Annotated in this window: 52 protein-coding genes (2 of these 52 running past the window's edge); 24 read left to right on the forward strand and 28 right to left on the reverse strand. The window is 72.6% G+C overall.

The features are described from left to right. The 3 genes from HAV39_RS11820 to HAV39_RS11830 form a co-directional block, all read left to right on the forward strand. Positions 1–506, forward strand: the 3' portion of a protein-coding gene (locus HAV39_RS11820) for an FMN-binding negative transcriptional regulator (protein ID WP_191839219.1). The gene continues 112 nt to the left of window position 1, outside the view; the window shows 506 of its 618 coding nt (coding positions 113–618); its start codon lies off the left edge, out of view; the stop codon is at positions 504–506. Positions 507–590: 84 nt separating this feature from the next. After that, positions 591–1703, forward strand: a complete 1113-nt coding sequence (locus tag HAV39_RS11825) for an LCP family protein (RefSeq protein ID WP_191839220.1) — start codon at positions 591–593, stop codon at positions 1701–1703. A gap of 40 nt (positions 1704–1743) precedes the next feature. Continuing rightward, positions 1744–2277 carry a GNAT family N-acetyltransferase gene (locus tag HAV39_RS11830; RefSeq protein ID WP_191839221.1) on the forward strand — a complete coding sequence of 178 codons (534 nt, stop codon included), beginning with the start codon at positions 1744–1746 and terminating at the stop codon, positions 2275–2277. On the opposite strand, the gene HAV39_RS11835 is transcribed toward HAV39_RS11830, so the two are convergent. Genes HAV39_RS11835 through HAV39_RS11845 form a run of 3 tightly spaced genes read right to left on the reverse strand, consistent with a single transcriptional unit; the run spans position 2274 to position 4430 of the window. Next, the gene (locus HAV39_RS11835) at positions 2274–3068 is read right to left on the reverse strand and encodes an alpha/beta fold hydrolase (protein ID WP_191839222.1); all 795 of its coding nucleotides are present in this window, start codon (positions 3066–3068) and stop codon (positions 2274–2276) included. The two genes, HAV39_RS11830 and HAV39_RS11835, sit on opposite strands and share 4 nt — an antisense overlap. Before the next feature lie 20 nt (positions 3069–3088). After that, entirely contained in the window at positions 3089–3832 is a 744-nt protein-coding gene (locus HAV39_RS11840) for an SRPBCC family protein (protein WP_191839223.1), read from the reverse strand. Between the two features lies 1 nt (position 3833). Then, entirely contained in the window at positions 3834–4430 is a 597-nt protein-coding gene (locus tag HAV39_RS11845; protein ID WP_191839224.1) for a winged helix-turn-helix domain-containing protein, read from the reverse strand. A gap of 245 nt (positions 4431–4675) precedes the next feature. On the opposite strand from HAV39_RS11845, the gene HAV39_RS11850 reads away from it, so the two are divergent. Further along, positions 4676–5497, forward strand: coding sequence for a hypothetical protein (locus HAV39_RS11850; RefSeq protein ID WP_191839225.1), 822 nt, complete (start codon positions 4676–4678; stop codon positions 5495–5497). A 70-nt stretch (positions 5498–5567) separates the two neighbouring features. Here the strand turns inward: HAV39_RS11850 and HAV39_RS11855 are convergent, their stop codons facing one another. Then, complete coding sequence (locus HAV39_RS11855) at positions 5568–6035, reverse strand: GNAT family N-acetyltransferase (protein WP_239120537.1); 468 nt, start codon at positions 6033–6035, stop codon at positions 5568–5570. Then, a complete protein-coding gene (locus HAV39_RS11860; RefSeq protein ID WP_191839226.1) occupies positions 6032–6619 on the reverse strand; it encodes a TetR/AcrR family transcriptional regulator in 588 nt (195 codons plus the stop codon). The genes HAV39_RS11855 and HAV39_RS11860 overlap by 4 nt, the downstream gene beginning before the upstream one ends. 261 nt (positions 6620–6880) lie before the next feature. On the opposite strand from HAV39_RS11860, the gene HAV39_RS11865 reads away from it, so the two are divergent. Then, the gene (locus HAV39_RS11865) at positions 6881–8020 is read left to right on the forward strand and encodes a BtrH N-terminal domain-containing protein (protein ID WP_191839227.1); all 1140 of its coding nucleotides are present in this window, start codon (positions 6881–6883) and stop codon (positions 8018–8020) included. 99 nt (positions 8021–8119) lie between these two features. On the opposite strand, the gene pip is transcribed toward HAV39_RS11865, so the two are convergent. Further along, positions 8120–9070, reverse strand: coding sequence for a prolyl aminopeptidase (pip, locus tag HAV39_RS11870; RefSeq protein WP_191839335.1), 951 nt, complete (start codon positions 9068–9070; stop codon positions 8120–8122). Positions 9071–9113: 43 nt separating this feature from the next. Between pip and HAV39_RS11875 the strand changes: the two genes are divergently transcribed. Together HAV39_RS11875 and HAV39_RS11880 are read left to right on the forward strand one after the other, a co-directional pair. Then, on the forward strand, positions 9114–9605 hold the full coding sequence (locus HAV39_RS11875; protein ID WP_191839228.1) for a MarR family winged helix-turn-helix transcriptional regulator: 492 nt from the start codon (positions 9114–9116) through the stop codon (positions 9603–9605). 106 nt (positions 9606–9711) lie between these two features. Further along, positions 9712–10356, forward strand: a complete 645-nt coding sequence (locus HAV39_RS11880) for a DJ-1/PfpI family protein (protein ID WP_203736223.1) — start codon at positions 9712–9714, stop codon at positions 10354–10356. Between the two features lie 69 nt (positions 10357–10425). On the opposite strand, the gene HAV39_RS11885 is transcribed toward HAV39_RS11880, so the two are convergent. The 6 genes from HAV39_RS11885 to HAV39_RS11910 all read right to left on the reverse strand — a co-directional run bounded on the left by HAV39_RS11885 (position 10426) and on the right by HAV39_RS11910 (position 18000). Further along, positions 10426–11400: a bile acid:sodium symporter family protein gene (locus tag HAV39_RS11885; protein ID WP_191839337.1), complete on the reverse strand. Its 975-nt coding sequence runs from the start codon at positions 11398–11400 to the stop codon at positions 10426–10428. 99 nt (positions 11401–11499) lie between these two features. After that, on the reverse strand, positions 11500–12171 hold the full coding sequence (locus HAV39_RS11890; RefSeq protein ID WP_120319331.1) for a FadR/GntR family transcriptional regulator: 672 nt from the start codon (positions 12169–12171) through the stop codon (positions 11500–11502). Further along, positions 12162–14909 carry a laminin G domain-containing protein gene (locus tag HAV39_RS11895; RefSeq protein WP_191839229.1) on the reverse strand — a complete coding sequence of 916 codons (2748 nt, stop codon included), beginning with the start codon at positions 14907–14909 and terminating at the stop codon, positions 12162–12164. The genes HAV39_RS11890 and HAV39_RS11895 overlap by 10 nt, the downstream gene beginning before the upstream one ends. Beyond that, positions 14906–15745, reverse strand: a complete 840-nt coding sequence (locus HAV39_RS11900; RefSeq protein WP_203736222.1) for a carbohydrate ABC transporter permease — start codon at positions 15743–15745, stop codon at positions 14906–14908. The genes HAV39_RS11895 and HAV39_RS11900 overlap by 4 nt, the downstream gene beginning before the upstream one ends. Next, positions 15742–16635, reverse strand: a complete 894-nt coding sequence (locus tag HAV39_RS11905) for a carbohydrate ABC transporter permease (protein WP_191839230.1) — start codon at positions 16633–16635, stop codon at positions 15742–15744. Before HAV39_RS11905 ends, HAV39_RS11900 begins: the two co-directional genes overlap by 4 nt. A 78-nt stretch (positions 16636–16713) precedes the next feature. Further along, positions 16714–18000, reverse strand: coding sequence for an ABC transporter substrate-binding protein (locus HAV39_RS11910; RefSeq protein ID WP_239120535.1), 1287 nt, complete (start codon positions 17998–18000; stop codon positions 16714–16716). Between the two features lie 437 nt (positions 18001–18437). On the opposite strand from HAV39_RS11910, the gene HAV39_RS11915 reads away from it, so the two are divergent. The 4 genes from HAV39_RS11915 to HAV39_RS11930 all read left to right on the forward strand — a co-directional run bounded on the left by HAV39_RS11915 (position 18438) and on the right by HAV39_RS11930 (position 24980). Beyond that, positions 18438–21224, forward strand: coding sequence for a glycosyl hydrolase family 95 catalytic domain-containing protein (locus HAV39_RS11915; RefSeq protein ID WP_191839232.1), 2787 nt, complete (start codon positions 18438–18440; stop codon positions 21222–21224). A gap of 132 nt (positions 21225–21356) precedes the next feature. Further along, positions 21357–22589 carry a phosphotransferase family protein gene (locus tag HAV39_RS11920; RefSeq protein WP_191839233.1) on the forward strand — a complete coding sequence of 411 codons (1233 nt, stop codon included), beginning with the start codon at positions 21357–21359 and terminating at the stop codon, positions 22587–22589. 249 nt (positions 22590–22838) lie between these two features. Beyond that, positions 22839–24098: a L,D-transpeptidase gene (locus HAV39_RS11925; protein WP_239120534.1), complete on the forward strand. Its 1260-nt coding sequence runs from the start codon at positions 22839–22841 to the stop codon at positions 24096–24098. A 255-nt stretch (positions 24099–24353) separates the two neighbouring features. Continuing rightward, positions 24354–24980, forward strand: coding sequence for a hypothetical protein (locus HAV39_RS11930; protein WP_191839235.1), 627 nt, complete (start codon positions 24354–24356; stop codon positions 24978–24980). 14 nt (positions 24981–24994) lie between these two features. On the opposite strand, the gene HAV39_RS11935 is transcribed toward HAV39_RS11930, so the two are convergent. The 3 genes from HAV39_RS11935 to HAV39_RS11945 all read right to left on the reverse strand — a co-directional run bounded on the left by HAV39_RS11935 (position 24995) and on the right by HAV39_RS11945 (position 27694). Further along, on the reverse strand, positions 24995–25876 hold the full coding sequence (locus tag HAV39_RS11935; protein ID WP_191839236.1) for an aminotransferase class IV: 882 nt from the start codon (positions 25874–25876) through the stop codon (positions 24995–24997). A 110-nt stretch (positions 25877–25986) separates the two neighbouring features. Next, positions 25987–26703: a YqeB family protein gene (locus tag HAV39_RS11940; protein WP_191839237.1), complete on the reverse strand. Its 717-nt coding sequence runs from the start codon at positions 26701–26703 to the stop codon at positions 25987–25989. 145 nt (positions 26704–26848) lie between these two features. Then, positions 26849–27694, reverse strand: coding sequence for a slipin family protein (locus HAV39_RS11945; protein ID WP_191839238.1), 846 nt, complete (start codon positions 27692–27694; stop codon positions 26849–26851). 217 nt (positions 27695–27911) lie between these two features. On the opposite strand from HAV39_RS11945, the gene HAV39_RS11950 reads away from it, so the two are divergent. The 3 genes from HAV39_RS11950 (at position 27912) to HAV39_RS11960 (ending at position 31261) form a co-directional block, all read left to right on the forward strand. Continuing rightward, complete coding sequence (locus tag HAV39_RS11950) at positions 27912–29114, forward strand: geranylgeranyl reductase family protein (protein WP_191839239.1); 1203 nt, start codon at positions 27912–27914, stop codon at positions 29112–29114. A gap of 213 nt (positions 29115–29327) precedes the next feature. Further along, complete coding sequence (locus tag HAV39_RS11955) at positions 29328–30263, forward strand: transporter substrate-binding domain-containing protein (RefSeq protein WP_191839240.1); 936 nt, start codon at positions 29328–29330, stop codon at positions 30261–30263. After that, the gene (locus tag HAV39_RS11960; protein WP_191839241.1) at positions 30260–31261 is read left to right on the forward strand and encodes a hypothetical protein; all 1002 of its coding nucleotides are present in this window, start codon (positions 30260–30262) and stop codon (positions 31259–31261) included. Before HAV39_RS11955 ends, HAV39_RS11960 begins: the two co-directional genes overlap by 4 nt. Before the next feature lie 19 nt (positions 31262–31280). On the opposite strand, the gene HAV39_RS11965 is transcribed toward HAV39_RS11960, so the two are convergent. Beyond that, positions 31281–31646, reverse strand: coding sequence for a VOC family protein (locus HAV39_RS11965; protein WP_191839242.1), 366 nt, complete (start codon positions 31644–31646; stop codon positions 31281–31283). Between the two features lie 72 nt (positions 31647–31718). On the opposite strand from HAV39_RS11965, the gene HAV39_RS11970 reads away from it, so the two are divergent. The 3 genes from HAV39_RS11970 (at position 31719) to HAV39_RS11980 (ending at position 33773) form a co-directional block, all read left to right on the forward strand. Further along, entirely contained in the window at positions 31719–32312 is a 594-nt protein-coding gene (locus HAV39_RS11970) for an RNA polymerase sigma factor (protein ID WP_191839243.1), read from the forward strand. Further along, positions 32312–33223: a hypothetical protein gene (locus HAV39_RS11975; protein WP_191839244.1), complete on the forward strand. Its 912-nt coding sequence runs from the start codon at positions 32312–32314 to the stop codon at positions 33221–33223. The genes HAV39_RS11970 and HAV39_RS11975 overlap by 1 nt, the downstream gene beginning before the upstream one ends. A 91-nt stretch (positions 33224–33314) precedes the next feature. Continuing rightward, on the forward strand, positions 33315–33773 hold the full coding sequence (locus tag HAV39_RS11980) for a VOC family protein (protein WP_191839245.1): 459 nt from the start codon (positions 33315–33317) through the stop codon (positions 33771–33773). A gap of 71 nt (positions 33774–33844) precedes the next feature. On the opposite strand, the gene HAV39_RS11985 is transcribed toward HAV39_RS11980, so the two are convergent. Beyond that, a complete protein-coding gene (locus tag HAV39_RS11985) occupies positions 33845–34534 on the reverse strand; it encodes a hypothetical protein (protein WP_191839246.1) in 690 nt (229 codons plus the stop codon). A gap of 11 nt (positions 34535–34545) precedes the next feature. Then, positions 34546–35106: a TetR/AcrR family transcriptional regulator gene (locus HAV39_RS11990; RefSeq protein WP_191839247.1), complete on the reverse strand. Its 561-nt coding sequence runs from the start codon at positions 35104–35106 to the stop codon at positions 34546–34548. Positions 35107–35397: 291 nt separating this feature from the next. On the opposite strand from HAV39_RS11990, the gene HAV39_RS11995 reads away from it, so the two are divergent. Continuing rightward, positions 35398–36648 carry a hypothetical protein gene (locus HAV39_RS11995; RefSeq protein WP_191839248.1) on the forward strand — a complete coding sequence of 417 codons (1251 nt, stop codon included), beginning with the start codon at positions 35398–35400 and terminating at the stop codon, positions 36646–36648. 58 nt (positions 36649–36706) lie between these two features. Here HAV39_RS11995 and HAV39_RS12000 read toward each other — a convergent pair whose 3' ends face one another. Continuing rightward, positions 36707–37213 carry a DinB family protein gene (locus tag HAV39_RS12000; protein ID WP_191839249.1) on the reverse strand — a complete coding sequence of 169 codons (507 nt, stop codon included), beginning with the start codon at positions 37211–37213 and terminating at the stop codon, positions 36707–36709. A 221-nt stretch (positions 37214–37434) separates the two neighbouring features. On the opposite strand from HAV39_RS12000, the gene HAV39_RS12005 reads away from it, so the two are divergent. Beyond that, the gene (locus HAV39_RS12005) at positions 37435–38859 is read left to right on the forward strand and encodes a glycerophosphodiester phosphodiesterase (protein ID WP_191839250.1); all 1425 of its coding nucleotides are present in this window, start codon (positions 37435–37437) and stop codon (positions 38857–38859) included. A 37-nt stretch (positions 38860–38896) separates the two neighbouring features. On the opposite strand, the gene HAV39_RS12010 is transcribed toward HAV39_RS12005, so the two are convergent. From HAV39_RS12010 to HAV39_RS12025, 4 genes are all read right to left on the reverse strand, one after another. Continuing rightward, positions 38897–40252 (reverse strand): GAF domain-containing protein, encoded by a 1356-nt coding sequence (locus HAV39_RS12010; RefSeq protein WP_191839251.1) that lies wholly within the window; start codon positions 40250–40252, stop codon positions 38897–38899. Positions 40253–40393: 141 nt separating this feature from the next. Next, positions 40394–41998, reverse strand: coding sequence for a GTPase family protein (locus HAV39_RS12015; protein ID WP_239120533.1), 1605 nt, complete (start codon positions 41996–41998; stop codon positions 40394–40396). Beyond that, complete coding sequence (locus tag HAV39_RS12020; RefSeq protein ID WP_239120540.1) at positions 41995–43719, reverse strand: dynamin family protein; 1725 nt, start codon at positions 43717–43719, stop codon at positions 41995–41997. Before HAV39_RS12020 ends, HAV39_RS12015 begins: the two co-directional genes overlap by 4 nt. 134 nt (positions 43720–43853) lie before the next feature. Then, complete coding sequence (locus HAV39_RS12025) at positions 43854–44972, reverse strand: TetR/AcrR family transcriptional regulator (protein ID WP_191839252.1); 1119 nt, start codon at positions 44970–44972, stop codon at positions 43854–43856. Positions 44973–45075: 103 nt separating this feature from the next. Between HAV39_RS12025 and clpX the strand changes: the two genes are divergently transcribed. Further along, entirely contained in the window at positions 45076–46335 is a 1260-nt protein-coding gene (clpX, locus tag HAV39_RS12030; RefSeq protein ID WP_191839253.1) for an ATP-dependent Clp protease ATP-binding subunit ClpX, read from the forward strand. 10 nt (positions 46336–46345) lie between these two features. Here clpX and HAV39_RS12035 read toward each other — a convergent pair whose 3' ends face one another. After that, complete coding sequence (locus tag HAV39_RS12035) at positions 46346–47266, reverse strand: ornithine cyclodeaminase family protein (RefSeq protein WP_191839254.1); 921 nt, start codon at positions 47264–47266, stop codon at positions 46346–46348. A gap of 117 nt (positions 47267–47383) precedes the next feature. Between HAV39_RS12035 and HAV39_RS12040 the strand changes: the two genes are divergently transcribed. Beyond that, positions 47384–48832, forward strand: coding sequence for a sulfatase-like hydrolase/transferase (locus tag HAV39_RS12040; protein WP_191839255.1), 1449 nt, complete (start codon positions 47384–47386; stop codon positions 48830–48832). A gap of 4 nt (positions 48833–48836) precedes the next feature. On the opposite strand, the gene HAV39_RS12045 is transcribed toward HAV39_RS12040, so the two are convergent. Then, positions 48837–49367 (reverse strand): NUDIX hydrolase, encoded by a 531-nt coding sequence (locus tag HAV39_RS12045; protein WP_191839256.1) that lies wholly within the window; start codon positions 49365–49367, stop codon positions 48837–48839. 69 nt (positions 49368–49436) lie between these two features. Here HAV39_RS12045 and HAV39_RS12050 point away from each other — a divergent pair, with 69 nt between their 5' ends. Genes HAV39_RS12050 through HAV39_RS12060 form a run of 3 tightly spaced genes read left to right on the forward strand, consistent with a single transcriptional unit; the run spans position 49437 to position 52126 of the window. Beyond that, positions 49437–50036, forward strand: a complete 600-nt coding sequence (locus HAV39_RS12050; protein WP_191839257.1) for a maleylpyruvate isomerase N-terminal domain-containing protein — start codon at positions 49437–49439, stop codon at positions 50034–50036. Positions 50037–50091: 55 nt separating this feature from the next. Continuing rightward, entirely contained in the window at positions 50092–50886 is a 795-nt protein-coding gene (locus HAV39_RS12055; protein WP_191839258.1) for an N-formylglutamate amidohydrolase, read from the forward strand. A gap of 49 nt (positions 50887–50935) precedes the next feature. After that, positions 50936–52126: a GNAT family N-acetyltransferase gene (locus HAV39_RS12060; RefSeq protein ID WP_191839259.1), complete on the forward strand. Its 1191-nt coding sequence runs from the start codon at positions 50936–50938 to the stop codon at positions 52124–52126. A gap of 64 nt (positions 52127–52190) precedes the next feature. On the opposite strand, the gene HAV39_RS12065 is transcribed toward HAV39_RS12060, so the two are convergent. The 3 genes from HAV39_RS12065 to HAV39_RS12075 all read right to left on the reverse strand — a co-directional run. After that, complete coding sequence (locus HAV39_RS12065) at positions 52191–55397, reverse strand: hypothetical protein (RefSeq protein WP_191839260.1); 3207 nt, start codon at positions 55395–55397, stop codon at positions 52191–52193. A gap of 67 nt (positions 55398–55464) precedes the next feature. Then, the gene (locus tag HAV39_RS12070; protein WP_191839261.1) at positions 55465–56826 is read right to left on the reverse strand and encodes a GGDEF domain-containing protein; all 1362 of its coding nucleotides are present in this window, start codon (positions 56824–56826) and stop codon (positions 55465–55467) included. 180 nt (positions 56827–57006) lie between these two features. Further along, positions 57007–57103, reverse strand: partial view of an alpha/beta hydrolase gene (locus HAV39_RS12075; RefSeq protein ID WP_191839262.1) — the final stretch only. 767 nt of this gene lie beyond the right edge of the window; the window shows 97 of its 864 coding nt (coding positions 768–864); its start codon lies beyond the right edge, outside the window; its stop codon occupies positions 57007–57009.

Consider the following 57103-nt stretch of genomic DNA (forward strand, 5'->3'; position numbering starts at 1 on the left):
CACTGCCGTTCGTGTACGACCCGGACACCGGCCCGCACGGCGCGCTGCTCGGCCACCTGGCCCGCAACAACGACCAGTGGCGCCGCCCCGCGCTCGGCGAGGCCCTGGCCATCCTGCGCGGCCCCGACGCCTACGTCTCCCCCTCCTGGTACGCCACCAAGGCCGAGCACGGCCGCGTCGTGCCGACCTGGAACTACGCCGTCGTGCACGCGTACGGCGAGCTGGTCGTGCACGACGACCCGGCCTGGACCGGGGCGCTGGTGCGCCGGCTGACCGACAAGCACGAGGGCCGCCGCCCGGCGCCGTGGTCGGTCGACGACGCCCCGGCGGCGTTCGTCAGCGGGCAGCTGCGCGCGATCGTCGGCGTGGAGCTGCGCATCTCGCGCCTGGAAGCCAAGTGGAAGCTCAGCCAGAACCGCTCGGCGGCCGATGTGGACGGTGTCGTGGCCGGTCTGCACGCCGACGGCGCGCACGCCGCCGCCGACGCCGTCGAACGCGCCCGCTGACCGCTCGTCGAGCACTGCCGCCGGGGTCCGGCACGGACTACAGTTCAAGTCCCCCGACAGCGCCACACCCCCGGAGCGCACCCCATGACGCGGTCAACTCGGCTGTTCATCGTCCTCGGCCTGGCGCTGGCGTTGGTGGGCGGCGCGGCCTACGCGGCGGTCCAGGCCACCTTGGACCGGGTGGATTCCGCGATCCCGCAGGTCGACCTGTTCGGCCCGAGCGAGGAGCCGTCGCCGTCACCGTCGCCGAGCGCCAGCCCGACTCCCCCGGCGGGTGCGGACCTCAAGGGGCCGTTGAACATGCTCATCCTCGGCCGCGACACGCGCGAGGAGCAGAAAGGCTCGCCCGCGCACGGCGACGTGGTGATGATCCTGCACGTCAACAAGGACCTGACCAGCGCGTATCTCACCTCGCTGCCGCGGGACCTGCTCGTCGACATCCCGGCGTTCGCCCCGTCGCGCTTTCGCGGGGAGCGCAGCAAGCTCACCCACGCCCTGACCTACGGCGCCCGGATGCCCGGCGGGAAGTACGACATCGCGCAGGGCTTCCAGCTGCTGGCCAAGACGGTGAGCAAGTACACCGGGATCGCGCGCTTCGACGCCGGGGCCGTCATCTCGTTCAACGGTTACATCCGGCTCATCAACGCCATCGGCGGCGTCGACATCTACGTCGACCAGAAGGTCGTGTCCATCCACCGCCGCCCCGACGGCGTGCACCGGGCGGTCTGCCGCGGCTGCGAGCACGGCTATTCCGGGCCGCGGATGACCTACAACGTCGGCAACCGGCACATGAACGGGTGGCAGGCGCTGGACTACGCGCGGCAGCGCTACATCACCGGCAGCGACTACGCGCGCCAGCGCCACCAGCGTCAGCTGATCAAGGCGATGCTGACCAAGGCGCTCAGCATGGACCTGCTGGCCGACCCCACGAAGCTGGACGACGTGCTCACCGCGCTGGGCGAGACCTTCACCTTCGACGGCCGCGGCCGCAAACCCAGCGAGTTCGTGTACGCGCTGCGCAACATCCGCCCCGCGAACCTGACCCTGGTCGGCCTGCCCGGCGGCGGCGTGTTCAGCGGCGGCGCCTACCGCGGCGAGCGCCTCGGCGGCGACCAGACCACCTACTTCGCCGCCCTGCGCGCCGACAAGCTCGACGCCTGGGTCAAGTCCCACCCGAAACTCGTCAACACCCGCTAGCCTGACGGGCGATCATGCCCGGCACGGAAGGATCGGCAACATGGCGGAGCAGGCGATGACCGTGCGCGCGGCGGGGCCGCGGGACGTGCCCGCGATCGTTGCGCTGGTGGAGTCGGCATACCGCGGCGACAGCAGCCGGGCCGGGTGGACCACCGAGGCCGACATCCTGCAGGGCCAGCGCACCGATGCCGAGGCGGTCGCGGCGCAGGTCGCCGACCCTGACAGCGTGGTGCTGCTGGCCGAGCGCGGCGGGGAGCTGCAGGCCTGCTGCCATCTGGAGCGCCACGACGGCCACGCCTACTTCGGCATGTTCGCGGTGCGCCCGCTGCTGCAGGGCGGCGGCCTGGGCAAGGCGGTGATCGCCGAGGCGGAGCGTTACGCCGCCGACGAGTGGGGCGTGCCCGAGATGCACATGACCGTGATCTCGGTGCGGGCGGAGCTCATCGCCTGGTACGAGCGCCGTGGTTACGCGCGCACCGGGCAGACGAGCCCCTTCCCGTACGGTGACGAGCGCTTCGGCCTGCCGCAGCGCGACGACCTGGAGTTCGAGCTGCTCGTCAAGAAACTCGCCTAGCCGACGAAGAACTCCTTGAGCACCGGCGCGACCGCCTCCGGCTTGAGCAGGTGCGTCTGGCCGGGCAGCGTGCGGTAGCCGGCGCTCGGCAGCGCCTGTGACAGGGCCTTGGCGCCGTTGCGCATGTAGACCGGGCTCTTGCCGCCGTCCATGACCAGCGCGGGCAGCTGTGCCCCGGCCCAGCGGGCGGCGTTCAGCGGCTGTCCGCGACCGGTGTCGCCGAGCACCCGGAAGTCGTACGGCAGCGTGTGCGCGACGGCCTTCAGCTTCTTGAAGTTGGGCGTCAGCTTCATGATCGCGACCACGACCCCGGGCACCCCGACGGTCTTCATGAACGTCGTCACGGCGTCGCCGCGGCGGTCCTGCGCGATCATCGCGTCCATCTTGTCCAGGTAGTCGGCGGGCCGCGCCTCGTGCGTGCCGTCCACGACGAACGGCGGCTCGTACACGGCGAGCTTGCGGACCCCGCCCAGCCGCGCGGCGGCGTCGCAGGCCAGCACCGCGCCGGAGGAGATGCCGTACAGGTAGGCGCTGCCCCCGGCCTCCTTGATCAGCGCGTCGAGGTCCTCGACCTCGCGCTCGACGGCATACGGCGCGGTGTCGCCGCTGCCGCCCCGGCCGCGCCGGTCGTAGGTGTAGACGGTGTAGGAGTCGGCCAGCAGCTTCGCCAGCGGCTCGGCCGGGCCCATGGCGCGGAAGCACATGGCCCCGTCCACCAGGATGACCGCCGGGCCATGCCCGACCTTGCTGTAGGCGATCGCGGTGCCGTCCGCGGAGACGACGGTGTTCATGAACTGCTCCTTGTCTGCCGTCACGCCCGGCCCTGCGCGTACAGGGTGTCCAACAAGGACTGCCAGGCGGCGGATTCGTCGGTGGGGGTGAACAGGTGGTGCATCGCGACCATCGAGCCGGTGAAACCGCGCACGAACCGGTACAGCGCGTCCGGGGTGCGCAGGGCCAGGGTCTGGGCGCTGACGTGGAAGACCTCGCCGGTGCGGGCGACGCCGTCGACCGTGAACGCGGCCCGGTCGCCGGGCTTCGGCACGCCGGGCAGGCCGAGCGCGCCGTGCAGCAGGCGCCAGGCGTGCGGCCAGTCGCCGACCGGCGGGCCGAACACGGTCGCCGGGACGGCGGTGCGGCCGCGGAACCAGGTGAGGTATTCGGCGAGGGTCCGGTGGAACAGGGCCAGGCCCAGGCCCATCGCCTCGAACTCGTCGGCCCAGTCGTCGCCGGGCAGGAAGCCGCTGGTCACCGTGCGCACCACGGCGCTGCCGCCGGCACGGCCCTCGATGAGGAACTCGTACGCCACGAACCTGCCGTCCGGGCCGGGCGCCTCGCCGTACGCCAGGCGGTGTCCGGGCTCCCACGCGGTGATCGGCAGCGTCGGGGCGTACCCCCCGAAGGCCGTGCGCACCGCGCCACCCCGACCGGGCGTCACCTCGTTGCGGCCCATGAACCAGGAGTCGATGCCGGGACCGGTCGCGATGGCGTCCCAGACCTGTTCCGGCGTGGTATCGACCGGCAGCTCCTCGGTGATCTCGAAGTCCCTGCCCATGTCAGCCCTCCTCGACCTGGCGCGTCACGCTGGGGTGCACGGCGATGATGATCCGGTGCTCGCGCCCGCCCTCGGCCTGCTCGTCGTGATACTTGCTCACCAGCGCGGTCACCGCGCCGGCCAGCTCCTCGGCGAACGCGGACCGCTGCGCCGGGCTCGCGAACCGCACCGTCCCGTCCATGGCGAACGTGGCCAGCCGCTTGTTCGCCCTGGCCGCGCCGGTGAGCAGCTCGCCGATGTCGCGCACGAGCCGCGCGGCCAGCGCCAGCAGCCAGCGCGCGGACAACCGGTCGGGCGCGCGGCCCGGATCGGGCTGCACCGCCGACAGCGCGATCGGCGAGATGACGTAGGACGCGGCGGTGGCCTGGAGCACGCGCTCGGTGACGTTGCCCTTGCGCCGCTCCTCGACCAGCTCGATCAGCCCGTGCCGCTCCAGCTCCCGCAGGTGGTAGTTGACCTTCTGCCGGGGCTGGCCGACCTTGGCCGCCAGCGAGGTCGCCGAGCCGGGCTCGACCAGGGCGGCCAGCAGCCGGGCCCGGATCGGATCCAGCGAGGCCTCGGCCGCCGCCGGGTCGTCGATCACCGCTACATCGAACATGCCCCGCATCCTCCTACCGACAAATTTTTTTGTCAAGCCGCCACCTGGCCGCACACCACTGCCGCAACTCTCAAGACTCGCGGCCCCACACATGGTTTGAGGCCGCGAGTCTTTAAGGGTTGCGGCGAGGGGGAATCGGGCAGACGTGACTTTTGGTGGGGGCGCGGACCGGTCGAAAGTCAGAAACCACACAAAAGATCAGCAGTACGTAGAACTCTCGAACACGCAGCGTTAGCGTCGAGCTCATGACGAACCCGATCGCCGATATCAGCGTGCCGGAACTCAGCCGGCAGATCGCGCTGCTGGAGCATCAGGAGATCGCCCGCGGCGCGCTGGACGTGTGCACCCTCACCATGGACCTGCGCCACAAGTACCGCCGCGCCCTCGTCGCCCGCGACCAGGCCGCGCTGTCCCTGGTACACCGCGAGCACTGGACCGCCGCCGACGTCGCCGAGGTCATCTGCGGCCACCGCGCCTGCGCCCCGCGCGCCGCGGTCATTCTGGAGTGGACCGGCCTGACTCCCGACGGCGGCACCGAACACGACCTCGCCGAACGCCAGCAGGTGGCGGCGCAGCTGCGCGAGCTGCTGTCCCTGGCGTACGACCAGGCGCTGCGCCTGCTCCCGGCCGCGCCGGTCGAGCTGAACCTGCCCGACGAGCCCACCGAGCGGCTCGCCCACTGCGCGCACTGGCTGCGTTTCGTGGACGGCTACCGCGCCGCCAACGAGGCCTCGCGCATCCTGTTCGCCGCGATCCTCGTGCACCACCACGGCTGGGACCTGCGCGACGTGGCCGCGCTGGGCGGGGTGACCGCCGACGAGGTCTGTTCGGCGCTGGCCGCCGCGGCGGCGAGCCCGCCGTCCGATGCCGACAGCGGCCTGCTGGCCCAGCTCGCCCTGCTCGACCGCGTCCTGGAGCACAACACCGAACGACTGCTCGCCGTACGCGACCGCGCCCTGTCCGACAGCCTCGCCGACGGCGTCCCCGAACGCGTCGTAGCCGCCCACATCGGCCTACCCGCCCAGGAACGCTCCGCCGGCCACGCCCCGGAACCCTGCCCGGCTTGAGAAAGGAAGGGCACCTTCACATCGCTATGCGTAGTGGAAGGTGCCCTTCTTAACGCCTCGTATCCGCCGATCAGGGCAGCAGCGGCTTGGCGTAGCAGACGCTCATCTCCCACCGGTCGTACGGCGGGTAGTTGGGGATGCGAGTGAACCCGGCCCGCTCGTACACGGCGATCGCCTCGGGCTGGCGGACGCCCGTCTCCAGCTTGAACCGGCTCGCGCCGGCCCGGACCGCCAGCGCCTCGGCCTCCGGCATCAACCGCCGGGCGATGCCCCGGCCGCGCCAGGCCGGGTCGACGTACATGCGCTTGAGCTCCGCCTCGCCGCCGTCCAGCGGCTGCACCGCGCAGCACCCGACCGCCGCGCCGCCCGCGAGCACGAGCAGGAACCGGGCCGCCTCCTTGACGGTCGGGTGCTCGAAGTCGATCTCCTCGGGGTAGAGCGCGTCCAACTCGACCCGCATCGCGCCGACCAGCGGCGCCAGCCGCGGATCCGCCGGCGACACCTCGATGATCTCCATGATGGCGGCCTCCGTGCTCATTCTTTCGCTCCCAGCAGCAGGTCGAGATGGTTGTCGACGGCCCGGACCAGCAGGTCGGGCGGATACAGCTCAGGCGTGGCCACCCCGCACAGCGCCAACCCCTCCAGCAGCGCGACCAGGTTGCGGGCCCGCAGTTCCAGATCGTCCGGGGGTACGGCGTACGCGTCGCGCAGCAGCCCGGTCACCCGCCGGATCCACGACTCGTGCCGGACCACGTGCTCGGCCAGCAGCGCCGGGTCGGTGCGCGCCGCCATCAGGAAGTAGGCCCAGACGGTCGAGGTCAGCCGCCGCTCCTCGTCGAGCGGCACACCCTCCTGCAGCACGGCCCGCAAGCGCTCGCGCGGGCCGGCGAAGTCGCCGAGCGCGTCGATCCGCGCGACCATGCGCCGGTGCATGACGTCGCGGGCATGGGTGAGCAGCGCGTTCTTGTCACGGAAGTAGTGCGCCACGCGGCCCGTGGTGCAGCCGGCGGCGTCGCCGACCGCGCGCAGGGTGAGCCCGTCGAGCCCGTGCTCGCTGACCACCTGCCACACGGCGGCGGACAGCTGCTCGCGACGCTCGTCGTGATCCACCTGCCGGGGCATCCGCACCTCTTTTGCATCACAGCCGTTACGTAACGCGCGTTACGCTACCAGCCTCGCCTCCGGCCTGTCCAGGGGTTACGATGCCTGCGGCGTGCCCGTACGCCATACCTCCAGACCGGCGCCCCACGCGCGCCGGCGACGCGGGGGCGAAGGTGACCATCTCATCGCGGGCGGGACCGCCTGTGCAGCTGGAAAACCTCTTCAGCGACGGACGCGTCACCGGCGTGGGAGGGGCGCAGCGCCGTCGCGGAGGACGCTGTCATGACTGCACGCAGGAACTTCAAGAAGCTCGTCCGGGAGCGCATGGAGCGGTTCGGCGAGAGCTACACCACCGCCGCCCGCCACCTCGCCGGGCCCGTCGTCACCACCGCCGGACAGCACCGCGAGTCTGTGCTGGTCGGACGTTTGCTCGCCGCCGCCGGGCAGCCGCTGTCCGAAGCCATGGTCTGCGGACTGGGCGGCGGCATCGGCTTCCTGTACGCGGTCTTCGAGTACGACGCCGTGCCGCACCCGCTGCTCACCATCGTCGCCCAGCACCACCCGCAGGCCTGGGCGCCCGCTGTGCTCGACCGGCTCGGCCTGGCCCACCGGCAGACCAACGGCACCGCGACGAAGGCCGCACTGGACCGGCTGCGCACCGCGCTCGACACCGGTGTGCCCGCGTTGTGCCTGGTCGATCGAGGGAAGCTGCCGTGGCAGCAGAGCCCGCCGTTCTCGGCCGCCGAGCCGTACACCGTGCTGGTCACCGCACGCGACGGGGACGTGCTCACCGTCCTCGACCCGCCACACGACATCGCCACGATGCCCGTCCCGGACTTCGGCACAGCCTGGGCCGCCCACCGCCAGGGCCGCCACGCTCTGCTCACGGTGGAGCCCGCCGCCGAAGCCGCGCCCGGTTCCCGTGGTCTGTCCGGCGTGGACCTGCCCGCCGCCGTCCGCGACGCGCTGGCCACGACGGTGGCGCATCTGACCGGGCCGGTGCTGGGCAACAGCTTCGACGTCAACTTCGGCTTCTCCGGCATGGCCAAGCTCGCCGCCGAACTGCGCGACGGGCGCACCCGCAAGGGCTGGGCCAGGCGGTTCGGCGACCCGGCCGGACACGAGCACGCCATGCGCCGGCTGGCCGAATGCCTGGAACGGGAGTACACCGCTCCCGGCGCGACCCGCCCGCTCTACGCCGACTTCCTCGACGAGGCCGCGACAGTGCTCGCCGCCCCGGCGCTCACCGAGGCGGCACGGCTGTTCCGCGAATCCGGCCAGACCTGGTCGACGCTCGCCGCCCACGCCACGGCCGCCGCCCCCGACGACGACCTGCGCGCCTGGTGCGACCACGCCGCCGACCTCGTCGACACCGCTTTCACCACCGAACGCGCCGCCACCGCCCACCTCACCCCGGCCTGACCCACCACGGCCCCTCGATCATCCGACTTGCCTGGCACCTGGGCGTATCTTGAGCCCGCTTTCGCCCAGGTGCCAGGCAAGTCCGGTGACCTTGACGGATTAGCGGTGGGTGGCGAAGCGGTCGAGGGCGGCTAGGACGAGGTCGCCGATGCCGCCGCGGGAGCCGTGGCCGGCCCGGTCGACCAGGGTCAGTTCGGCGTCGGGCCAGGCCTGGGCGAGGTGCCAGGCGATGTCGGCCGGGCCGCTGATGTCCAGCCGTCCGTGTACGAGCACGCCGGGGATGCCGGCCAGCTTGCCCGCGTTGGCCTGCAACTCGCCGTCCTCAAGGAACGCCGCGTTGGCCCAGTAGTGGGTGGTCAGCCGGGTGAAGACCATCCGGAACTCGGGGTCGTCGAAGCGCGGGTCGGCCTGGAACCCGGTGGCGATGGCGACGTGCTGGTCCTCCCAGGTGCACCAGTCCCGCGACGCCCGGTCGCGCACGGCCGGGTCGGGGTCGGCCAGCAGCCGGGCGTACGCCGCGGCGAGATCGCCGTCGCGCTCGGACTCGGGCACGCCGTCGCGGAACCGGGCCCACTCCTCCGGCAGGATGCGCCCCATCTGCCGGGTCACCCAGTCGACCTCGCGGTGCGTGGTGCTGGTGAGGCTGAACAGCACCATCTCGGAGACGGAAGCGGGGTGGCGCTGCGCGTACGCCAGGGCCAGCGTGCAGCCCCAGGAGGCGCCGAGCACCAGCCAGCGGTCGATGCCGAGGTGGGCGCGCAGCTGTTCGAGGTCGCGGATCAGGTGGTGGGTGGTGTTGACGCCCAGGTCGGTGGTCGGGTCGCCGGCGCTGGGCGTGCTGCGGCCGCAGCCCCGCTGGTCGACGAGCACCACCCGGTATGCGGCCGGGTCGAAGTAACGCCGCCAGCCCGCGGTCGCCCCGGAGCCCGGGCCGCCGTGCAGCACGACCGCGGGCTTGCCGTCGGGGTTGCCGCAGACCTCCCAGTACACGAGGTTGCCGTCGCCGACGTCGAGCAGGCCGTTGTCGTAGGGCTCGAACTGCGGGTACACGACCACCTCCAGGAAGATATGACAGCGCTGTTATATTTCTAGCATGGCCCACCTCCCTGAGCGCGAAGCGGTCGGCACGCTGCTTCGCCACGTGCTGGAACTGCTCGACGGAGACGTGGCGAAGGTCTACGCCGAGCTCGACCTGGCCGACTACCGCCCCCGCTACTCCCCCGTGGTGCGCGCGCTGCTGGCACAGGGCCCGCTGCCGATCCGCGACCTGGCCCGGGCCGTCGGCGTGACCCACTCCGCGGCGAGCCAGACGGTCGCCCAGATGAACCGGGCCGGCCTGGTCGACCTGACCCCGGGCGCGGACGCCCGCCAGCGGCTGGTCGGGCTGACCCCGAAGGCACACGAACTGCTCCCCGTGATCACCGCCGAGTGGTCGGCCACCACCGCCGCGATGCGCACATTGGACTCCGAACTGTCGATCCCTCTGGTCGACCTCCTGACCGAACTCGCCACCGCCCTCACCCGCCGTCCCTTCCGCCAGCGCATCGCCGACGCGGGCCTCCCCGCCCCACCCCCAAGATCGTGACGATCTTGCGTGAACTGCTGCCGATTCGCCCGAAGAGTGCGTGCCGTACCCACAGTTCACGCAAGATCGTCCCCGCGGGAGGGGGCGGGCGGGTGATAGTGGGGTGGTGACTATCGTGGCGGTGCTGGTTTATCCGGGGTTTACGGCGCTGGATGCGGTGGGGCCGTATGAGGTGCTGGTGCGGGTGCCTGATACGCGGGTGGTGTTCGTGGGCAGGCAGGCTGGGCCGGTGGTCGCCGACACCGGGGCGCTGACCATGCTCGCCGAGCAGGCGATGGACGATCTGCCGGAGCCGGATGTGCTGCTGATCCCGGGCGGGCTGGAGGGCTCGTTCACGGCCGCTGCCGACGAAGGGTACGTCGACTGGGTCCGTACCGCCCACGTGACCTCGACCTGGACGACGTCGGTCTGCACCGGGGCGCTGATGCTGGGCGCCGCGGGCATCCTGCGCGGGCAGAGCGCGACCACGCACTGGGCCGCCAAGGACTACCTGGCCCGCTACGGCGCGACCTACGTGCCCGAGCGGGTGGTCGAGCACGAGCGCGTGATCACCGCGGCGGGCGTGTCCGCGGGCATCGACATGGGGCTGCGGCTGGCCGCGCACCTGGCCGGTCCGGCCGTCGCCGAGGCGATCCAGCTGGCGATCGAGTACGACCCGCAGCCGCCGTACGCCGCCGGCTCGCTGCGCACCGCCTCGCCGGAGGCGGTACAGCTCGCCGTCGACCTGATGCGGGCCGAGACGCTGCCCTGACCGGTTGCCACGGGTCCCGACCCGCCGGGTGCCGGCGCCCGCGCGAGTGAGGACGCCGGCGTACGGGTGTCAGTCCGTCAGGGCGGGCTCTGCCTGCGCCGACCGGGTGGGCCGGACCAGGTAGCCGAAGGCGGCGGCGGTGAAGAACATGATGATGCTGTACACCGCGGCCGGCACCGCCAGCGCCGTGCTCGCCAGCAGCGTGGTGGCGATGAAGATGGCCAGCGTGCCGTTGTGGATGCCGATCTCCATCGCGGCGGCGACCGAGTCCCCGCGGTCGAGCCCGGCCAGGCGCGGCAGGAAGTAGCCCACGCCGAGGCTGATCACGTTGAACAGCAGCGCGACCAGGCCCGCGTCGGCGAAGTAGGTGGCGATGTTGTCCTTCTCCGACACCAGCGTGCCGATGATGACCAGCACCAGCACCACCACGGACAGGATGCGCACCGGCCGCTGCATCCGGTCGGCGAAGTCGACCGAGCGGTTGCGGATGAACATGCCGATCGCCACCGGGATCAGCACGATCGCGAACACCTGCAGCGACTTGCCGAACTGCAGCCCGATCTGGTCGGTGCCGGACAGGAAGTGGTTCAGCGCGAAGTTCACCACCAGCGGCAGGGTGAAGATGGCCAGCACCGAGTTCACCGCGGTCAGCGTGACGTTGAGCGCCACGTTGCCGCCGAACAGGTGGCTGTACAGGTTCGCGGTGGTGCCGCCGGGCGACGCGGCCAGCAGCATCATGCCCGCCGCCAGCGTCGGATCCAGGTCGAGGAGCAGGACCAGGCCGAAGCACACCGCGGGCAGCAGCAGCACCTGGCAGACCAGGGCCACCAGCACCGCTTTCGGGAACACCACGATCCGCTTGAAGTCGGCGACGGTGAGCCCGAGGCCGAGGCCGAGCATCACGATGCCGAGGGCGACGGGCAGGAACACCTGGGTCAGCACTGAATCCATAGCCGAGGATTCTTCATGGCCTGTGACCGGGACCACATCAGCCGGACAGCCGACCTCGCCCAACGCCACCCCGCCGCCGGCCTCGCACCGCATCTGTCGCAACTCTTGAAGACTCGTGGCCTGTGGGGCCCACGGACGCCGCAAGTCTTCAAGAGTTGCGCCAACAGGGCGGACGGGGCGGGCGGGGAACGGTCAGAGGGCTCGGCGGAGCCATTCTTCGACGCCGGCTACGTGGATGAGGGCCCAGGACTGGGCCACCTCGGGGCGGCGGGCGGTGATGGCGTCGAGGATGGCCAGGTGTTGTTCGCGGGTGCGTTCGACGGCGCGGTCCTGGGTGAGGCCGCGCCAGATGCGGGCGCGGGTGGTCGGGCCGGACATGCCGTCGATGATCGAGCACAGCACCGCGTTGCCGGTGCCCGCCGCGATCAGCCGGTGGAACTCCAGGTCGTTGGCGACCAGTTCCTCCATGGACGCGTCGGGGCCGATCTCCTCGACGACCGAGGCGAGCTTGGCGATGTCCTCCTCGGTCATCCGCTGCGCGGCCAGCGCCGCGGCCGCGGGTTCGAGGATGCGGCGCATCTCCAGGAACTGCAGCACCGTGTCGTCGCGGTGGAAGTCGACGACGAACGTCAGCGCCTCCAGCAGCAGCCCGGGTTCGAGGCTGGTCACGTACGTGCCGTCGCCCTGGCGGACGTCGAGGACCCGGATCAGCGACAGGGCGCGTACGGCCTCGCGCAGCGAGTTGCGGGACAGGCCCAGCCGCTCGGCGAGGTCGGCCTCCTTGGGCAGCTTGTCGCCGGGGCGCAGCGCCCCGGAGAGGATCATCTCTTTGATCTTCTCGATGGCCTCGTCGGTCAGTGCCATGGTGTGCTCCCTGGTGCGCTGGGCGGGGCGGTGGGGAGTTTCTCGCGGACCGGCAGCCCGAACCCGTGCGCGTTGACGTTGTCGAGGCGCCCGGCGGCGCCGACGGCCGAGCCGGACGGCTCGGCCAGCGAGGCGAAGTTCGCGCGGATGCCGAACAGGCCCGCGATCACCGTCTCGGCGGCCGCGACAGCAGCGTTGCTGTCTCTATTGGACACCCCCCGCTCGGCGGTGCGATAGCGCCCTCCCCCGATCGTCTCGGTCGCCTGTCCCCACAGCGCCCCTCCCCGGGCCCGGTGGATACGTCCGAGCAGGTCACGGGCCAGGTCGGGGCGGCCGAGCCGGCACAGGCCGTACGCGGTCGCGCCGGGCCAGGCCGCGAACGCCCCGGCGGCCCCGTGATCGGGCCGGTCGGAGCGCGGCGCGATCGGGTCGTCGGGCGACAGCGCCCGCATCCAGTCCCCGTCGAGCAGGTGCCCGGTCACGAACTCCACCATCTCGGCCCGCACCGTGTCGCTCAGATCCTCGGCCATGTCCGCGGCGACCAGCCCGAAGTCCAGCACGTGCCCGATGGTCTCGTCACCTTCCGGGTGGGCGATGTTCCACCGCCCCGCACCGGCGTACTGGCGCAGCACCGCCGCGGCCAGCCGGGCGGCCCCGGCCTCGGCGTGCTCGGCCTCGACCGGCTCGCCGAGCAGGCGCAGCAGGTCGGCGAGATCGCGCTGCATGCCGACGTACCCGGCGTTGAAGGAGACCACCGCGTCGCGGTAGTTCGGCACGCACTCCAGCAGCTCCCACGGGTCGCGGCCGAGGTCGACCAGCTCGCCGCCGCCGAACGCGGCCCGCCGCGCGCGCGGCCGGTAGGCCATCTCGCGCAGGTGGTCGAGCACGGTGCGCCCGGACGCGGTCTCGTGCAGCAGCTCGACATCGCCGGTGACGCCGACGTAGCCCTGCACGACGCGGAACAGCGCGTGGTCGTTGGAGGCGTAATGGTTGCCGACGGGCAGCAGGTGCCGGGTGTCGAAGGCGAACGACCGGTCGTAGGGCCCGTTCAGCGCGGCGAGGATCCAGGCGCGCTGGGCGACGGGTTCCAGCAGCGCGGCGACCCGCGCCCACTCCGAGACGTCCCAGTAGAAGGTGGTCGTCGGGCCGAGGCGCGGGCCGCCGGTGAGGAACACCGGGCCGAGCGGGCTGACTCCCGTGTTGCGCAGGTACACCGCGAGCAGCGCGGCCAGGTAGTAGCCCTTGGCCAGCCCGGGTTCGGCGTCGGTCAGCGTGGGCAGGTGCCCGCTGAACACGTCGTTGCCGGGCGTGAACGCGGCCAGCCAGGTGCGCCGCCACCGGTCGGCGACCCCGTCGAAGACGGCCGCGAAGTCCGCCGCAGCCGCCCTCGCCGCGACAGATACCGGGCTGTCACCGGTGTCGTGAGGGCCGAGGTGGTGGTTGGCACCTCCGGCATCGGTCGCGGACCCGGCCCGGGGGACGCGGGCATCGGCAGCTGCGCTGAGGGACAGCACGGTGCCGAGAACCAGCGTCTGGCCGGGGGCCAGGTCGAGGTCCCAGCGGGCCAGGCCGCGCGAGCCGGTCACGGTGAGGGCGTCGGGAGGCGTCGCGAAGGTGTACGCCGCCCGCGCCGCCGAAGCACCGTCGGTGACCGCCATCGCGTCGCCGCCGACCGCCGTCGCCTGCCAGCGCTGCCCGTCCCACCAGGGGCGGGTGGCCGCGACGGGTTCGCCGTCGACGTCGAGGTACGCGGCCTCGGCGGTGATCCGCACCGCGAGCCGGTGCCACCGGCCGGGAGCGAGTGGCTGCGCGTGGTCGAGCCGCTCACCCGCCACGCGCAGCCACGGCCGGCCCTCGGACAGACCGAACTGCACCGAGTCGGGGTGGTTGCCGTGCGTCAGCAGCACCCCGTCGGCAGACTCCGCATCGAGGCGCACCTCGAACGACAGCGTCGCGCCCTCCCCGAGCGCGACCGGGACCAGCCGCTGCTCGGCGGCCGGGTGGTCGAGCCGGAACTCGCCGTCGACCCGGACCGCCTCGCCGGAAGCGGCGGTCGCCGTGACGGCACGGATCGCGGCGCGCGCGGCGGGCGCCCGGAACCGGCCGGAGTCGGGGGTCGAGTGGTCGGGCAGCTCGGTCTCCAACAGCATCGGCGCGGTGTCCTCGTCGCGCTGGATGCCGGGGATGCGAGGGCTGCCCAGGCGCAGGAAACGCTGGTCGGCGGCGAGCAGCTGCACCTGCCGGGGCGCGGCGGACAGCACCTCGGCCCGGATCCGCTCGGTGGTGTAGAAGTCGTGGTGGTGGCCGCTGTTCCAGGGCGTGCCGTAGAGCCAGCCCCAGTCCACCTCGGACACCGCGACCATGGCCAGCAGCTCCTGCTCGACCACGGCCCGCACCGGCACATCGCTCGCGTTGGTCACCGCGATGCGCCAGTACACGTCGGTGCTCTCGTAGCCGAGTCGGGTGTCCGTGCGTACCACCAGGTTGCCGGTGGCGGCCTCGCGCTGGACGCCCCACGGTGACCAGCGCAAACGCTCCGCGGCCGGCACCGTGCCGTTCACGCGCAGCGTGCCGGTGTGGTAGCCGCCGGACAGCGGCGGGATCGCCAGCCAGGACAGCGAGGTCAGGTCGGCGTTGGCGTGCGCCTGGCCCCACTGGTTGCGCAGCGAGGGCAGGTGGGCCAGGTCGGCGGCGGGCAGCCAGTCGCCGGCCAGCACGTCGAGGTGCGGGACGGTCACTTGGACGCTCCCGACATCAGGCCGTGGATGAACTCGCGCTGGCTGACCAGGTAGCCGACCACGGGGATGACCGCGGACAGGAACATGATGCCGAACAGCTGGCCGTAGTCGGTGGAGTAGCCGCCGACCGACAGGTACACGCCGGTGGTGATGGTCTGGCCCTGCAGCGGGCCGAGGATGAGCAGCGGGTTGAGGAAGTCGTTCCACACCCACAGGCCCAGGAAGATGCTGACGGTCGCGGTCGCGGGACGCACCACAGGCATGATGACCTGCCACCACAGCCGCACGTCGCCCGCGCCGTCGACCCGCGCCGCCTCGATGATCTCCGGGGGTACGGTGCGCAGGAAGCCGACGTACACGAACACCGCGAACGACAGGTAGCCGCCGCCGATGTTGGACAGGATCAGCCCGGGGTAGGTGTGGTCGAGCCCGATCACGGTCAGCAGCTCGACGATGGGCAGCAGCACGACCTGCGGCGGCACCATCAGCCCGAGCGCGAAGAAGGCCAGCAGCGCGGCCTTGACCTTCGGGGTGCGCTGGCTGATGTAGAAGCTGACCGCCGAGGCCAGCGGCACCAGCAGCACCACGGTGGCGGCGGTGACGAACACCGAGTTGCCCAGGCCGCCCTGGACCAGGTTGTCCGGCCGGGACAGCGCTTTGATGATGTTGTCGAAGGTGAACGGGGCGGGCGGCGCGGCCGGGTTGGCCAGGATCTGGTCCTGCGTCTTGAACGCGCTGACCAGCGCGACGTATACGGGCAGGATGTAGGCGGCCGTCACCAGCATCGCCGAGGCGAGGTGCCCCCGCCGCCGCAGGGGGATACGCAGCGTGCTCACAGCCGGGCCTCTCTCTTGCGCAGCACGTTCGTGACCAGGTACGCGATGCCGGCGGTCAGCGCCAGCAGCAGCATCGCCACGGCCGAGGAGTAGCCGAACAGGTTGTTCGTGAACGCGAGCTGGATCAGGTAGTACGCGGTGGACTGGGTGGTGTTGGCGGGGCCGCCGCCGGTGAGCACCGCGATGACGTCGTACAGCTTGAACGTGGTGATCAGGCACAGGACAACGGTGATGGTGGTGCCGGGGGCGATCATCGGGAAGGTGACGTTGCGGAAGCGGCTGACCGCCCCGGCGCCGTCCATCTTGGCCGCCTCGTACAGCGACGGCGGGACCGAGCGCAGCGACGCGGAGTAGACGACGGTGGCGAAGGCGATGGTGATCCAGCTGACCACCGCGCACAGCGACAGCGTCGCCATCTCGGTGCTGCCCAGCCAGGAGACCGGCGTGCTGGTCACGCCGATGCGCTGGAGCACCGCGTTGAGCAGTCCGTTCTCGGTGAGGATGCTGCGCCAGATGATGGCGACGATGACCCCGGACAGGACCTGCGGGATGAAGATCAGGGTGCGCATCACCCGGTAGCCGACGCTCTGCCGGTTGAGCAGCAGCGCGAAACCGAGGCCGATCGCGTTGGCGATCAGGGTGACCACGACGACGACCACGACGGTGAACAGCAGGCTGGCCCGCAGCCGCTCGTCGGTCAGCATCTCGCTGTAGTTGTCGAACCCGACGAAGCTGCTCTCCGCCCGCAGCGGGTTCTTGTCGGTGAAGCTCGTCCACAGGCTGTTCAGCACCGGGTAGACGAGGAAGGCGACGTAGAGCAGCAGGGCCACCCAGAGGAAGGGAGCCAGCCCCAGCGGTCGCCTGCGGGAGGCGGTTCGGGCGGACGGCACGGAGGGGTCCTTTCGAGCGGTGGGGTTCCGCGCGGCGGCCGAAGTTCGGGACCGGCCGCCGCGCGGGGAGGAGCACTGCTACTTGCCGGCGGCCTTGTCCCAGGCCGCGTCGAGGGCAGCGAGCTGCGCCTTGACGTCGCCGTTGGTGAACAGCTGCTGCGACAGGGCGTAGAACAGGTCGGCCACGCCCGGGGGCATCGCGTCGTCGTTGTTCACCCAGCCGACCGAGGAGACCTTGGTGTTCTCCGAGGTGACGTACGTGTACGCCTCGGTGAAGACCGGGGTGACCTTCGCCCCGAAGTCCTCCAGCTTGAGCTTCTTCATCATCGGGAACGCGCCGTCGGTCTCGATCAGGGTGCGCAGGTTGTTCGGCGACAGCGACCACGCCTTGGCGAACTCGGTCGCCTTGGCGACGTCGGCGGCCTTGGCGCTGACGGCGGTGGTGCCGCCGACGTTGAACGGCACGACCAGCGAGCCGTCCTCGGTGGGCAGCAGGAACGAGCCGAAGCTCGCGGCCTGCTCGGGCTTGATCTGGCCGATGAACCAGCTGCCCATCAGGTACATGCCGGACTTGCCCTCAAGGAACTGCTTGTTGGCGTCGGCGTAGTTGACACCCAGCGCGCCCTTGCCGAACGCGCCGGCCTGGATCAGGTCGCGCTGCTTGCTGACGGCGGCGACCACGTCGGCGTCGGTGAACTTGGCGGTGCCCGCGTACCGGTCGGCGACCCAGGTCGGGCGCTTGCCCAGCACGTGCGCGCTCATCAGGCCGACCAGCGGCATGCTCGCCGACCACGGCTCGGCCCCGGCCAGCTCGATCGGGGTGACCCCGGCGGCCTTGAGCTTTCCGACGACGGTCATGAACTCGGCCCAGGTCTTCGGGACCGTGATGTTGTTCTTGGCGAAGACGTCCTTGTTGTAGAACACCATCGGCAGGATCTGCGAGTTCGTGGGCGGGATGTAGGTGCTGCCCTTGATGTTGTTCGCGCCGGGCAGCAGGAAGTTCTCCTCCAGCCACGCCTTGTCGAACGGGGTGAGCAGGCTGGCCTCGATGAAGTCCTTGGGGTTGATCGAGGACAGGATGTCCGGGAACTGGCCCGAGGCCTGCAGCTGCTTGGCGTACGCGTTGCGGTCGCTATTCGGGGACACGATCTTGTTGATCTTCGTGTCCGGAACCGACTTCAGCGCGTCGGTGATCGAGTCGTCCCAGAACTTGGCCGTCAGGGCCGGGGTTTCGAAGGTCAGGAAGGTCAGGCTGGTGCCGGAGCCGGTGCCGTTTTCGGTGTTGGCGCTGGTGGAGCAGGCTGCCACGGCGAACAGCGCCGACGCGGCGATCACGGAGGTCAGTGCGCGACGCAGGCGGTACAAGGCGGTTCCTCCTATACATCCATGCCGGCCGCCGGTGGTCCGGTGGTGCTGGCGGCGGCTGACAACGTTGCCAATCGGGATCAGTCGCAGGACTGTAGAACCGCCAGACATCCGATGTCAACACTCAGGAAACAGACCGAATTGTCAGGATCATCGGGTCTTCCCCTGCTCAGCTCCACATTGAAACGTCGGGTCGATCATCCGATCGGTTCTGCGTACTGGCCGGTCGTGGGATCCGTTGCGACCGTTGCGGTGCTGGATAGGCGGCATACATCCGATGTTCACGGCGATCGACGTGTTGACGGGCTCGTAACGCGGGGCTAATCTCCCCGCCATCTGTCCCGTACCGCTCGGATGTCTATCCCGGGACAGCTCGGATGTTTCTGTTTCGACGCGCCACGACCGTCTCCCCCACCTCATCGCGAGGAGAGCATCCAGTGACCACGAGACGCCGAACACTCGGCCGTACCCTCGCCGGGGCGGTGGCCGCCAGCCTGCTGGCCGCGACCGCCACGACGCTGGCGGCGCCCGCCGCGCACGCCGCCCCCACCCCCGACCAGCAGTGGAGCCAGATCCAGGGCCTGCTGGGCAACATCAAGGGCGTCTGGACCAACCAGGCGTACACCAACTCCGTCACCCGCTCGATGCCCGACACCGCGCTGCTCGGCAACGGCGACATCGGCATCACCTCCGGCGGCGGGGAGGGCTACAAGTCCTTCTACGTCTCCAAGGGCAACTTCTGGCAGGGCAACCCCAACCCGTCGTTCGTCGCCCTCGGCGGCGTCACCATCTCGCCGACGTCCTCCGGCGGCGGTTCCGGCAACCTGGCCGCGGGCGCGACCGCCACCGCGTCCAGCTCCCACCCGAGCTTCCCCGCCTCCCGGGCGGTCAACGGCCAGTGGGGCAGCGGCTACGAGGGCTGGGTGTCCGAGGTGGGCAAACCCCAGACGCTGACGCTCGACCTGGGCACGGCCAAGACCTTCACCCGCTACGTCGTACGCCACGACAGCGCGGCACGACCGGCCGAGACCGCCAACAACACCAGGAACTTCACGCTGCAGACCAGCACGAACGGCAGCACGTGGAACACGGTCGACACGGTCGCGAACAACACGGCGGCCACGACCGACCGCACGATCGCCGCGCAGAACGTGCGCTACGTGCGGCTCAACATCACCGAGCCGACGCAGGGCACCACGGCGGATTCGCTCAACAACCCGCGCGCCCGCATCGGGCAGTTCGAGCTGTGGACCGGCACCGGCACGCCGCAGCAGCCGGCGGGGCCGTTCCGGGAGGAGCAGAACATCCTGCGCGGGGAGGTCGACACGACGATGACCATCGGGGGCGTGCCGGTCACCATGAAGACGTGGACTGCCGCGAATGACAACGTTGTCGTCACTCGGGTGACGTCCACGGGCACGGCATCGGTGCAGCTCAAGGCCGAGACCTGGTCCGGCGCGATGGACCAGCGCTCCGGGTTCACCAACACCGCGGGCGTCGCCGGGAACACCACCTGGGCCACCCGGCGCACCGCGACCGGCAGCCGCTGGGTCTCCGAGGCATCCCTGGCCACCCGGCTCATCGGAGGATCGCTCGTCGGCACCCCGACGGCTTCCGGCTCCCGGGCCGCGATGACGTTCGACCTGGCCCCGGGCCAGACGGTGCGGCTGCTGACCGCGGTCGCGGGCGGCGGGCAGAACCCGACCGGCACCGCGGGCACGGCGCAGAACCTGGCGAACGCCCAGTCCGGCACGACCCTGGACACCCTCTACAACCAGCACGTCGACTGGTGGAAGCAGTACTGGCTCAAGTCCTACGTCGACCTCGACGACGACGTGCTGGAGCGCTACTACTACGCCCACCTGTACTTCCTCGGCTCGTCGATCCGGGCCGGCAAGACCGCGCCGGGGCTGTACGGCATCTGGGCGACCAGCGACTCGCCCCAGTTCAGCGGGGACATGCACCTGAACTACAACTTCATGGCCAACTTCTACGCCGTCTACTCCAGCAACCGGGCCGACCTGTCCCGGCCCTACCACGACCTGGTCCTGGCGTACGTGCCCGAGGCGAGGCGGCGGGCCCAGCAGGACCTCACCCGGGTCAAGTCCGACTACGTGTCCAGCCGCTTCCCCAGCGGCGGCGTGCCCGGCGGCCTGCTGTTCCCCGTCGGCATCGGCCCGTTCGGCGCCACCGCCGACGACAACTACCACCAGCAGGTCGTGAACTCGCTGTTCGCGGCGACCCAGTTCATCGCCTACTACGACTACACCAAGGACAACACCTACCTGGCGAACACGGCATACCCGTTCCTCAAGGAGGTGGCGCTGTTCTTCCAGCACTACCTGGAGTGGGACGCCGCCGCGCAGCGCTACCACGTACGCGGCGGGCCGCACGAGGGCCAGTGGGCGCGCAACCCCAGCCCTGACGTGGGCCTGCTGAAGTACCTGCTGAACTCGCTGATCAGCGCCAGCGTCACGCTCAACACCGACGCCTCGCTGCGCAGCACCTGGCAGAACATCGTCACCAAGCTCGCCCCGAGCCCGACGGTCACCTACAACGGCCAGACCGTGTACGCCCTGGCCGACCCCGGCACCATCACCGGCGGCGACACCCGCGACATCCACCCCGGCGACAACACCGTCAACCTGGAGTTCATCCACCCCGGCGAGGTACTGGGCATCAACTCCCCCGCCAACGAGCGCCAGATCGCGATCAACACGCTCAACGCGATGAACTCCTGGGGCCAGGACAACTCCTTCCCCAAGGTCTTCACCCAGGCCGCGCGCGTCGGCTACCCCGCCCAGTCCCTGATCGACCAGCTCAAGAACCAGATCAGCACGAAGTCCACGGCCAACCTGCGCATCGGCGACCCGTTCCACGGCCTGGAGAAGTCCGGTGCCATCGAAGCGATCAACAACATGCTCCTGCAGAGCGACGACGGCGTCATCCGCGTCTTCCCCGTCTGGCCGACCGGCAAGAACGCCTCCTTCGTGAACCTCCGCGAGAAGGGCGCCTTCCTCGTCTCCAGCCAGCTCGCCTCCGGCCGGGTCTCCTACGTCGACATCACCGCCCAGGCCGGCGGCACCGTCAGCATCCAGCACCCTTGGCCCGGCCAGGCCGTCACGGTCACCCGCGCCGGCTCCGGCCCGATCACCCCCACCATCGCCAACAACGTCATCACCTTCCCCACCACCGCTGGCAGCACGTACACCCTCACGTCCTGAGGAAAGGAAGGGCACCTTCACCACGCTCCGCGTTGCAGAAGGTGCCCTTCCCCACTTCACAGCCGCGCCGGCTGGGGTTGCGCGGGTGAAAACCCGGCGACGGGCGCGTCACGCGTCGGTAGGGTCCGCGGCGTGGGACGAGTCGTGACGCTGGTGCTGGTGGACCCGACCGGAACCGTGCTGGGGGCGCTACCGCCGTACGAGGTGGACCTGCCCTGGTGGCAGGAGGTCGCCGACGTCGTCGCCGGAGCCCGCGCACACCACGGCGTCGACGTCACCGTGCTGCGCCTGCTCTTCGCGGACCAGCCCGCCCCGCCCGGCGGCAAGGTCACCTACCTGGCCGAGGTCGCCGGGGACCCTGGCCCGGTCCGCCCCGCGGCCGCCGCCCTCGTGCCGCACCCCCGCCGCGCCCCGTACGCCGAGATCGGCGGCCCCGCGGCCAGTCTCGCCTGGGCCGAAACCGCCCTCGCCGACCGCGGACGGACGGTCACCGCGGCCTCGCAGCAGCGCACCTGGAACCTGTCCGCGATCTGGCGGCTGGAGACCGACACCGACCCGGTATGGCTCAAGCAGGTCCCCGCGTTCTTCGCCCACGAGGCCGCGGTGCTGGGCTGGCTGGGCGAGCACTGTCCCGGCACCGCGCCCGTCCCGCTCGCCGCCGACGGCGGCCGGGTGCTGCTCGACGACCTGCCCGGCACCGACCGCTACGGCGCCCCCGCCGCCGAGCGCCTGCTCATGCTGTCCAGCCTGCACACCGTCCAACTCGTCGCCGCCGGGCGGGTCGACGAACTGCTCGCGCTGGGCGTGCCCGACCAGCGGCCGCCCCGCCTGGCCGAGCGCCTGCGCGCGGTCGTGGCCCGCAACGCCGCGCCCCGGTCCGCCGCTGACACGACCGAGCCGGCACGGGCCACGTCCGCCGACCTCCCCGAGGCACCGGCCGCCAGGCCCGACGGCCGGCTCGCGGTGCTGCTCGACGGGCTCGACGATCGGCTGGCCGAGCTGGCCGCGTGCGGGCTGCCGGACACGCTCGTGCACGGGGACTTCCACCCCGGCAACGTGCGCGGCACCGCCGACCGGCACGCCGTCATCGACTGGGGTGACTGCGTGATCGGGCATCCGGCGATCGACCTGCTGCGTATGTGCGAGCAGCTGGCCGACCCCGAGCCGCTGCGGCTGGCCTGGGCGCGCAGCTGGCGCGCGGCCGTGCCGGGCGGTGACCCCGAACGGGCCGTCGCGCTGATCGAGCCGCTGGTCGCGTTGCGCAACGCCGCCGCGTACGCCGGTTTCCTCGACGCCATCGAGCCGTCGGAGTGGCCGTATCACGCCGACGACGTGCCGTACTGGCTGGCGCAGGCAGCGGCCTGACCCGCCCGCCCAGGACCGCCGACGGGTGCGGTCGCTCGTCACGACCCTCGCGGAAGGCGCCTCGGACGACCCGCGCCAATGTCATGATCCGAGAAGATAGGCGAGCATTACCCCATCCGGCTGGTGCCGAAGGAACCGAACAGGGCTCACGGAGCGTTCGGGCGATGCGGCAGGATGTTCCGCGATGTGTGGATCTGGGGAGCGGGGTAGGCGGCGATGAGCCTGAGGACGACGGCGCGCAGGGGCGCTATGGCACTGGTGCTGGCGGTGGTGGCACCACTCGCGCTGACCGCGTGTTCGGCGGATGAGGGCCCGCCCTCCTTCGTGGCGCCCACCCAGTCGGCGCCCGAGCCGGCCCCGGCCAGCACGGAGCCGCTGGCGCTGGCCGTGACGCCCGCCGAGGCGGCGAAGAACCAGCCGGTGAGCACGGAGATCGGCACCCAGGTCAGCGGCGGCAAGGTGCAGTCGGTGACGATGACCGACGCGGCCGGGGCCGCGGTCGCGGGCGCCATGCGCGCCGACGGCACCTCGTTCGTGCCGACCAAGCCGCTCAAGTACGGCAAGAAGTACTCGGCGACGGTCGTCGCGGTCGGCCCGGACGGGCAGACCACCGAGAAGAAGACGTCGTTCACGACGATGGGCAAGCCGAGCAAGAAGACCGGGGCGGGGCTCTACCTGTTCTCGGACCGCACGTACGGCGTGGCGATGCCGGTGGTCCTGGAGTTCACCAGCCCGGTGCCGGAGTCGGCGCGGGCAGCCGTGGAGCGCCGCCTGTTCGTCACGGTGGAGCCGCCGCAGCCGGGCATCTGGCACTGGTCCAGCCCGCTGCAGGTGATGTACCGCGGCCCGCAGTACTGGCAGACCGGCACGAAGATCACCGTGCGGGCGGCGCTGGAGGGCGTGCCGATGGGCAACGGCCGCTACGGTGACCAGGACCGGCTCGGCGTCGGCAACATCGCCAAGGAGAAGATCGAGCTGATCGTCGACAACGCGACCAAGCGCATGCAGGTGCTCAAGAACGACGCGGTGGTCAAGACGATGCCGGTCAGCCTGGGCAAGACGAAGACGCCGTCGTCCTCCGGCACCATGGTGATCATGGACAAGCAGCAGAAGACGGTCTTCGACACCACCGACGACCCCGGCAACGTCGACCGCTACGTCGTCAACATCGAGTACGCCCAGCGCCTGACCTGGGGTGGCGAGTACATCCACGCCGCGCCGTGGTCGGTGAAGGACCAGGGCGTGCGCAACGTGTCGCACGGCTGCGTGAACGTGTCCATGGCCAACGCGGTGTACCTGTTCAACCTGACCAGCATCGGCACGCCGGTCACCGTGAAGGGCACCGAGCGCAAGGTCAAACCCGCCAACGGCTGGACGGCGTGGAGCGTGGGCTGGGCCGACTACGTCAAGGGCAGCGCCCTGCCGGTGCCGCCGGAGCTGGCGGCGCTGGGCGACCCGCAGCCGTCCGCGTCGGCGCTGCCGTCGCCGAGCGTGACGCCGACGCCGTGACCCGGCTCACCTGACTTTCGTCAGCCACAGGTCCCGACCGACGACAGGTGCGGTCGGGACCTGCTTTTCCGCAGACTGGTAGGCGTCGGCCCGGGTTCGCCGCAACGGCGCGGCGGACCGGGGCCACCCCACCCGACACCCATCCCCTCCCCCGCCCTCGGGCCGCCTCCGGCACCGAGGGCGGCCCCGTCTCCGGGTCCGGTCAGGGTCGCGCCCCTGATGCGGGACCCCGCAGCAGCGGCCAGGCTGGCCCGCATGGCACGCAGAAGTGGGCAGTGGGGGCGGCAGACGCTGGTATGGCTGCACGCCGTCACCTCGATCGGCTGGATGAGCCTGGCGCTGTGCCTGTGCGTGCTGCTGCTCGCCGGGCCGCCGTCGGGCTACGAGGCCGCCCGCACCCTCGACAAGCAACTGCTGGCGCACCTGGGCACGTCGTCGGCGTTCACCGGGCTGATGCTGTCCGCGCTGACGGCCTGGGGCTACCTGCGCTACTGGTGGGTGCTGGCGAAGTTCGCGGTCACCCTGACGCAGCTCTACGTCGGCATCGCCATCCTCAGCCCACGCCTGGACGCGCTGGCCGACGTGGGCGCGGCCGCCGACGCGGGCCCCATGATCGTTGCTTCGGCGCTGATGGCCTCGGCGATCGCCGGGCAGGCCTGGCTGTCGGTCGCCAAACCCTGGCGGCACACCCCGTGGGCCGACCCGCGGTGGCGCACGCCGCACTTCCCGACCTGGCTGTACTGGGCCGCGGTCGCCGTCCCGATGCTGGACTTCGTGGTCTGGCGGGCGGTGTTCGGCGCACCCGCCCCGCTGCTCTCCCTGATCATCGTGCTGGTCTTCCCGCTCTACCGACGCCGCCACCTGCGCCTGGCCACGGCTTGACCGACGATCCGGCGCTACGAGGCCATGCCGTACGCCGTCAGCAGCACGCGGTTGCCCAGCGGCCGGGCCAGCCGGACCGTGTACTCCGCGGTGCGCAGCATCGCGTCCTGGATGCAGTCGCCACTGCCGCCCGGGGAGGCCGCAGGTGAGGTGGCGACGATCCGCAGCCGCACGGCGACCGCCTTGGCCGACTCCACCGCCTCGGCGGCGTACTCGTGCACCGGCTGCCCGGCACACGGCTCGGGCGACGTCGGCAGGCGGACCGTCAGTGTCACCCCGTCGGCGGCCAGCCCCGCCGAGCTCATCACCCCGTCCGCATGGTCCACCGGCCAGAACGCGGTGTCGTCCGGTGCGGCGACGGCCAGCGGTTGCACCGACCCCGGCGTGGTGAACAGCCACGCGGGCAGCATGCGCGGGCCGCGGTCGGTCACGAACTCGGCTTCGCCGAACTCCACCTTCGTCACCAGCAGCGGGGGCGGCGTGGCGGTGGGCACCGACGCGGGGTCGCCGAGGGCGACGAGCAGGTCGTACGCCTGCCGGGCGCTGATCGCGGGCAGGTCGAAGGCCCCGTCCGCCAGCGTGGCACGGACCGTCGCCGGACCGTCCGGCAGCGCCGCCCGCAACGTCAGCCGCCCCTGCGACATGGCGATCTTCGCCTCGTCGGAGGTGTAGCCGTACTCCTTCACCCGCCCGCTGAGCAGCACGATCGGCCGCGGTGTGCGTTCGACCGGGAAGTCGGCGAACCGCGCCAGCAGCGCCGCGGCGTCCGCCGGAGGTGCGGCTTCGCCCACGAGCGGCACCGCACCGCCGCCGCGCTCGGGCACCGGTGCGCAGCCGGCGAGCATGAGCAGCGGCACGGCGAGCAGCCGGGCCGTGAGCCGGGTCAGCTGGCGCATGGGAACTCCCCCGAGACGGCGACGTTTGTCACTAAACCGACGCAGCGCGCCCGCCTCCGGTTGCACACGCCACCGTGGACGATCCGGACGCTTGGACCGGTGGGCGGAACCTAAACGGCTCGGTCCCCCGGGGCGGGCGGGGTGGCCAGCCGCCAGTACTGGCGGCGCTGCTCCTCGCGTACCAGCACGCCCAGCCGCCGCAGCTCCTCGCGCAGCACCGCGGACTCGACCTCCTCGCGCTTGGACAGTGCCTTGGCGCGGGCGGCCAGCAGCGCGTTCGCACCGTCCGGCAGGCCCGGCAGGTCAGGCACCCAGAGCCGGAACAGGTCGCGGTGCGGGTCCCCGTCGTCACGCCACGGGTAGCCGTGTGCGGTGAACGCGGCCCGCAGCTCGGCGGGCCGCAGGTCGGAACTCTCCCGGGCGTGCTCCCAGCCGTCCGCGCCCTGCAGCACCAGCTGCTTGCCGTCGACGAACACCGCGGCCAGACGCTCCCGGGCGACCGTGTGGGACGGCCCGTCGACGCGGGTCAGCACGGCCGCGTCGTCGCGCACGGTCACGGTGAGCCGCTCGCCGATCGCGGTGAGCACCAGCAGCAGCCCCGCGACCAGGCCCAGGGCGAGCGCGCCGATGGTCGCCCACGGTTCGGGGATCTGCGCGATCAGCTTGAACGGGCCCTGCAACGGCGCCCAGGACAGCCCGGCGATCCAGCCCGCGGCCGCCTTGAGCAGCCAGCCGAGGGCCATGCCCGCGATCGGGAACCCCCAGGCGATCAGCGCCCGCTCGCCGGCGGGCACCGCCACCACGGTCTCCGCATCGCCGTGTGCCATCGCCGTCCCCTCCGTCGCTTCCCGATCGCAGCCGAGGGTAACCGACGGAAATGGCGTGCCCGCCCGGGAGAGGTGTGGGCTCCCGGGTGGACACGCCGTCGCGGGGCCGGTGCCCCGCCGCCTGTTCCGCGTGCCGTGCCTGCCGTCAGTTCGGCGTGCTGTGCTTGTCGAAACCGATGTACAGGCGGGCCTCGGCGTTGCCGCCGAGCGCGGTCATCGTCTCCAGCTCGCGCAGCCGCAGCAGCGCCGGGTGCTCGGCGTACACGGCCGCGGCCTCGGCGAGCCGGCGCAGCGCGTCGACCTCGGCCTCGACCCGGATGCGCTGGGCCGCGGCGTCGGCCTCGGCCGCGAGCCGGGTCGCGTCACGGCGGCCCGCCGCGGTGACCTGGTCGGCCTCGGCGCGGGCACGGGCCTCCAGCACGTCCTTCTCCGCCTTGGTGCGCGCGTCGACCAGCTGCGCCTCGGCGAGCCGCTGCGCGGCCAGCACCCGGTTCATGACCTCCTGCAGGTTGCCGGGGAAGACGATGTCCTTCACGTCGGCCCGCAGGATCTCCACGCCGTATCCGGCCGCGGCGCCCTGCACGTCCCGCAGGATGTCCTCGGACAGCTGGTTGCGGTTGGTGAGGATGTCCTCGAGCGTCATCGAGGCCAGCGACCGGCGGGCCGCGAGCTGGACGTCGCTGTACACGCGGTCGGTGTAGCTGTCCACCCGCTCCACCGCGGCCACCGGGTCGACCACCTTGAAGTGGGTCAGGATGCTCACCCGCAACGCGACCTTGTCGGAGGTCAGGATCTCCTGGCCCTTCAGGGTCAGCTCGCGCTCGCGCATGTCCACCAGGGTCACCTCGACGACCGGGCCGCGCTTGCCGAAGCGGCCGCCCGCGGCGGGCAGCTCGTAGCGGCCGGCTTCGAGCACGTCGGTGAGCCTGCCGTCCACGTAACGCAGGCCGCGGTGGGTGTTCTTGATGACGATCTCTGTAGTGGTGCCCATGGCGATTCCTCGGGAGAAGGGAAAGAGGGTCGCCCCGGAGCGGGTCCGATGGCTAGGACGGGTATCAGGCTAAAGAGGCCTGTCAGCATGGAATGACGGATTCCAGTGCACTTTGTCTGGCAGACACCCGCTATGAGCCCGCCGGGGCGAGATCACTTCATCACGGACGTCGTTGCGCGGCAACGGATTTTCGCATCCCGTGGCGGCGCGTGCGGGGATGGTCGATGCTGGAGGCGTGTACGACGTCGCGATCGTCGGGGCCGGGCCGGCCGGGTCCGCCGCCGCGCTCGCCGCGGCACGGGCCGGTGCGCAGGTGCTGCTCGTCGACCGCGACGTGTTCCCGCGCGACAAGGCCTGCGGCGACGGCATCGCGCAGCAGGGCCTGAACGTGCTGGCCGGGCTCGGGGTCGGTGGGCTGACCGACGGGTTCGCCCCGATCCGGTCACTGCACCTGACCGGGCCCGGCGGCACGCAGGCGGCCGGTGAGCTGCCGGAACCGGCCTACGTCATCCCGCGCGCGGTGTTCGACGCCCGCCTGGTCGCCGCCGCGGTGCGGGCCGGTGCGACGTTCCGGCAGCACACGGTACGCGGCCTCGCGGTGCGCTCGGACGGCGTCGACCTCGGCGACGGCCTCGCCGCTCGCGTCGTGATCGGAGCCGACGGCGCGAACTCGACCGTGCGCCGCGCCCTGGGCCTGCCCCGCAATCCGCCCGACCGGCTGGCCGTGGCCATCCGCGCCTACGCCCCGGACCCGGTGTCGCGGCCGCGTGCCACGAGCCCGGCCGCCGTGGTGCGGCGCGGCTCGCGGGATCCGGTCGAGCCCGGATCGGCGCAGCGCATCGTGATGACCGGGCAGCGGTGGCCCGCCTATGCCTGGTCGTTCCCGATCGGCGACGGGCGGCGCAACGTCGGCTACGGCGAGCTGATGTCCGGCGGCCCGCTCAGCCGGGCGCACCTGCTGGAGCGGATGCACACGCTGCTCGGCGACACCGTGGCGGGCGAGCTGTCCGACGCGCGGGCGCATCACCTGCCGCTGTCGACCTGGCGGCCCCGGCCGGGGCACGGGCGGCTGCTGCTGGCCGGTGACGCGCTGTCGCTGATCAACCCGTTCACCGGGGAGGGCATCTTCTACGCGGTGCTGTCCGGCGCACTGGCGGGCCAGGCCGCGGTGACGGCCGGCGGTCCCGCGGCGGGACGGGCCTACACGGTCGCGCTGCGCCGCCGGCTGGCCCGCCACCTGCGGCATACCAGCCTGGTCGCCCGGCTCACCGCGCGGCCCTGGGTGGTCGACGCGGGCATGCGCGCCGCCGCCCGCCACCGGCACGTCTTCGACGGCTTCGTAGCCCTGGGCCTGGGCGACGGCCTGCTCACCCCCCGCCTGCTCGCATCAGTCACCGCCGCCGCCCTACACCGCCCCTGACACCTCCCCACGCCCACGGCAGTTTCGGGGAAACTGCGGGTTTGGCGCCGCGGATTCGTGCAGTTTCCCCGAAACTGCGGGCGGACCGCCGCGGGGTCGGGCGCCGGTGTGCCGGATCGGGTGCTTCATTCAAACGTTGCATTGGCGGGCGTCACTCAGTGGATGCGGACGACTACATTGGACCGGCGCCGTCCACCTACCTGAGGACCGCCGATGATTGAGACTCCTGGCCGGCCGCGCTGGCGGCCGCTGCTGACCGCCACCGCGGTGACGCTGACGATGCTGTTGGCGGGCGCTGCGGCCTGCGGACCCGAGGGCACCGCGCCGAAGACCGTGGACGACCTGTTCAAGAAGACCGACGTGTACGGCCAGCCGAAAATCAAGATCGGGGTCGCCGAGGACCAGCCGCTCATGGGCCAGATCGTGAACGGCCGGTTCGAGGGCTTCGACATCGAGATCGCGCGCTACCTCGCCGAGTCGCTGGGTTTCAAGGGCGACAGCCGGATCGAGTGGGTGCCCCTGCAGACCGAGGACCGCGAGAACGCGCTCGTCTCCGGCCAGGTGCACCTGGTGGTGGCCAGCTACTCGATGACGCCAGACCGGGAGAAGGAGATCGACTTCGCCGGGCCGTACTTCGCCACCAAGCAGGAACTGCTGATCCGCACCCTGGACCGTGACAAGATCCGCAACCTGAACGACCTGGCCCAGCCCGGCCGGGAGAGCTGCGTGGTGGGCGGCTCGACCGGCGAGCGCCAGTTCACCGACCGCGCGCTGAAGGTGTACCCGGCGGCGACCAACCGCGAGTGCCTGGAACGCCTGCTGTCGGGCAAGTCGCACGCGTACTCCACCGACGAGACGATCCTCGCCGGCTACCTGTCCGAGCATCCGAAGGACCTGTTCATCGTCGACGTGCCGATCGGCGCGAACGAGCGGCTCGGCGTCGGGGTGTCCAAGCAGGATCCCGAGCTGCGCGATCTCGTGGCGTTCTTCCTGCGCAAGAGCTACGACAACGGCCGCTCGACGGGCACCAGCCCGTGGCTGGCGGCGTACCGGCGCACGCTGGGGCCGTGGCTCGGCGACGACACCACCCAGCCGCCCATCGACGCGCCGGACCTGGTGGACTACGACGAGAAGGCACAGCAGCCATGACCGAGGCCGGCGGGCCGGGGCTGCCACCGCCCCGCAAGCGTTACGCGTGGCGCGCCGGCCAGGGCTTCTGGACGTTGGCGGTCGGTGTGCCCGCCGTCTTCTCGGTGATGCGGCTGTGGGTCGAGGCGGGCGGGGAGTTGCAGACGACGCTGCTGCTGGTCGCCAACGTCGGGCCGATCAACCTGATGGCCGCGCTGTTCACCACCGCGACCCGCCTGGTGACCACGGGGCTGGTCGCGGTGTTCGCGCTCGGCGCGGTGCTGGCGGTGAGCACCGGCGACCGGCCGCGGCGACCGCCGCTGTTCGCGCGGTGGTACGTGATGGCTCCGCCGTGGTTCCTGGCCGGACTGTTCGCCATCGCGCTGGCCACCTGGCAGATCATCTACCTGCCGCTGCTGGTGGTGGCCGCCGTCGCGGTGTTCCAGCGGGAGCTGGCCATGCTGGAGTGGCCGCGCCGGCGCTGGGCGGCGACGGTCGGGGTCGCGCTGGCCGGATACGGCTGGCTGGTCGCGCCGACGGTGCAACAGGCCTGGCGGACCGGGGAGCTGTTCGCGGTGGCGCTGCTCGTCGTGCCACCCGTGCTGGCGCTCGGGGTGAGCGGGCCGCTGCCAGGGTGGCTGGTGCGGCCCGCGGCGGCGCTGGCGCAGCTCGGCATCGCGGTCGTGCTGCTGGTCGCGGCCGTGCCCGTGGTGCTGACGCCGGTGCTGCCGATGACGGTCACCACCGTGGCCACCCCGGCCGGGGTGCCGGAGGAGGTGCGCGGGCACGTGATCAGCACCGACGACGTCAACACGGTGATCCTGCAGGAGCGCGGCGGCGTGCGGTACATCGACAACGACGCGATCGAGGCGCGCGTGCTGTGCCCCACCGCGGAGGAGCTGGTGCGCTACCGGTTGTGGGTGCGCGAGTTCCACGTCGAGGACTCGCTGCTGGGCGCGCTGGGCCGCCGGGTGCGCCCGATGGCCCCGGTCAGCGCGGTCTGCCGCATCCCGACCTGAGCCTCAGGCCGCGCTGCGGTCAGCCGGTCACCTGCCAGACGAGGCAGAAGGGGTGACCGACCGGGTCCGCGTACACCCGGAAGGTCTTGCCGCCGCCGGGCAGCGGGCTGGCGCCCAGCGCCAGCACCCGCGGCTCGGCCTGCTCGATGTCGTCGACCCGCACGTCGAGGTGCATCTGCTGCGGGTGGGCCGGGTCGGGCCAGTGCGGCGGCGTGAACTCGGCGACGCGCTGGAACGCCACGCCCGGCCGGTCGGGCGCGTCGCCGATGACGACCCAGTCGCCCTCCTCGTACACCCGATCCATGCCGAGCAGCTCCTGGTAGAAACCGGCCAGCGCGCCGGGGTCCGGGCAGTCGATGATGAGGCCGTGCCAGCGTCCGATCACGGCCACCATCCTGCCGCACGGGACCGACAGATCGGCGTGCAACACCAAGCGCCCGGCCGGCCATAGGTAGGCGTGACGACCATCATGCAGCGCAGCGACGGGCAGTTGTGGGCCGACGCCGCAGACGGCGACCAGGCGGCGTTCGGGCTGCTCTTCGACCGGCACGTGAGGGCGGTGTACAACCACTGCTTCCGGCTGTGCGCCTCGTGGAGCACGGCCGAGGACGCGACCCAGGCCGTGTTCCTGACGGCGTGGCGCAGGCGATCCGACATCCGGCTGGTCGACGGTTCGGCGCTGCCGTGGCTGCTGACCGTCGCGACCAACGTGGTACGCGACGAGCGGCGTTCCGCGCGGCGCTGGCTGGCCGCGATGTTGCGGCTGCCGCCCGACCGCGACGCCGTCGACCCGGCCGACCACGTGGCCGGACGGGTCGACGACGAGCGGCGCATGCGCGCGGTGCTGCGGGCGGCGCGCCGCCTGCCCCGGGCCGAACGCGAGGCGCTGGCGCTGTGCGTGTGGTCGTCCGTGTCCTATGCCGACGCGGCACTGCTGCTCGGCATTACCGAGGCGTCGGTCCGCGCGCGGGTCAGCCGCGCCCGGGCCCGCCTGACCCGGTTGCTCGGCGACGCCGCGGCACCGGCGCCCCACGAGACGCAGGAGGCGTGATGACCTACCTCGACCAGCTGCCGCCGGAGCGGGAACTGCCCGCGGCCAGGCAGGCCCGGATGCGGCACCGGGTCCTCGCCGCGCTCCCCGCACCGGGCCGTCCCGTGCGCCGCCGCCGCACCCTGGCGGTGCTGGGCGCGGGCCTGGCCACCGCCGCCTGCGCCGTGGCGGTGGTGGTGTGGACGGGCGGGCCGGGCGGCGGCGAGCGGCCGGAACCCCAGGTCGTCGCGCTGGGCACCGGCGTGCTGTCGCCGATGGTGCGCCGCACCGGTGACCGGTGCCTGACCAATGCCTGGCAGATGCTGCACGATATGGATCACCCGCCGGAGTACACGTTCCACTGGCCCGAGGGGGCCCGGCCGAGCCTGGTCAACTATGCCGAACGGGAGAACCGGGCGGTCACCGTGTACCGCCTGGACCAGACGATCATCTGGTGCAGTATGGAGCCGACGATCCCGCCGGGGGACGAGTGGAGCAGCGGCCTGGGCTACGGTCCGGCGCCGAGCTGGCTGCCGGGGCCGATGGCGGGCCAGTCGGCCAGCCATCGCGACGAGGACGGCGGCGAGGCCCAGGTCGCCGGGTACATCAGCTCGCGGGTCGCCAAGGTGGTCCTGGACGACGGGCAGGGGCACCGCAGCACGGCACGGCTCGCCGACGGCACGTTCGCGGTGCTGAGCGACGGCCCCCTCGCACCGGGCAAGGGCCAGTTGATCAGCTACGACGAGCAGGGCCGCGAGATCGACCGGCGATCCGCGTTCGACCTCGGCCCGGTCGGCACGAGTTGCTGGATCGACCCGGCGGGCAAGGTCGTCGTGTACGGCATGGATCGCAAGAACGCGCCGACCCCGTCCCCTGCGGGCTGTGGAAAGGCCGAGCCGTGGGCACCGTCGAAGGGCTGGACACCGGCGTAGTGCCGGGCTCGACGTGAGCGGGTGTCCGGTGACGGGCGTTAGATGGGGAGCGGACGCACCGCTCCCCATCTTCGTAGGCAAGGAGACCGTGATGCAGAAGATCACCCCGTACCTGTGGTTCGACACCCAGGCCGAGGAGGCCGCCGCGCACTACACCTCGATCTTCAAGAACTCGCGGATCGTCGGCGTCGTGCCCGGACCCGAGGGGCGGGCGATGCTGGTGAACTTCGAGCTGGAGGGCCAGCCGTTCGTCGGCCTCAACGGCGGCCCGGCGTTCCGGTTCACCGAGGCGATCTCGTTCTTCGTGGACTGCGCCGACCAGGCCGAGGTCGACGAGATGTGGGCGCGGCTGTCCGAGGGCGGCGAGGAGGGCCAGTGCGGCTGGCTCAAGGACCGCTACGGCGTGTCCTGGCAGATCGTGCCGAAGGCGCTCGCCGAGCTGATGGGCGATCCCGACCCGGCGAAGGCCAGCCGGGTCATGCACGCCATGCTCGGCATGACGAAGCTCGACGTCCAGGGCCTGCAAGACGCCTACGACGGCAGGGCCTGACCGCTCCGGATGTTCGGAAGGGCACCTTCCACAACGCATGGCGATGTGAAGGTGCCCTTCCTTTGCGCGGGTCAGCTGGCGACGGGTGCGGTGGTGGTGGGCGTTGAGGGGGTGGTGGCGGTGGACGGGGCGCGCCACAGGGTCGCGGCCAGCCAGACGCAGCCGGCGGCGACGAGCAGGCCGTGGCCGACGCGCATGGCCGCCGGGGTGAAGAACTGCGGCAGGAAGGTCGCGAAGCCCACCGCGAACAGGACGCCGGACAGGCGCGGCAGGACGCCGGAGCGGGCGATCGCCACGGCGGCCAGCACCGCACCGACGCCGAGCAGGATCAGCCCGACGCCGAAGGTGGTGATCGCGGCCGGCTGGTAGCGGATGCCCTCGACCAGGCCGAGCAGGTCGAGCGGTGCGCCGCCGGTGCTCTCCGCGGCCAGCACGTGCAGCGCGAAGTCCTCCGCGCCGTAGTAGGGCAGGGTCAGCCCGGCGCCGATCCAGGCGGTCACCGCGGCGGTCAGCGCGAGCGGCTCGGCGCGGGTGCCGTCGACGACGCGGCGCACCGCCAGCAGGGCCAGCGGCACGAGGATGAATCCGATCATCGCGAACAGGTGGGTGGCCACCCACCACGGCGAGGACATGGCCTCCTGCGCGCCCCGCAGCGTGGCCTCGTCACGCCACGGGCGCAGGCCCGGGTACAGGGCGAACAGGACTCCGGCGGCAGCCAGGGCGACGGCGGCGAGGCGGATGCGGGCAAGGGGTGCGGACACGGGTCGTCTCCTCAGGGGTGGGCCGGCAGGGAATCGAAGAAGGTGTCGATGAGCTGCCGGTAGGTCTCGTCGAGGTCGGTCGGCAGGCCGAAGCCGCCGGCGGACTCCAGCGAGGTGAAGCCGTGCGCGATGACGCGCAGCCGGCGGATGGTGTGGACCTGCGCGGCGGCGTCGAGCCGCCAGGGCCGCAGCGCGGCCTGGATGACCTCCAGCTGCCGGATGCCGGCGGCGGCCAGCTCGGGGTGGTGCAGCGGATCGACGGGCATCGCGGCGTAGCGGGCCGGATGTGCGGTGACGTAGGCGCGGTAGGCGTGCATCAGCGCGGTGATCGCGTCCCGGCCGCTGCGGCCCATCGCGGCGGCGGCGAAGCGGTCGGCGAGCTCGTTGAGCACGCGGACGCCGACCTGTGTCCTCAGCTCGGCGAGGCCGCCGACGTGTTTGTAGAGCGAGGGGGCAGCCACGCCGCAGCGTGTGGCGACCGCGGCGAGGGTGAGCGCGGCGACCCCGTGCTCGTCGATGACGTCGACGGCCGCCTGGACGACGGCCTGAGTGGACAGTCCGGCTCTGGGCACTCCGTCACCTCCCCGCTCGGCTATGTTCCATAGCTTTAAAGCTAATGCTGTTAGCCAATGCCGTCAAGTGCTGCTTCGTTACCCGGTCAGGCGCGCTGGCGAAACCGCGCAATCATGGACATAGGGGACTAAATCCGATACAAAGGGCATACCTGATCGAGCGCGTGGCGGGATGCGCTCCAGGTGTGCCGGCCACGGCTCCCCCTGACACCTGTGCCTGCCGCTACGCCTCCACAGGACTATGTCCATGGTCTACGAGTCGGCTCGGTCGATTCGGGTTCGGAGGCTGGCATGTCGATTCGAAGGTCCCTGGCGGCAGGGGCGGCGGTGGCGACCGCGTTCCTGCCGTCGCTGCTGAGCGCCGTGCCGGCGCAGGCGGCGGTGATCCCCGGCGTGGGCTCGGCCCCGCTCGTCGCGTACGCCGACCGCAACTTCACCGGCGCCAAGCAGTCCTACGGCGCGGGCGTGTTCGACGCCGCCAAGAAGGAACTCGGCGTCGTCGGCAACGACGCCATCACCTCGCTCTACGTCGCCTCCGGATACCGGGCTCTGGCCTGCGACAACGGCGGCTCCGAGGGCAACGTGAACAAGGGTTCGCTGGGCACCTGCCGCTACTACGACGCCGGGCTGCACGAGTTCGTCGGCGGCGAGCTCAACGACAAGATCTCGCTGCTGGCGGTCATGGGCAAGCCGGTCAAGGGCGCCGCCGTCACCGCGTTCCAGGACACCAAGTTCACCGGCACCTCCCTGCCGCTGGGCTCGGGCGGATTCGGGCAGGTCGCCGGCAACCTGTCCACCCTCGCCGACTCGGTGAAGTCACTGAAGATCACCGACGGATACCGCGTCGTCACCTGCGACCACGACGCCAAGCCGGGCACCGCCAGCCTCGACCTCGGCAAGTGCCGGCTGTTCCGCGGCGGCGAGCACGCCACCGTCGGCAGCGACATGGAGAAGAAGATCTCGCTGGTCGCCGTGGGCGCGCCGCCGCTGATCGCCACCAGCGACGCCAACATGGGCGGCCTGCGCCAGACGTTCAACCCGGGCGTGCACACCGGACTCGCCAACGAGCTGGCCACCGTCGGCAACGACAAGATCAGCTCGCTGCGGGTCGGCGACGGCTGGCGCGTCGTCGGCTGCCGCAACGACAGCACCGGCCCGACCGGGCAGGGCGACCTGGGCCTGTGCCGGATGTTCGGCGCGGGCGAGTACAACCTGGGCGGCAACGCGCTCAACGACGGCATCTCCACGCTCGTCGTGCAGGCCGGCCCGGCGTCGGGCAACCTGCTCAACGTGTACGCCGACCGCGACTTCAAGGGCGCCGCGGCCACCTTCGGCCCCGGCATCTACACGGCCGGCGACCTGGCCCCGGTCGGCAACGACGCGGTCAGCTCGCTGCGCGTGCCCGGCGTGGGCCGCGCGGTGCTCTGCGACAACGACTCCGGTCAGAACCTGGGCACCTGCCGGCTGTTCGTCAAGAGCGACCACCTGTTCGTCGGCGGCGACCTCAACGACAAGACCTCGCTGATCGCCCTCGCTCCGTAATCGGTGACGTCGACGGCCCGTGCCACGGTTCGTGGCACGGGCCGTCCGCGTTGCGCCGTCAGGCTCCGGTCACGCCGTCGACTCCTTCGCGCAGGAAGTCGGCGTGGCCGTTGTGGCGGGCGTACTCGTGGATCAGGTGCAGCATCACGAACCGCAGCGAGACGTCCTGGCCCCAGCGGGGATTGTGCGCGACCACGTCCAGCGACGCGGCCTCGGCCTCGATGCGGCGCGAGTGCTCGACCTCGGCCTGCCAGGCGGTGAATGCCTCGGCGCGGGTGGCGCCGGTCGGGTCGTACGCCACCTGGTAGTCGTTGTCCGGCGACCAGACCAGGGTGATGTCCTCGCCCGCGATGACCTTGCGGAACCAGGTGCGCTCGACCTCGCACATGTGCCGGACCAGGCCGAGCAGGGTCAGCGTCGACGGGGACATGGATTGCTCGCGCAGCTGCTCGTCGGTCAGCCCGTCGCACTTCCAGGCCAGGGTGGACCGGTGGTAGTCGAGGAACTGCCGCAGCATCTCCCGCTCACCGCCGATCAGGGGCACATCGGGCCGCTCGGTCGTCATCGCGAAGATCCTTCCGTCAGAACTGACAGTTGTACCAGGCCGCCGAGGCGGGTTCCGGGGCGAGATCGCGGTTTCGTGCCAGAAGGCGCGGTCCGAACGCAGATCATGACACCCGACAGCGATCTCGCCCAACGAGCCGGTCCACGACGGACAGCCGGAGTTACCGGGGTGGTCACCGGGTTTTCGCGGCGCGTTACGCCCCATTTCGTATGGTCCGCGCCATGGTCACCACCTCACCGCGTACCCCCTCGTGGCGCTTGCGGACCACGGCGGCGCTGGCCGCCCTCGCCCTGTGCGGCACCGTGGCGGCAGCCGCACCCGCCGCCGCCGCACCCGGCGACGTCGTTGTCTCCGCCGACTTCTCCTCCGGCACGCTGCCCGCCGGGTGGCGGGCCGTCGACGGCTCCTGGACCGTGCAGAACGGCCGCCTCGTCGGCACCTCCACCAGCTCGTCCGCCAACAACAAGATCACCTTCGGTGGCCACCTGACCCACTTCCGGCTGGAGGCGACGGCACGGTTCGAGTCGGTCACGGCGGGCACCCGCTGGGCCGCGCTCGGCCTGGACGTGCCCGCCGACGGCGCGACGCCGTGGTGGATCGCCACGATCCGCAGCGGCACCACGGCGAGCAACGGCGTCGAGTTCGCGCAGCGCACCACCGGCAACGCGTGGAACGTCACGAACACCGCCGCCGCCCCGTACGCGGCCGGGACCGGCCGGGACGTGCGCATCGCCGTCGAGGTGCACGGCGGCCAGGCCCGCTGGCTGTTCGACGGGGTCGAGGTGCTGCGCACCACCAGCCTGCAGCGCTCGACCGGCGGCGGGCAGGCGCTGTTCGTCAACGGCGCGACGGTGTCCTTCGACGACGTACGCGTGACCGAGCTGGCCCCGGCCAACGCCTACCTGCGCGCGCCCGGCAGCCCGGCCGCGGTCGTCGCGCACCGTGGCGCGTCCTCGGCCGCTCCGGAGAACACCCTGGTGGCGCAGGAGATCGCGCGCCGCGCGGGCGCGGACTGGATCGAGAACGACGTGCAGCCGTCGGCCGACGGAGTGCCGTTCATCCTGCACGACAGCACCGTCGACCGGACCACCGACGGGACCGGCTCCATCCGCAGCCTGACCTCCGCTCAGCTCAAGACACTGGACGCCGGTTCGTGGTTCGCGCCGCACTACGCGGGCACACGCATCCCCACGCTGGCCGAGCAGCTGGCCGATCTGCGCACGCGCGGCGGCAACCTGCTGCTGGAGATCAAGGGTGCGCACACCCGCGACCAGGTCGCGAAGATCGTGGCGGTGATCCGCGAGCAGCAGATGACGGGCCGGGTGTTCATCCAGAGCTTCGACGTGCCCTCGCTGCAGTACAGCTACGAACTGGCCCCGGAGCTGCCCATCGGCCTGCTGCGCAGCACGCTGGACGCGGACCCGGCGGCACTGGCCGGGCAGCTGCACCTGACCGCGTACAACCCGGCGGGGTCGGCGCTGCTGACCCGGCCTGCCCTCGTCGGCGACCTGCACCGGGCGGGCGTGGCGGTGATGGCGTGGACGATCGACAGCGCGGCGCAGTGGCGCTCGCTGGACCAGCTCGGCGTCGACGGGATCATCACCAACCGCCCGGCGGAGCTGGCCGGCTGGATCTCCGCGGGCTGACGCGGCGGGGTTCCCTCCACGCCGGAGGCAACCCCGTTCAGCGGTCGGTGCGCAGGAACGTCAGTGACTTGAGATGGTCGATCAGGGCATCCATCTCGGCGAGCTTGTATCCGGCCTGCTCGCGCAGCTCGATGTCCATGGAGTGGTCGACCACGGAGCGCAGCGAGAAGCTGATCCGCGTCATCCGGCTGAGGAAACGCTCCCGCAGACCCTCGGCGAAGGCCAGGTGCTGGTCGGTGAGCTCGTCGTCGTCGAGGTCGACCGCACCGGCCAGTTCGAGTGCCAGACTCGCCTGGCCCGCGAAGACCGAGGCCATCTCGACGTCGACCGCGTCGAACGGTCCCTCGCTCGGCTTCTTCGACAGGATCATCGCGCCGAGCATGGTCTCCTGCCCGGTCAGCGGAGCGATCAGGATGTGCCCGGGATGTGCCGTGCCGAACAGTTCCCTCAGCCGAGGGTCGGCGCACGGTTCGACGACCAGCACCCGGCGCTCGGCCATGACCAGGGCGCACACGGACAGCAGCGCTTCGGGGGCGTCGAGGAGCGGTTTCAGCGTGCCCATCGCCTGCACGCCGGTCAGGGCCAGCCCGTCGGGCGAGAGCAGCGCGACGCAGGCCCCGTCGGCCCGGTCGGCCCGCTCCGCCTGGCCGATCAGCTCGGCCATCAGCGCGTCGGGGCCCACGCCGCCGAGCACCCGCTCGGTGATCGCGACCATCGCCTCCTGCCAGGCGTGGCGGCGGAAGGCCTCGGTGAAGATGCTCGCGTTGCTGATCGCGGCCGCGGCCACCCGGGCGAAGTCGATGATCAGCTCTTCGTCGGCGGCGCTGAACTCGTCCGCCCCCTGCTTCTCGGTCAGGTAGAAGTTGCCGAGCAGGCGGCCGCCCGAGAGGATCGGCACCCCGAGGAACGACTTCATCGGCGGATGGTGCTCAGGGAAGCCGACCGAGCACGGGTGCCGGGCGATGTCGGCCACCCGGACCGGGCGCGGGTCGGTGAGCAGGAGCCCGAGCAGCCCGCGCCCCTCGGGCTCGTGCGCCATGCGATCGGCGGTCGCGGCGTCCATGCCGTCGAACAGGAACTCGGTGATGTGACCGTCCTCGACCACGCCCAGCGCGGCGTACCGGGCCCGCACCAGGTGCCGTGCGGTGACCACCAGCCGGTGCAGCACCTGGGACAGGTCCACGCCGCGGGCCATCTCCAGGTTCGCCCGCAGCAGCGCCCGAATGCGCTCGTCGCCCGCGTCGAGAGCGCGGGCGCGCTCAAGGAGCCGTTGCAGGGCCAGGTCCAGCTCCAGCCTGCCGGCATGGGTGTAGCGCACCGCGGAGCCGAGACTGCCCGCGTCGAGTTCTCGCCAACCTGTCGACTTCGCCGCGAACGGCTCAGCACTGGCCATACTTCACAGCCTTCCTGCCGGAGGGCTTGTTCAGGAGCCTTGGCGGGGCCTCCTAGAAAGCATATTCCCTGATCAGGGCGCTGCGTCGATCCGAAAGTGCCGATTTCGCCGATGACGCGAGCCCGCCCTCACCGACAGCGGTCATCGGCGAGCACCGCCGGCAGCCTCTCGCAGGGCGGTGCGGGCGTCCGTGTAGTCGGCGAGGACAGCGGACGCCGGCGCCTCGACGAGCTGCTTGACCACGCCCTGCACCGAGCTGCGCAACCGTTTCGTCGCGCGGCGGCGGCGGGCGCGGGCGGCCAGCCGGACCACCGGGCGCACCAGCACCGCGATGAGCAAACCGGCCAGCAGGCCGCCCGCCAGCAGCGCCGTCGGCATCGGCAGCCAGCCGTCCACCATGGGCGTACGCAGCGGCGGCAGCGCCAGCGCCTGCAAGCCCAGCCGCACACCCAGCCACAGCAGGCCGATCAGGGCCGCCGCGGTCACCAGCCACTGCAGCAGCCCCACCGCCCGCCACCACCAGCGCTTGCGGGCGACCCCGAGGTCGGTCTGCGCGACGGCGCGGTCGAGCGCGTCGGGCAGTTCGTCGCGGTGCGCGCGCACCGCCGCGAGCATGGCGTCCTGCCAGGGCGCGGGCAGCGGCGCGCTCGCCCGGTCGGCGGCCTCGCGCAGCGCCTTGGTCACGGCGGCCGTCGCGGCGGGCGACGCCGGGGCCAGTGACGTGGCGGCGGGAACGGCGGCCCGGTGGTCGCCGAGGTGCAGCCGTTCGAGGGGATCGGGGCGGGTGCGGCGGATCCAGCGCAGCAGCGGCCAGCCGGTCATCTTGCGGGCCCGGTGCACGTACGCGGCCTCGACCGCGGCGGCCACCGTCGGCACCGCGGCGGCCTGCGACAGCGCCGCGGTGAGCGCCCGGCTCGCCTCGCCGTCCAGGGCGGCCTTCGGCGGTTCGGCGGCGACGGTCGGGGCCAGCGCGGCGGTGACCCCGTCGAGGTCGGCGGCGAGCCTGCGCACCGCGGCCTGGCGGGCGACGACCGCCTGCCGGATCGCCTCGACCAGCGGGTCCAGCCCGGGTGGGCCGACCGTGGAGGTGGTCAGCACGGGCAGCCCGTCGAGGCCGTCGGCGGCCAGCAGGCGGCGCAGGTCGGTGGTGCAGTCGGCCAGGTCGGGACCGGACAGCAGGTCGACGGCGTTGAGCGCGACCACGGTGATGTCGCGGTGGCGGTGGAACTGGGCCAGGTAGCCGGCGTGCACGATCTTGTCGGCGTACTTCTGGGGGTGCAGCACCCAGACGATGAGGTCCACCACGGACAGCAGCCGGTCGGCCTCGGCCCGGTGCGCGGACTGCACCGAGTCGTAGTCGGGCAGGTCCAGCAGCACCAGCCCGGACAGATCGGGCCCCGTCCCGCCGTCGCGGGTGTAGCGGCGGTCCACGCCGAGCCAGTCCAGCAGCGGGTCGGCGCTGTCGGGGCCCCATACGCAGGCGTGCGCCTCGCCGGTGGTGGGCCGGCGGACGCCGGTCTGCGACAGCGGCACCCCGGCCAGTGCGTTGAAGATGCTGGACTTGCCCGTGCCGGTCGCCCCGGCCAGCGCCACCACGGTGTGCAGCTGCGACAGGGCCAGCCGCTCCCCCGCCCGCCCGATCAGGGCCCGGGCCGGGGCGAGGTCGCGTTCGGGCAGCCGGTCGGCGGTGGCCGCGGTGAACCGTTCGAGCGCCGCCATCCGCTCGACCACCGTCGGCGCGCTCACCCGGCGGCCCCGTCCCGCGAGATCGGGTCGGCGCGGCGGGCGGCGTCGACGGCCGCCGCCGCGGCGCGCAGACGCTCGCCGTCCTGCGCGGACACCCCCGTGCCGTCGAGCACCGCGTGGAAGCGGGCCGCCTCCTGCTGGAGCAGACCGTCCACCTTGGTCAGGAAGTCCTGCCGGGCCCGTTCGGCCAGGCGGCGCACGGCGTCGTCGCCGAAGATGGCCTCGAGCACCTTCTGCGCGGCGACGGTGGCGCCCGCCCCGACGGCGATCTCCGCGCCGGTCGGGATGAACGCCGTGGCCGCGAAGACCAGGATCATCAGGCACAGGCCGAGCGCGTTGACGGCGTACGCGCTGAACTTCGCGGCGAACAGCTTGCCGCCGGACTCGTCGCGGACCAGGTCGAGCACGCCGCGCTGCCAGTCGCGGACCACCCGGTCGGCGCGGGCGTCGATGTCGGGACCGACCCGGGCCAGGCCCGGCTGGGCGGCCAGCAGCTCACCGCCCGCGGGGTGGGCGCGCCAGGCGGCGGCCGCGTGCTCGGCGGCGTCGGCGGCCGCGCCGTGCACGAACACCACCAGCTGCGACTCGATCGCGGTGATCAGCTGGTCGGCGGGGCGGGGGCGACCGGTGACCGCGCTGACCAGCTGGTCGCGCCACCGGCCGACCTTGGCCTGCAGGCTGCGCATGAACTCGCCGGTGCCGACGAGCTCCTGCCAGCGGGCGAGCACCTCGCCGCGGAACATGGTCCCGTCGCGGATGCCCTGGTCGACGGCAGTGGTCGCCTCGCGGTAGGCGCTGTCGACGGACACGCCGAGGGCCTTGGCGGCTTCGGTCTGGGCGTCGGCCTCGGCGGCGAGCCGGGCGGTGGCGGGCGACAGCGCGGCGACGGCCCCGTCGACGGTCTGGCGCACCACGGCCGCGCGGGCCGCGGCGGAGCGGGCGAGTTCGTCCAGCCACTCGCGCAGCGGCGCGACGGCCTGTTCGGACAGCAGCCCGTGCTGGTCGAGGCGCTGCTCGTCGATGACGAACATGGGCACCCCGCCGAGCCCGTGCTCGGCCAGCATCTCGGTCAGGTGCGGGGTCACCTCGGCGTCGGCGCTGGGCGGCACCCGGTTCAGGACGATCGACACGGCGGTGCCCCGGTCGCGGGCGGCGTGCAGCAGCTCCCACGGCACGGCGTCGGCGTAGCGGACCGCGGTGGTGACGAACAGCCACAGGTCGGCCGCGGCGAGCAGCTGCTCGGCCAGCGCCCGGTTGTCCTCCTCGACGGAGTCGATGTCGGGCGAGTCGAGCAGCGCCACGCCGGGGCTGAGCACGGCGACCGGCATGACCAGCAGGCCGATGCCGTCACCGCCGGCGGTGCCGGTGCGGCCCAGCCGCGGCAGCAGGTTGGCCTCGCTGAACCAGGCGGCGTCGGACGGGTGGCAGACCAGCACCGGCGCGCGAGTGGTGGGCCGGCGCGCGCCCGCGACGCTGACCGGGGCGCGCACGATGCTGTTGACCAGTGTGGACTTGCCCGCGCCGGTGGACCCGCCCGCGACGGCCAGCAGTGGCGCGTCCAGCCGCGCCAGCCGCGGGATGAGGTAGTCGTCGAGCTGCCCGGCGGTGGCCTTGGCCAGGCTGGTGGCGGCGGCCGCGCCCGGCAGGGCCAGCGGGTAGCGCACCGCGGTCAGCGCGTCGCGCAGCCGTGCCAGTGCCCCGCCCAGCCCCGCGTCCGTCATGGCCACCACATATCCAGCATGGCGGAAACTATGCGCCGCGGCGTCCGGGTGCCGGAAACACGATCATCGGGCGACCGGTCGCGGACGCTGCCATGGTCCGTGTCTGCCGACGGCTCCGGCACCCGACGGCCGCTTCAGAGCCGGGTCGCGGCGGCGGACGCGCCGGCGGCGGCCAGGCAGGCGCCGTAGCCCTCGGCGCGGGCGACGATCCGTCCGGACACGACCCGGACCGCGGCCTCGGTGGCGTCGCTGACGGCGTCCACACCGGCCGCCGCGGCCAGCTCGCCGCTCTCGTCGTACACGATGCGCAGGCGCGGCCAGGCCGGGCGCGGGAACGCCGCGGTCAGGCCGCGGCGGAACTCGGCGAGCATCAGCCGGGCCAGCGGCATCAGCTCGCCGGGCGTGCCGCTGACCAGCACTGCGGTGACCTGCGCGCCGGGCGGCGCGGCGCGCACCGCCTCCTCGACCGCGGCCAGCCGGTGCAGGCCGAGCACGGCCACCACGCCGTCGGCGGCGAGGTCGACCGGCTCGCCGTGGACCGCGTCCGGGCGAGTTGCGGTCTCGTCGGCGGGGGCGGGCGGCGTCCACGGCTCGTCCGCGGGGCGCGGCGGCGGGACGTGCGCGGCGTACACCGGCTGCCAGCTGTCGCTCAGGTCGAGCTCACCCAGGTGCTCGCAGGTGGCGACGATGTGGAACGGCTCGACGAAGCCCGGCGAGGTCTGCGCGAGCACGCTCGCGCCCTGCAGCGTGGTCAGCGCGGCCTCGGCGACCCGCACCCGCCGCCCGCCCGGCTGCGGCGCGCCGGGGGCGGGACGGAGCCCCTCCAGGGCCAGCCCGAGCAGTATCGCCTGGAGCTTGAGCAGCTGGGCGAAGGGCCGCCGGACCCGGTCGTCGTCGAGCGCCTCGGGCACCAGGTCCAGGGCGGGCGGTGCCGCGTCGGGCAGGCGGGTGGTCACCGGCAGCCGGGTCAGGGTCGCCCGCGCGTACGCCCCCAGCGCCTCCCGCTGCGTGCGGCCCGGCGCGGGCGGCCGCGGGCCGTCGGCGCGCTCGGCGTCGTCGGCCAGCACCGCGAAGTAGAGGGCCCGCTTGCCGGGGAAGTTGGAGTAGACCGCGCCGCGGGTCAGCCCGGCGCGCCCGGCGATGCCGTCGACGGTGGCCTCGCGGTAGCCGCGTGCGGCGAACTCGGCGCGGGCCGCCGACAGCACGCCGGCGCGGTTGCGCTGCTGGGCCTGGGCCCTGGTGAGGCGGCTCATCCCTGCTCCCCGTGTCCGTCCGGTAAGCAAGATAACGCGGCACTCGGATGTTGTCATCATCTGCCGGTATCATCTGAAGGTCGTCGACCCCCGAGGAGCGCCCGTGACCCGCAGCGACGTGCTGGCCTGCTCCTTCTGCGCGAAGACGCAGCGCCAGGTGCGCAAGCTCATCTCCGGCCCCGGGCAGGTCTGCATCTGCGACGAGTGCGTCGGCCTGTGCAACGAGTTGATCGAGGAAGAGGCCACCGAGCAGGCGGCGGCCGCCCTGCTGCACCCGCCGACCCCGCGCGACATCCACGCGGCCCTGGAGCAGTACGTCGTCGGCCAGGAGGCCGCCAAGACCTCGCTGTCGGTGGCGGTCTACAACCACTACAAGCGGGTCGCCGCCCGCGGCGCGACCCCGACCGGGGAACCGCCGGTCGAGCTGGGCAAGTCCAACATCCTGCTGATCGGCCCCACCGGCTGCGGCAAGACCTACCTGGCCCAGACACTGGCCCGGACCCTGGGCGTGCCGTTCGCGATCGCCGACGCCACCGCGCTCACCCAGGCCGGATACGTCGGCGAGGACGTCGACAGCATCCTGCTCAAGCTGATCCAGGCCGCCGACGGCGACGTCCGGCGGGCCGAGACCGGCATCGTCTACATCGACGAGATCGACAAGATCGCCCGAGGCGCGGCCGACCGCACCGCCGTGCGCGACGTCTCCGGCGAGGGCGTCCAGCAGGCACTGCTCAAGATCCTCGAAGGCAGCACGGTACGCGTGCCGCAGCCGAACTCGCGCAAGCAGCCCGCCGAGGAGTTCCTGCAGATCGACACCACCGACGTGCTGTTCATCCTCGGCGGGGCGTTCGCCGGCCTGGAGGAGATCATCGAGACGCGCTCGCGACGCCGCGGCATCGGCTTCGGGGCCAACATCCGCGCCGCCGAGCCCTCGCTCGACGAGGTCATGCCCGCCGACCTGGTGACGTTCGGGATGATCCCGGAGTTCGTCGGGCGGCTGCCGATCGTCACCACGGTGCGCCCGTTCGACCGGGGCACACTGATGCGCATCCTCACCGAGCCGCGCAACGCGCTGATCAAGCAGTACCAGCTGCTGTTCGAGCTGGACGGCGTGGAGCTGGAGGTGACTCCCGACGCGGTGGGGGCGATCGCCGAGCAGGCCCTGCTGCGCCGCACCGGCGCCCGCGCGACCCGGGCCATCCTCGAGGAGATCCTGCTCAACGTCATGTACGAGGTGCCCAGCCGCGACGACGTGGCCCGCGTCGTGATCGACCGGGCCACGGTGCTGGACAACGTCAACCCGACGCTGATCCCCCGCGACCACCCCGCCCGCCGCCGCGCCCACCGCGCCGACACGGCCTGACCAGCGGGCCTCAGCCGAGCAGGTCGATGACCGTGGCGTCGGCGCGCGAGACCCTGCCGTAGACCGCCCACAGCAGGGCCAGATCCTGCCAGGGCAGGCCGACGGGGGCGTACACGGTCGGACGGTCGGTGCCGTCCCGGGCGGGCAGGTCGCCGCGCAGCACGTCGCCGAGCGTGCCCGCGGCCACCCCGGCCTCCAGCCCGACATTGCCCAGCGCTCCCCCGGCCGCGGCCAGCATCCGGTCGTCGACGACCACCCGGCTCGCCAGCAGCAGGTCCGCGGGCAGCTCGACCTTGCCCGGCTCGTCCGCGCCGAGTGTGGTCAGGTGCTGGCGGGGACGCACCTCGTCGGCGCGCAGCAGCGGGCGGCGCGACCAGGTCGCCAGCACCACCACGTCGGCGGCGCGGGCTACCGCCGACGCGCTCTCCAGCGGCAGCGCGGCCAGGTCCGCGGCACGGGCCGGCTCCAGATCGGCGGCCACCACCTCCCGCCAGGGCCGCAGCCTGCGCAGTCCGGCGGCCACGACGCGGGCCTGCGCGCCGGCGCCGACGAAGCCGAGCGTGCCGGCGCCCGGGTCGGCCAGCAGGTGCGTGCCGAGCGCCGCGGCCAGCCCGGTGCGCCAGGAGGTGACGCTCGCCGAGTCGGCCAGCGCCAGCAGCTCGCCCGAGTCCAGATCGTGCAGGCAGACCACGCCGCGCAGCGCGGGCGAGGCGTCCGGGAACTTCGCGTTGACCTTCACCGTGTACGCCGGCACGCCCGGCAGCAGCCCCGGCATGAGGCAGGTCGCGGTCCCCGGGCCGGGCAGCTCGGTGCGCACCCGCAGCGGCGGCTGCGCCGGGGCGGGCGCGCGGAAGCCCTCGCCGAGCAGCTCCAGCACCTCGTCCACATCGACCGCGCGGTCGACATCGGATCGGGTCAGCAACACGGTCACGTGTGGAAGGTTAGCCCCGCCGTCCGGCGGTCCGGGTCGAAGCCGTTAACAAACTGATCACCTTGTGAACGGGCGTTTCAGCCGGCCATCGGATGACCTTGGTGACAGTTTGTCCTGATGCGATATCTGATGCGCCGTGTCCGGCGGCTGACCGCGGTCCTGGCCACAGCCCTCGCCGCGGCCGTGTTTCCGGTCACCGGCCCGGTCCACGCCCACGGCGACCGGGATCGCCCGGCCGGTCCGGAGGCGAACGCCGCGGACCCGGCCGACAACGGCGTCGCGGGCCACGGCACGGCGCGCGGCTCGTCGCCGCGACAGACGCGGCCGAACGTGCTGATGGTGGTCCTCGACGACGCCCGGCCCGAGACCATGGCCGCGCTGCCGCAGACCATGGCGTGGCTCGGCGACGGCACCGTCTACCCGAACGCCGTCGCCGCCACCCCGAGCTGCGGACCCAGCCGGGCCACCCTGCTGTCCGGCCGGTACGCGCACAACCACGGCGTGCTCCACCAGGCCGATGTCGGCAATCTCGACCACACCCGCACGCTCGAGCACGCGTTGCACACCGCCGGGTACGCCACGGCCGCCGTCGGCAAGTTCACCAACAACTGGGCGCTGGAGCAGACCCCGCCCGGCTTCGACCACTCGGCCCTGGTCGGCGGCGGGTACACCAACGCCAGGTTCATGGTCGACGGGAAGCAGCGGCGCGTGCCGTACTCGACGACGTTCATCGGCCAGCAGGTCAACACGTACCTCGACGGCTTCGAGGCCGATGACGACAAGCCGTGGTTCGTGTACGCGGGCTTCACCGCCCCGCACGCTCCGTGGATCCCCGAGCCGCAGTACGCGGCCCGCACGTTCGCCTGGAATCCCAGCCCCGCCGTCGGCGAGGCCGACCGCTCCGACAAGCCCGAGTACGTGCGCCACCACGTCGCGGGCCGGGCCGAGGGCGACGTGATCCGCCTCGGCCAGCTGCGCACGCTGCTCTCGGTCGACGACGCGCTGGCCCGGGTCCGCGAGCACCTGGACCGCCTCGGCGAGCGGCAGGACACGCTCGTCGTGCTGGTGTCCGACAACGCCAAGTTCTGGGGCGAGCACGGCCTCGACGAGAAGTTCATGCCGTACGCCGCCGCGTACCGGGTGCCGCTGTTCCTGTCCTGGCCGGGACGGATCCGGCCGGGTGTCGACGAGCGGCTGGCGTCGACCGTCGACGTCACCCCGACCGTGCTGGCCGCGGCCGGGCTGACCGCGGGCTACCTGCTCGACGGCCACGACCTGCGCGGCGGCGTACGCCGTGCCGCGACGCTGCTGGAGTACTGGCAGGACTCGCACAACGGCGGCTTCTCCACCTGGGCTTCCCGCGTCGCGCCAGGCGAGCGCCAGTTCACCCGGTACGTCGACCTCGCCGGCAAGCTGATCTCGCAGGAGTACTACGACCTCGCGGCCGACCCTTGGGAGCTGGTCAACCTGCTCGGCGACGCCGACCCGGGCAACGACCCCGACGTCACCGCCGACGCCGCGAGCCTCGCGGACTGGCAGCGGTGCGCGGGCCAGACCTGCCCGTGAGCGGTCACCCGTGCTGCGAGCGCCAGGCCTGGTAGCGGTGCCAGGCCTGCAGGCCGTCGGGCACCCAGTCCCACTCGCCGAACCGCGCGGCGATCTCGTCCTCGGTGAGGAAGGCGTGCCAGGCGACCTCCTCGACCTGCGGGTCCACCGGCCCGTCGCAGCGGACCTCGTACAGGGCCGAGAACCAGGAGTGCTCCGGCGTCTCGTACAGGAAGGTGAACAGCGGCTGCGGGGCGGGCAGCCCGGACACGCCGAGTTCCTCCTCGGCCTCGCGCAGCGCGGCGTCGTGGTAGGTCTCCCCGGCGCCGACTACGCCGCCGACGAACATGTCGTAGCAGGACGGGAAGACCAGCTTCTGCGCGGTGCGCCGGTGCACGAACAGCCGGCCGTCACCGGTGCGGGCCAGCACGAACACGCAGCGGTGGGTGAGCCGCCGGGCGTACGCCTCGGCTCGGGTCGCCTGCCCCACCACCCGGTCCTGCCCGTCGACGATGTCCAGCAACTCCCCCGCCGACCGCGGCTCCTGCTCACCCATGCCGCCATTCAACACGCCACCAGTTGATCATGGATGGGCGGCGGGGTGCACAGGGGCGAGAATGGGGGCATGTCCGATATCGACGGCGACCTCGCCGCGTGTGCCGAGGCGCACGCCCGGTTGCACCAGACCCTGCAGAAGATCGATGACCAGACGGTACGCGAGCCGAGCCGGTTGCCCGGGTGGACCGTCGGGCACGTGCTCACCCACCTGGCCCGCAACGCCGACAGTGTCGTACGGCGGCTCGACGGCGCCGCTCGGGGCGAACTCGTCGACCAGTACCCGGGCGGCGCGACCGGCCGGGCCGCCGAGATCGAGGCGGGGCAGGGCCGGCCCGCCGCGGAGATCATCGCCGACCTGACCGCGGCCGACGCGGCCGTCGACGCCGCCTTCGCCCGCGCCACCCCGGACGTGTGGCAGCGCACGGTGCGCGCCGGTGGCGGTGACCTGATCCCCGCCACCCAGCTGCTGTTCGCCCGGTGGCGCGAGGTCGAGGTGCACCACGTCGACCTCGGCCTCGGCTACGGCTGGGAGCAGTGGCCCGACGGCCTGGTCGCCCGGTGGCTGCCCGGACTGCTCGGCGAGCTGCGTGAGCGCGCCGACGAGCGGGCGCTGATGGCCTGGGCGCTGGGCCGCGCGCCCGTCCCCGAACTGCGGCCCTGGGGCTGACCTGTCACACCCGCCGGATACCGTCACGGTGATCTTCAGAGAGCGGGTGGGTGGCATGTCGGTCCCGGTGTTCCGTGTCGGCCAGGGGGACGCGTCGTCGCCGGTCGTCCTGCACGTGCCGCACTCGTCCCGGCAGATCAGCGGTCCGGCGCGGGCCTCGATCGCGCTCGACGACACGGCCCTGGTCGCCGAGCTGGACCACATGACCGACGCGCACACCGACCTGATCGCCGCACGGGCGGCCGGGGCGGCGCGGGCCCGGCCCTGGACGTTCGTCAACGAGTGGTCCCGGCTGGTCGTGGACCCGGAGCGGTTCCCCGACGAGCGGGAGGAGATGGCCGCGGTCGGCATGGGCGCGGTGTACACGCGCACCTCGCACGGGCAGCGGCTGCGCCCCGACGACCCCGCCTTCGCGCAGCGGCTGCTCGACGCGCACTTCCATCCGTACGCCCAGGCCATGACCGACCTGGTCGACGAGCGCCTGGCCGCGACCGGCCGGGCGATCGTCGTCGACGTGCACTCCTACCCCGCGCTCGCGCTGCCGTACGAGCTGCACGGCGACGGCCCCCGCCCGGAGATCTGCCTCGGCACGGACGGCACGCACACCCCGCCGTGGCTGCGCGACGCCGCGGCGAAGGCGTTCGCGGGCTACGAGGTCGGCTTCGACAGCCCGTTCGCCGGCTGTTACGTGCCGCTCAAGCACCACGGGACCGACGAGCGGGTGTCGGCGCTGATGGTCGAGATCCGCCGCGACCTGTACCAGGCCGAGCCCGGCGGTGACCCGCACTCCGGCCTGGACCGGCTGGCGGCGGCACTGGCCACGCTGGTCGACGCCCTCGACGGCGCCTGAGCGGCGATAACCGCGGGACGGGCGGCGGGGCGGCTGGCAGGATGGCCCGGTGACGTACGAGGTGCGGCCGCTCGGGCCGGAAGATCAGAAACTGGCGTGGGACCTGGGCAGTCTCGCCTTCGGCTACCACGCGCAGCCCATGCCCGACGGCTGGAACCCGGACGCCTCCGGCCGCCGCACTCTCGGGGTGTTCGACCCGGCCGGGCGGTTGGTGGCCAAGGCCGTCGACCGCGAGCAGGGCCAGTGGTTCGGCGGGCGGGTCGTGCCCACGTGCGGCGTCGCCGGTGTCGCCACCGCGCCCGAGCTGCGCGGACGCGGGCTGGGCCGGCTCGTGCTCACCCGGCTGCTCGAAGGCGCGCGCGACCGCGGCGCGGTGCTCAGCACCCTGTTCGGCACCACCCCGCTGCCGTACCGGGCACTGGGCTGGGAGGAGGTCGGCGCGCTGACCTACTGGACCGTGCCCACCCGCGCGCTCGCGGCCGTCCGCCCTGACCCGAAGACCACGCTGCGGCCCGCGACCGAGGCCGACATCCCGGCCGTGTACGAGATCTACCGCCAGGTGGCCCGCGCGGGCACCGGCCTGATGCAACGCTCCGGCCCGGCCTTCGGCGCGACCCCGGCGCAGCTGCTGGCCGACTACCACGGCTTCACCGTCGCCGTGGACGACGCGGGCACGATCGTCGGCTATGCCAGCTGGGATCGCGGACCCGGCTACGACGCCGGCGGCAAGCTCACCGTCGACGACCTGATCGGGCTGACCCCCGAGGCGACCCGCACGCTGCTGGCGATGATCGGCGGCTGGGCCAGTGTCGCGCCGACCACCGTGCTCCGGCTCGGCACGACCGACCCGGCCTGGTCGCTGATCGTCCGGACCGACGCCAAGGTCGCCACGGCGCAGCCGTGGATGGCACGGGTCGTCGACGCGTCCGGCGCGGTCGCGGCACGCGGCTGGCCGCGGCACCTGGCCGGCGAGGTCGATCTGGACCTGGTCGACGACGTCTGCCCCTGGCAGCACGGCCGGTGGCGGCTCACGCTGTCCGGCGGCGAGGCCCGCCTGGAGCCCGGTGGCGCGGGCACGGTCCGGCTCACCCCGCGCGGCCTGGCCGCCTGGTACGCGGGCGCGGCCACCCCGGAGCAGCTGCGCCGGACCGGCTTCCTGACCGGCGGCGACGCCGACACCGACGAGCTTCTGCGCACCGCCACCGCCGGCCCGCCGCCCACCCTGCACGACTACTTCTGACCGGCCGAACAGGCCCGCGCGCGCCGGGCTGCCTCGCGGCAACAGCGACCTGCCACTTCTCCCGTCAGGCGTTAAGAAGGGCACCTTCGACATCGCATAGCGATGGGAAGGTGCCCTTCCTTTCACGCGGGGGGCGGGTGCGGCCGATGGAGAGGAGGAGGCCGCAGGCGGTGAGGGCGAGGCCCGCGTACGCGGCGTAGGCGGGCAGGTCGGCGGGAATGCCCAGGTAGACGGTGATGCCGAGGATGCGGGACAGGCCCCACGGCAGCAGCGCCATCTGGTCGTTCCAGACGGTGAGGGCCCGTTCCAGGCCGACGGCCGCGATCAGGCCGCCGATCACGCCCAGCGGCACACCGCCCGCGACCAGGGTGAGGCCGACGGCGCGGCGGCGCAGCAGGCCGTACCGGTCGCGCAGGACGACGGCGGTGGCCACGAACAGCCAGCAGAAGGCGGCGAAGGCGACCGTGACGTAGACCGAGCGCAGGGTCGGTGAGGTCCAGAAGGCGAACCAGTACTTGCCCGGCCCGCGCCCGGCCAGCGCCGCCAGCAGGAGCACGCTGCGCAGCAGGGCGACACCGCCGATGACGGCCCACAGGTGGAACGGGTCGCGGCGGCCGACGATCAGGCGGACCACGGCCGCGAACAGCAGCCACCCGCCCAGCGTCACCAGCAGGTGCGCCGGGGCGGCGAACCACGTGTACACGGCCCGGCTCGCCACCAGCACGACCGCGGGCACCAGCCAGACCAGCACCCGGTCCAGCCGCGACGGCGGCGACTCCAGCCGGGCGACCCGCCACGGGCGCACCGCGCCGAGGAGCAGGGCCCGCGCGGCCCGGCCGCCACGGCCGCGTCCCCGCAGGCCGAGCAGGAACACGAGCAGGATCAGCGCCAGCAGGGCACGGGCGGCCCAGGCCATCGCCGGGTCGCGGTCGGCCCGCACCGCGCCCAGGTCGGCGGCGGTGAAGTTGTACGCGGGCAGGTCCAGGTCCCCGCCGTACCGCTGCGCGTGCACGTCGCGCGCGCCGCGGTACACGGTCTCGGCCTGCCGCCAGCCGTCGTGGGCGGCCTGCGCCCCGGTGTCCAGCCACTGCGCGTGGCGCAGCACCATGGTCCGGTACGCGCCCAGCGTCTCGAACAGGTTCACCTGGTAGTCCAGCGTGCTGGTGAACCGCTCGCGCAGCCGCGGATCGCGCCAGGTCGCCGGGTCGGTCGCGGCGACCAGGTCACGCATGCGCCGGGCCAGCGCGACCGCCTGCTCGCCCTCGGCGATCGCCTGGTCGACGCGGCCGCCGGTGACGGCGTAGATGCTGTCCAGCGCCGCCGAGTCCCCGGTGGCGATGTCCCACTCGAAGATCCACATCATCGGCGGCGGCTCCAGGCCCAGCGCCTTGACCGTCCGGTCCGCGTACGGCCCGAGGTACAGCCCCTTGGTCAGCGCCTCCCGGGACAGCGCCATGGCCTGCCCGATCGCCGCGACCGTGGCCGGGTCGCCGGCGAAGGTGCGGTACGCCCAGTCCGCGGTGAGCTGCGCCGGGTCGGCGTCCGGGTCCCAGGCCAGCCGCGCCACGGCGTAGGTGTTGAGGTCGTACAGCTGCCAGAAGCCCGCGCGCAGGTAGAGCGACATCGGCCCGGCGCGCAGCGGCCCGCCGTCCTGGGTCCAGTTCCAGACGCCCTCGACCTTCGGGTTCGCGGCCAGGAACTCGCGCAGCGCCTGCCGGTGCAGCACGCCGAGGTCGTTGGGCAGCGACCCGAAGCCCTCGAACTCGCGCCGCGCCTGGAACTCCACGATCCTGCGGTGCTCGCCGGCCAGCAGCGTCTCGTTCAGCGGGAGGTGGCTGTAGAAGTCGCCGAGGGTGTACTTGGTGGACACGATCAGGTGCGGGTCGTCGAACCCGCCCAGCACCTGCCGGTAGGACTCCGGATTGGTGTGCAGGTCGCCGACCGCGCCGACGCCGACGGTCCAGGTCCGGAAGATGACCTCCCGGTCGGCCCGGCCCGCGGTGTCGAGCAGCGCCCGCAGCATCGCGCGCACCGCGGCGTCGGTGGTGACCGCCAGCCGCGACGAGTAGTCCCAGCCGTTCTGCGCGTACACCTCGCCGCCCTCGCCGATGCGCACCATGAGCCCGTCCACGAACGGCAGGCTCTCGAACAGCTCGGCCAGGCCCGCCTGGTAGACGGCCCACAGCCGGGGGTCGGCGACGTCGAGTCCACCCACGGTGCGCCGCAGGTACGCCTCCAGCGGCGGCGACACCGCGAGCATGTCGGTGAGCAGGAAGACCTTCATGCCCATGTCCTCGGCGTACCGGAAGACCGGCCCGAACGCGGCGACCATCGCCCTGGCCCGGTCGACGTGGGCGTCCCCGGCCGGATAGACGGCACGGCCGTCGCCGACCTCGGCGAACGTGACGTACTCCAGGAAGCCCGGCACGACCACGCCGTTGTAGCCCTGCGCCGCCGAGTGGTCCACGAACTGCCGGAACTGGGCGTCGATGCGCGCCACCGCGGCCGGGTCGACCCACGGCGCCCGCGGCAGCAGGGCCTCCCCGACCACGTCGGTGTTGAGGTTGTAGTCGTCACCCGCGCCGAACAGCGCCGCGTCCGGCTCGCGCCCGACGGATCCGGCGTCGGTCAACCGCAGTCCCAGGCGCGGCGTGACCACCCGTCCGTCGTCCCCGGCGGGCACGGCGGCGACGCCCGACCGGATCCGGTCGGCGATCCGGTACAGCCCGTCCGCGGTCCCAGCGACGTCGGTGCCCTCCACGGCCAGTTCCGCGCCGCGCGTGGTGATCCGGTAGGACTCCGGCGCGGCGGCGAGCGTCGCCAGCACACCCGCGCGCAACGTGGTCACGCCGGTGGCCGGGTTCACGGCGGGAGTCGTGGCGGGCAGGGTCGAGGCGGGAGTCGCGGGCGCGGTGGCCGGGGGCGCGGTGGCCGGGGGCGCGGGAGCGCCGGGCGGGGTGGGCGTGGTGACCGGCGCGGTCGTGGTGACCGCCGGGCGCGGCAGGCCGCGGGCGGCGAGCGCGTCCGCGACCGCGTTGGCCGCCTTGGTCAGGCGCAGGTCAGCGGGCACGGCGACGGCAGTGAGCCGAGGCGCGGGCGCGACCTCGCGCTGCGGGGCGGCGACCGGATCCTCGCGCGGGACGGCGGCCGGGGTGTGGCTCAGGCCGAGTGCGTCGCCGACGCCCCCGGCCACACCCGCGCCGAGCAGCAGCAGGACGACGGCTGCGGCGAGCAGCGGGTACGGCTTTCGGGCGCGGGGAACGTGAAACACGCTCGCATCGTAGTGCCGCCTGGGTCCCCGCTTTGATCACGATTTCCCAACGGAAACGGCCCCAGGGTCACTGCTGCACCGGCTGCGGCGGCCGGGGCGGCCCGCTGACCCGGTCCCGCCCGGCGCGCTTGGCGCGATAGAGCGCGTCGTCGGCGCGGGCGAGCAGTTCATCGGCCGTTCGACCGTCCGCGGGCCGGCTGACCACGCCGAAGCTCGCGGTCACCCGGATGGTGACGCCCGCGTGCACCACCGGGCACCGGGCGATCGCCGCCCGCAGCCGCTCGGCGACCGCGACCGCGTCCCGGTGTCCGATGCCGGGCAGCAGCACCCCGAACTCCTCGCCGCCGAGCCGCGCCGCCATGTCCACCCCCCGCAGCTCCCGCACCAGCAGCGCCGCCACCGTACGCAGCACCTGGTCGCCCGCCGGGTGGCCGTGCCGGTCGTTGACCGCCTTGAAGTGGTCCAGGTCCAGCATGAGCAGCGACACCGCGGACTCTGCGCGCCCGGCCCGGGACAGCGCGGCGTTCAGCCGGTCGGAGAAGGAGCGCCGGTTGTGCAGGCCGGTGAGCGGGTCGCGCACCGCCAGCTCGGTGAGCGTGGCCCGCTGCACGGCGAGGCGGTCGGCCATGCTGTTGAAGGCCGCCGCCAGGTCCCCCAGTTCGCCGCGGCTGCCGACCACGGCGCGTGCGCCGCCCTCCCCGGCGGCCAGCAGGTCCGCGGCCCGGGTGAGCCGCCGCAGGTCCCGGACCAGGCCGTGGGACAGCAGGTAGCCCAGCGCCAGCGCGGCGGCCATCCCGGCCAGGCTCGCGCCCACGATGATCTGGCGGGTCTCGCCGCCACCCGCCAGCAGCTGGCGGTAGAGCGGCGTGTACTCCAGCAGCACCGCCCCGACGATCTTGTTCTGGGCGGCGCGCATGGGCACCGCCATCAGCTCGATCCCGCCCGGGTAGTCGACGTTGAGCTCACGGAACGCGCGCGGTCGCCCGTCGCGCATGGTGGCGGCGACCTCGCCGCCCCGGTCGTCGGCGAACAACCGCCCCCGGTTGGCCGGGATCGCGTCGGCCAGCACGCGCCGGTTCAGGCCGACTATCTCCAGGTCACGGTTGCCGTCCCGGTTGACCCGGCTGACGTACTGCTGCAGACCCGCCGGCTGCTGGTAGAGCAGTGGCTGCCCCGGCCCGGCGGGCTGGGTGACCAGGTGCGCGACCTGCTCGGCGACGTTCTGCGCCTCGATCTGAGCCGCCCGCAGGCTGGACGCGTGCTGTTCGCGGATGGCGACCAGGCCGATCAGGGGCAGCAGCAGCGCGACCGCCAGGAACGCCACGGTCAGGCGCGGGCCGACGCGGACCAGGGGCGCCCGCAGTGCCGCGGGCAGCGAGGACCACCGCGCCGCCACCCGCCCGCGCACGGGCCGGATCAGCTTGGTCATCTTCGGCCGCTCGGGCGACCGGTCTCAGCGGACACGGCACGCCATTCAGCTCCCATGACGGGACCCCCAGCTCAGCGGCCTACCACTGTAGCTCTGTTGACCATCCGCCAACAGGCGATCTCGACCAGTGAGCACACGCGTGCCACGCCACCTCCTCGACCCGGACGGCGTCGTCGATCGTCAGGACTCCTCGGTGAGGCGCTGGGCGATGAGCGCCGCGGGGCGGTCGGTCATCAGGATCGTGTAGTGGTTGGTGTCGGCGACCAGCTCCGAACGC

Source organism: Catellatospora chokoriensis (genome assembly GCF_011297315.1).
GTDB lineage: Bacteria > Actinomycetota > Actinomycetes > Mycobacteriales > Micromonosporaceae > Catellatospora > Catellatospora citrea.

Coding starts and splice junctions, on each gene's coding strand:
- HAV39_RS11825 (WP_191839220.1), top strand. CDS start 591: ATGACGCGGTCAACTCGGCTGTTCATCGTCCTCGGCCTGGCGCTGGCG.
- HAV39_RS11830 (WP_191839221.1), top strand. CDS start 1,744: ATGGCGGAGCAGGCGATGACCGTGCGCGCGGCGGGGCCGCGGGACGTG.
- HAV39_RS11835 (WP_191839222.1), bottom strand. CDS start 3,068: ATGAACACCGTCGTCTCCGCGGACGGCACCGCGATCGCCTACAGCAAG.
- HAV39_RS11840 (WP_191839223.1), bottom strand. CDS start 3,832: ATGGGCAGGGACTTCGAGATCACCGAGGAGCTGCCGGTCGATACCACG.
- HAV39_RS11845 (WP_191839224.1), bottom strand. CDS start 4,430: ATGTTCGATGTAGCGGTGATCGACGACCCGGCGGCGGCCGAGGCCTCG.
- HAV39_RS11850 (WP_191839225.1), top strand. CDS start 4,676: ATGACGAACCCGATCGCCGATATCAGCGTGCCGGAACTCAGCCGGCAG.
- HAV39_RS11855 (WP_239120537.1), bottom strand. CDS start 6,035: ATGAGCACGGAGGCCGCCATCATGGAGATCATCGAGGTGTCGCCGGCG.
- HAV39_RS11860 (WP_191839226.1), bottom strand. CDS start 6,619: ATGCCCCGGCAGGTGGATCACGACGAGCGTCGCGAGCAGCTGTCCGCC.
- HAV39_RS11865 (WP_191839227.1), top strand. CDS start 6,881: ATGACTGCACGCAGGAACTTCAAGAAGCTCGTCCGGGAGCGCATGGAG.
- HAV39_RS11875 (WP_191839228.1), top strand. CDS start 9,114: ATGGCCCACCTCCCTGAGCGCGAAGCGGTCGGCACGCTGCTTCGCCAC.
- HAV39_RS11885 (WP_191839337.1), bottom strand. CDS start 11,400: ATGCGGTGCGAGGCCGGCGGCGGGGTGGCGTTGGGCGAGGTCGGCTGT.
- HAV39_RS11890 (WP_120319331.1), bottom strand. CDS start 12,171: ATGGCACTGACCGACGAGGCCATCGAGAAGATCAAAGAGATGATCCTC.
- HAV39_RS11925 (WP_239120534.1), top strand. CDS start 22,839: ATGGCACTGGTGCTGGCGGTGGTGGCACCACTCGCGCTGACCGCGTGT.
- HAV39_RS11930 (WP_191839235.1), top strand. CDS start 24,354: ATGGCACGCAGAAGTGGGCAGTGGGGGCGGCAGACGCTGGTATGGCTG.
- HAV39_RS11935 (WP_191839236.1), bottom strand. CDS start 25,876: ATGCGCCAGCTGACCCGGCTCACGGCCCGGCTGCTCGCCGTGCCGCTG.
- HAV39_RS11940 (WP_191839237.1), bottom strand. CDS start 26,703: ATGGCACACGGCGATGCGGAGACCGTGGTGGCGGTGCCCGCCGGCGAG.
- HAV39_RS11945 (WP_191839238.1), bottom strand. CDS start 27,694: ATGGGCACCACTACAGAGATCGTCATCAAGAACACCCACCGCGGCCTG.
- HAV39_RS11950 (WP_191839239.1), top strand. CDS start 27,912: ATGGTCGATGCTGGAGGCGTGTACGACGTCGCGATCGTCGGGGCCGGG.
- HAV39_RS11955 (WP_191839240.1), top strand. CDS start 29,328: ATGATTGAGACTCCTGGCCGGCCGCGCTGGCGGCCGCTGCTGACCGCC.
- HAV39_RS11960 (WP_191839241.1), top strand. CDS start 30,260: ATGACCGAGGCCGGCGGGCCGGGGCTGCCACCGCCCCGCAAGCGTTAC.
- HAV39_RS11975 (WP_191839244.1), top strand. CDS start 32,312: ATGACCTACCTCGACCAGCTGCCGCCGGAGCGGGAACTGCCCGCGGCC.
- HAV39_RS11980 (WP_191839245.1), top strand. CDS start 33,315: ATGCAGAAGATCACCCCGTACCTGTGGTTCGACACCCAGGCCGAGGAG.
- HAV39_RS11995 (WP_191839248.1), top strand. CDS start 35,398: ATGTCGATTCGAAGGTCCCTGGCGGCAGGGGCGGCGGTGGCGACCGCG.
- HAV39_RS12000 (WP_191839249.1), bottom strand. CDS start 37,213: ATGACGACCGAGCGGCCCGATGTGCCCCTGATCGGCGGTGAGCGGGAG.
- HAV39_RS12005 (WP_191839250.1), top strand. CDS start 37,435: ATGGTCACCACCTCACCGCGTACCCCCTCGTGGCGCTTGCGGACCACG.
- HAV39_RS12010 (WP_191839251.1), bottom strand. CDS start 40,252: ATGGCCAGTGCTGAGCCGTTCGCGGCGAAGTCGACAGGTTGGCGAGAA.
- HAV39_RS12020 (WP_239120540.1), bottom strand. CDS start 43,719: ATGACGGACGCGGGGCTGGGCGGGGCACTGGCACGGCTGCGCGACGCG.
- HAV39_RS12025 (WP_191839252.1), bottom strand. CDS start 44,972: ATGAGCCGCCTCACCAGGGCCCAGGCCCAGCAGCGCAACCGCGCCGGC.
- HAV39_RS12040 (WP_191839255.1), top strand. CDS start 47,384: ATGCGATATCTGATGCGCCGTGTCCGGCGGCTGACCGCGGTCCTGGCC.
- HAV39_RS12045 (WP_191839256.1), bottom strand. CDS start 49,367: ATGGGTGAGCAGGAGCCGCGGTCGGCGGGGGAGTTGCTGGACATCGTC.
- HAV39_RS12050 (WP_191839257.1), top strand. CDS start 49,437: ATGTCCGATATCGACGGCGACCTCGCCGCGTGTGCCGAGGCGCACGCC.
- HAV39_RS12055 (WP_191839258.1), top strand. CDS start 50,092: ATGTCGGTCCCGGTGTTCCGTGTCGGCCAGGGGGACGCGTCGTCGCCG.
- HAV39_RS12070 (WP_191839261.1), bottom strand. CDS start 56,826: ATGACCAAGCTGATCCGGCCCGTGCGCGGGCGGGTGGCGGCGCGGTGG.